This is a genomic window from Siphonobacter sp. BAB-5385 (assembly GCF_002261125.1).
Classification (GTDB): domain Bacteria; phylum Bacteroidota; class Bacteroidia; order Cytophagales; family Spirosomataceae; genus Siphonobacter.
In genome coordinates this window covers 1-57,671 of the sequence record NZ_NMPS01000120.1, presented here as the reverse complement: position 1 = coordinate 57,671, position 57,671 = coordinate 1, and the positions used below count along the sequence as shown (strand labels likewise).

Annotated in this window: 48 protein-coding genes and 2 pseudogenes (1 of these 50 running past the window's edge); 23 read left to right on the top strand and 27 right to left on the bottom strand. The window is 49.8% G+C overall.

Translation table 11 applies throughout. The annotated features are described in order from the left end of the window. Together BWI93_RS12155 and BWI93_RS12150 are read right to left on the bottom strand one after the other, a co-directional pair. Nucleotides 1–458: the start of a catalase gene (locus BWI93_RS12155; protein ID WP_094811632.1), read on the bottom strand. The gene continues 1,714 nt to the left of window position 1, outside the view; only the first 458 of its 2,172 coding nucleotides appear in the window; its start codon is at nt 456–458; the stop codon falls past the left edge of the window. 33 nt (nt 459–491) lie between these two features. Continuing rightward, nucleotides 492–1,043: a ferritin-like domain-containing protein gene (locus tag BWI93_RS12150; protein ID WP_094811630.1), complete on the bottom strand. Its 552-nt coding sequence runs from the start codon at nt 1,041–1,043 to the stop codon at nt 492–494. Between the two features lie 430 nt (nt 1,044–1,473). Here BWI93_RS12150 and BWI93_RS12140 point away from each other — a divergent pair, with 430 nt between their 5' ends. The 4 genes from BWI93_RS12140 to BWI93_RS28745 all read left to right on the top strand — a co-directional run bounded on the left by BWI93_RS12140 (nt 1,474) and on the right by BWI93_RS28745 (nt 4,208). Then, entirely contained in the window at nt 1,474–1,848 is a 375-nt protein-coding gene (locus BWI93_RS12140; RefSeq protein WP_094811626.1) for a PadR family transcriptional regulator, read from the top strand. Next, nucleotides 1,845–2,393: a hypothetical protein gene (locus BWI93_RS12135; protein WP_094811624.1), complete on the top strand. Its 549-nt coding sequence runs from the start codon at nt 1,845–1,847 to the stop codon at nt 2,391–2,393. Before BWI93_RS12140 ends, BWI93_RS12135 begins: the two co-directional genes overlap by 4 nt. 153 nt (nt 2,394–2,546) lie before the next feature. Then, a complete protein-coding gene (locus BWI93_RS28750; protein ID WP_255157821.1) occupies nt 2,547–3,203 on the top strand; it encodes an alkaline phosphatase family protein in 657 nt (218 codons plus the stop codon). A gap of 24 nt (nt 3,204–3,227) precedes the next feature. Next, on the top strand, nt 3,228–4,208 hold the full coding sequence (locus tag BWI93_RS28745; RefSeq protein ID WP_255157820.1) for an alkaline phosphatase family protein: 981 nt from the start codon (nt 3,228–3,230) through the stop codon (nt 4,206–4,208). A gap of 307 nt (nt 4,209–4,515) precedes the next feature. Here the strand turns inward: BWI93_RS28745 and BWI93_RS12125 are convergent, their stop codons facing one another. Beyond that, entirely contained in the window at nt 4,516–5,913 is a 1,398-nt protein-coding gene (locus BWI93_RS12125; RefSeq protein ID WP_094811622.1) for a S41 family peptidase, read from the bottom strand. Between the two features lie 72 nt (nt 5,914–5,985). Further along, on the bottom strand, nt 5,986–6,792 hold the full coding sequence (locus tag BWI93_RS12120; RefSeq protein ID WP_158242819.1) for an AraC family transcriptional regulator: 807 nt from the start codon (nt 6,790–6,792) through the stop codon (nt 5,986–5,988). A gap of 611 nt (nt 6,793–7,403) precedes the next feature. On the opposite strand from BWI93_RS12120, the pseudogene BWI93_RS12115 reads away from it, so the two are divergent. Next, a pseudogene (locus BWI93_RS12115) lies at nt 7,404–8,572 on the top strand (zinc-dependent alcohol dehydrogenase). A 137-nt stretch (nt 8,573–8,709) separates the two neighbouring features. Here BWI93_RS12115 and BWI93_RS12110 read toward each other — a convergent pair. The 5 genes and pseudogenes from BWI93_RS12110 to BWI93_RS12095 form a co-directional block, all read right to left on the bottom strand. After that, the gene (locus BWI93_RS12110) at nt 8,710–10,266 is read right to left on the bottom strand and encodes an alkaline phosphatase family protein (protein WP_094811618.1); all 1,557 of its coding nucleotides are present in this window, start codon (nt 10,264–10,266) and stop codon (nt 8,710–8,712) included. Nucleotides 10,267–10,270: 4 nt separating this feature from the next. Beyond that, complete coding sequence (locus BWI93_RS12105) at nt 10,271–11,092, bottom strand: glycerophosphodiester phosphodiesterase (protein WP_199182065.1); 822 nt, start codon at nt 11,090–11,092, stop codon at nt 10,271–10,273. Between the two features lie 14 nt (nt 11,093–11,106). After that, the gene (locus BWI93_RS28740) at nt 11,107–11,244 is read right to left on the bottom strand and encodes a hypothetical protein (protein WP_255157824.1); all 138 of its coding nucleotides are present in this window, start codon (nt 11,242–11,244) and stop codon (nt 11,107–11,109) included. Between the two features lie 18 nt (nt 11,245–11,262). Beyond that, nucleotides 11,263–12,578, bottom strand: a pseudogene (locus BWI93_RS12100) (SusD/RagB family nutrient-binding outer membrane lipoprotein); the annotation flags it as partial. A gap of 5 nt (nt 12,579–12,583) precedes the next feature. Then, the gene (locus BWI93_RS12095) at nt 12,584–15,742 is read right to left on the bottom strand and encodes a SusC/RagA family TonB-linked outer membrane protein (protein WP_094811614.1); all 3,159 of its coding nucleotides are present in this window, start codon (nt 15,740–15,742) and stop codon (nt 12,584–12,586) included. A gap of 346 nt (nt 15,743–16,088) precedes the next feature. Here BWI93_RS12095 and BWI93_RS12090 point away from each other — a divergent pair, with 346 nt between their 5' ends. Beyond that, nucleotides 16,089–18,224 (top strand): FUSC family membrane protein, encoded by a 2,136-nt coding sequence (locus tag BWI93_RS12090; protein WP_094811612.1) that lies wholly within the window; start codon nt 16,089–16,091, stop codon nt 18,222–18,224. A 228-nt stretch (nt 18,225–18,452) separates the two neighbouring features. On the opposite strand, the gene BWI93_RS12085 is transcribed toward BWI93_RS12090, so the two are convergent. The 8 genes from BWI93_RS12085 to BWI93_RS28730 form a co-directional block, all read right to left on the bottom strand. Next, nucleotides 18,453–18,653, bottom strand: a complete 201-nt coding sequence (locus BWI93_RS12085) for a hypothetical protein (RefSeq protein WP_094811610.1) — start codon at nt 18,651–18,653, stop codon at nt 18,453–18,455. A 55-nt stretch (nt 18,654–18,708) separates the two neighbouring features. Beyond that, the gene (locus tag BWI93_RS12080) at nt 18,709–19,611 is read right to left on the bottom strand and encodes a serine hydrolase (protein ID WP_094811608.1); all 903 of its coding nucleotides are present in this window, start codon (nt 19,609–19,611) and stop codon (nt 18,709–18,711) included. 51 nt (nt 19,612–19,662) lie between these two features. After that, nucleotides 19,663–20,982: a vanadium-dependent haloperoxidase gene (locus tag BWI93_RS12075; protein ID WP_094811606.1), complete on the bottom strand. Its 1,320-nt coding sequence runs from the start codon at nt 20,980–20,982 to the stop codon at nt 19,663–19,665. Beyond that, nucleotides 20,979–24,305, bottom strand: coding sequence for a VCBS repeat-containing protein (locus BWI93_RS12070; protein ID WP_255157819.1), 3,327 nt, complete (start codon nt 24,303–24,305; stop codon nt 20,979–20,981). Before BWI93_RS12070 ends, BWI93_RS12075 begins: the two co-directional genes overlap by 4 nt. A gap of 259 nt (nt 24,306–24,564) precedes the next feature. Further along, nucleotides 24,565–25,896: a cytochrome c gene (locus BWI93_RS12065; RefSeq protein ID WP_217902259.1), complete on the bottom strand. Its 1,332-nt coding sequence runs from the start codon at nt 25,894–25,896 to the stop codon at nt 24,565–24,567. Nucleotides 25,897–25,986: 90 nt separating this feature from the next. After that, the gene (locus BWI93_RS12060; RefSeq protein ID WP_255157818.1) at nt 25,987–27,660 is read right to left on the bottom strand and encodes a SusD/RagB family nutrient-binding outer membrane lipoprotein; all 1,674 of its coding nucleotides are present in this window, start codon (nt 27,658–27,660) and stop codon (nt 25,987–25,989) included. Between the two features lie 68 nt (nt 27,661–27,728). Continuing rightward, nucleotides 27,729–29,192 (bottom strand): hypothetical protein, encoded by a 1,464-nt coding sequence (locus tag BWI93_RS28735; RefSeq protein ID WP_255157817.1) that lies wholly within the window; start codon nt 29,190–29,192, stop codon nt 27,729–27,731. Then, on the bottom strand, nt 29,099–31,015 hold the full coding sequence (locus tag BWI93_RS28730) for a carboxypeptidase-like regulatory domain-containing protein (protein ID WP_255157816.1): 1,917 nt from the start codon (nt 31,013–31,015) through the stop codon (nt 29,099–29,101). The genes BWI93_RS28735 and BWI93_RS28730 overlap by 94 nt, the downstream gene beginning before the upstream one ends. Before the next feature lie 222 nt (nt 31,016–31,237). On the opposite strand from BWI93_RS28730, the gene BWI93_RS12050 reads away from it, so the two are divergent. From BWI93_RS12050 to BWI93_RS12010, 10 genes are all read left to right on the top strand, one after another. Next, nucleotides 31,238–32,440 (top strand): ROK family transcriptional regulator, encoded by a 1,203-nt coding sequence (locus tag BWI93_RS12050; protein ID WP_094811599.1) that lies wholly within the window; start codon nt 31,238–31,240, stop codon nt 32,438–32,440. 2 nt (nt 32,441–32,442) lie between these two features. Continuing rightward, the gene (locus BWI93_RS12045; RefSeq protein ID WP_094811597.1) at nt 32,443–32,943 is read left to right on the top strand and encodes a thioredoxin-like domain-containing protein; all 501 of its coding nucleotides are present in this window, start codon (nt 32,443–32,445) and stop codon (nt 32,941–32,943) included. A 635-nt stretch (nt 32,944–33,578) separates the two neighbouring features. Beyond that, nucleotides 33,579–34,193: a TetR/AcrR family transcriptional regulator gene (locus BWI93_RS12040; RefSeq protein WP_255157815.1), complete on the top strand. Its 615-nt coding sequence runs from the start codon at nt 33,579–33,581 to the stop codon at nt 34,191–34,193. A gap of 76 nt (nt 34,194–34,269) precedes the next feature. Continuing rightward, on the top strand, nt 34,270–34,812 hold the full coding sequence (locus BWI93_RS12035; RefSeq protein ID WP_094811593.1) for a YceI family protein: 543 nt from the start codon (nt 34,270–34,272) through the stop codon (nt 34,810–34,812). Between the two features lie 48 nt (nt 34,813–34,860). Continuing rightward, nucleotides 34,861–35,433, top strand: a complete 573-nt coding sequence (locus BWI93_RS12030; protein WP_094811591.1) for a YceI family protein — start codon at nt 34,861–34,863, stop codon at nt 35,431–35,433. A 138-nt stretch (nt 35,434–35,571) separates the two neighbouring features. Beyond that, nucleotides 35,572–36,912 carry a DEAD/DEAH box helicase gene (locus BWI93_RS12025; protein WP_094811589.1) on the top strand — a complete coding sequence of 447 codons (1,341 nt, stop codon included), beginning with the start codon at nt 35,572–35,574 and terminating at the stop codon, nt 36,910–36,912. 268 nt (nt 36,913–37,180) lie between these two features. After that, nucleotides 37,181–37,555 carry a sigma factor gene (locus BWI93_RS29550; RefSeq protein WP_369679145.1) on the top strand — a complete coding sequence of 125 codons (375 nt, stop codon included), beginning with the start codon at nt 37,181–37,183 and terminating at the stop codon, nt 37,553–37,555. After that, entirely contained in the window at nt 37,555–37,794 is a 240-nt protein-coding gene (locus BWI93_RS29545; RefSeq protein ID WP_369679144.1) for a sigma-70 family RNA polymerase sigma factor, read from the top strand. The genes BWI93_RS29550 and BWI93_RS29545 overlap by 1 nt, the downstream gene beginning before the upstream one ends. Before the next feature lie 28 nt (nt 37,795–37,822). Then, nucleotides 37,823–38,827, top strand: coding sequence for a FecR domain-containing protein (locus BWI93_RS12015; RefSeq protein ID WP_094811587.1), 1,005 nt, complete (start codon nt 37,823–37,825; stop codon nt 38,825–38,827). Nucleotides 38,828–38,863: 36 nt separating this feature from the next. After that, nucleotides 38,864–40,762 carry an STN and carboxypeptidase regulatory-like domain-containing protein gene (locus BWI93_RS12010; RefSeq protein WP_094811585.1) on the top strand — a complete coding sequence of 633 codons (1,899 nt, stop codon included), beginning with the start codon at nt 38,864–38,866 and terminating at the stop codon, nt 40,760–40,762. Nucleotides 40,763–40,963: 201 nt separating this feature from the next. Here the strand turns inward: BWI93_RS12010 and BWI93_RS12005 are convergent, their stop codons facing one another. From BWI93_RS12005 to BWI93_RS11990, 4 genes are all read right to left on the bottom strand, one after another. Then, nucleotides 40,964–41,506 (bottom strand): DUF4833 domain-containing protein, encoded by a 543-nt coding sequence (locus BWI93_RS12005; protein ID WP_094811583.1) that lies wholly within the window; start codon nt 41,504–41,506, stop codon nt 40,964–40,966. Between the two features lie 27 nt (nt 41,507–41,533). Then, entirely contained in the window at nt 41,534–42,523 is a 990-nt protein-coding gene (locus tag BWI93_RS12000; RefSeq protein ID WP_094811581.1) for an NAD-dependent epimerase/dehydratase family protein, read from the bottom strand. Further along, a complete protein-coding gene (locus BWI93_RS11995) occupies nt 42,520–43,308 on the bottom strand; it encodes an SDR family oxidoreductase (protein ID WP_094811579.1) in 789 nt (262 codons plus the stop codon). The genes BWI93_RS12000 and BWI93_RS11995 overlap by 4 nt, the downstream gene beginning before the upstream one ends. A 263-nt stretch (nt 43,309–43,571) precedes the next feature. Next, nucleotides 43,572–44,768: a glycosyltransferase gene (locus BWI93_RS11990; RefSeq protein WP_094811577.1), complete on the bottom strand. Its 1,197-nt coding sequence runs from the start codon at nt 44,766–44,768 to the stop codon at nt 43,572–43,574. Nucleotides 44,769–45,250: 482 nt separating this feature from the next. On the opposite strand from BWI93_RS11990, the gene BWI93_RS11985 reads away from it, so the two are divergent. The 3 genes from BWI93_RS11985 (at nt 45,251) to BWI93_RS11975 (ending at nt 47,520) form a co-directional block, all read left to right on the top strand. Further along, nucleotides 45,251–45,661, top strand: coding sequence for a YsnF/AvaK domain-containing protein (locus tag BWI93_RS11985; RefSeq protein WP_094811705.1), 411 nt, complete (start codon nt 45,251–45,253; stop codon nt 45,659–45,661). Nucleotides 45,662–45,711: 50 nt separating this feature from the next. Continuing rightward, nucleotides 45,712–46,590, top strand: a complete 879-nt coding sequence (locus BWI93_RS11980) for a YsnF/AvaK domain-containing protein (RefSeq protein ID WP_094811575.1) — start codon at nt 45,712–45,714, stop codon at nt 46,588–46,590. Between the two features lie 90 nt (nt 46,591–46,680). Next, a complete protein-coding gene (locus tag BWI93_RS11975) occupies nt 46,681–47,520 on the top strand; it encodes a DUF1206 domain-containing protein (RefSeq protein ID WP_094811573.1) in 840 nt (279 codons plus the stop codon). On the opposite strand, the gene BWI93_RS11970 is transcribed toward BWI93_RS11975, so the two are convergent. After that, on the bottom strand, nt 47,517–48,176 hold the full coding sequence (locus BWI93_RS11970) for a DUF6766 family protein (protein ID WP_094811571.1): 660 nt from the start codon (nt 48,174–48,176) through the stop codon (nt 47,517–47,519). The genes BWI93_RS11975 and BWI93_RS11970 overlap by 4 nt on opposite strands. 171 nt (nt 48,177–48,347) lie before the next feature. On the opposite strand from BWI93_RS11970, the gene BWI93_RS28725 reads away from it, so the two are divergent. The 3 genes from BWI93_RS28725 (at nt 48,348) to BWI93_RS11960 (ending at nt 51,429) form a co-directional block, all read left to right on the top strand. After that, a complete protein-coding gene (locus tag BWI93_RS28725) occupies nt 48,348–48,662 on the top strand; it encodes a hypothetical protein (protein WP_255157814.1) in 315 nt (104 codons plus the stop codon). Continuing rightward, a complete protein-coding gene (locus BWI93_RS11965) occupies nt 48,554–50,632 on the top strand; it encodes a GH92 family glycosyl hydrolase (protein ID WP_255157813.1) in 2,079 nt (692 codons plus the stop codon). The genes BWI93_RS28725 and BWI93_RS11965 overlap by 109 nt, the downstream gene beginning before the upstream one ends. Nucleotides 50,633–50,736: 104 nt before the next feature. Further along, complete coding sequence (locus tag BWI93_RS11960) at nt 50,737–51,429, top strand: HAD family hydrolase (RefSeq protein ID WP_094811569.1); 693 nt, start codon at nt 50,737–50,739, stop codon at nt 51,427–51,429. Between the two features lie 54 nt (nt 51,430–51,483). Here BWI93_RS11960 and BWI93_RS11955 read toward each other — a convergent pair whose 3' ends face one another. From BWI93_RS11955 to BWI93_RS11945, 4 genes are all read right to left on the bottom strand, one after another. Beyond that, on the bottom strand, nt 51,484–52,158 hold the full coding sequence (locus BWI93_RS11955) for a ThuA domain-containing protein (RefSeq protein ID WP_369679148.1): 675 nt from the start codon (nt 52,156–52,158) through the stop codon (nt 51,484–51,486). Beyond that, nucleotides 52,062–52,319 (bottom strand): hypothetical protein, encoded by a 258-nt coding sequence (locus BWI93_RS29540; RefSeq protein ID WP_369679143.1) that lies wholly within the window; start codon nt 52,317–52,319, stop codon nt 52,062–52,064. The genes BWI93_RS11955 and BWI93_RS29540 overlap by 97 nt, the downstream gene beginning before the upstream one ends. A 124-nt stretch (nt 52,320–52,443) precedes the next feature. Continuing rightward, on the bottom strand, nt 52,444–53,313 hold the full coding sequence (locus BWI93_RS11950) for an esterase family protein (RefSeq protein ID WP_094811567.1): 870 nt from the start codon (nt 53,311–53,313) through the stop codon (nt 52,444–52,446). Between the two features lie 203 nt (nt 53,314–53,516). Then, nucleotides 53,517–54,614, bottom strand: coding sequence for a two-component regulator propeller domain-containing protein (locus tag BWI93_RS11945; RefSeq protein WP_255157812.1), 1,098 nt, complete (start codon nt 54,612–54,614; stop codon nt 53,517–53,519). A gap of 180 nt (nt 54,615–54,794) precedes the next feature. Here BWI93_RS11945 and BWI93_RS11940 point away from each other — a divergent pair, with 180 nt between their 5' ends. Continuing rightward, entirely contained in the window at nt 54,795–55,637 is an 843-nt protein-coding gene (locus BWI93_RS11940) for a winged helix-turn-helix domain-containing protein (protein WP_141217444.1), read from the top strand. Nucleotides 55,638–55,758: 121 nt separating this feature from the next. Here the strand turns inward: BWI93_RS11940 and BWI93_RS11935 are convergent, their stop codons facing one another. Then, complete coding sequence (locus tag BWI93_RS11935) at nt 55,759–57,516, bottom strand: SGNH/GDSL hydrolase family protein (RefSeq protein ID WP_094811563.1); 1,758 nt, start codon at nt 57,514–57,516, stop codon at nt 55,759–55,761. Nucleotides 57,517–57,671 lie beyond the last annotated feature (155 nt).

Here is a 57,671-nt window from a genome sequence, read left to right as displayed (position 1 = left end):
ACGGGCATGTTGTTCCCTACCAAATCAAAATTACCTTCCTGCGTATAGAATTTGACGGCAAAGCCGCGTACATCGCGGGCCAGATCCGTCGAACCACGCGAGCCAGCAACGGTCGAAAAACGTACAAACACGGGCGTTTCCAGCGAAGGATCATTCAGAAACTGGGCTTTCGTCAGATGAGCCATGGACTCATACACCTTGAAAACACCGTGTGCTCCCGATCCCCGGGCGTGTACGACGCGTTCCGGAATTCGTTCGTGGTCGAAGTGCGTGATTTTTTCGCGTAAAATGAAGTCTTCCAGTAGGGAAGGCCCCCGATCTCCCGCTTTCAGGGAGTTATTGTCATCGCTAATTTTCAGACCCGTATTGGTCGTCATTTTTTCGCCCGAGGATTGCTCGGTATGCGGAGCCAGATTATCGATTTTATCGTTTCCTGGTTGATTGGGTTGATGCGTCATTTTGCTCGTAACTCGTAAGAATACATACTAGACTTAGGCTTCCTGAGAAGCTTTGTAATTCACGTCGCTTTCGGCTACTTCCGTTAACAGGGCGTCCGCTTGTTTTTCTTCTTCCAGCGTCTGAGCGAGTAACGAAGAAACGTCGTCATAGCCCAGCGTTTGAGCCAACTGGGTCAAGCCGCCGTACGTGGCAATTTCATAGTGCTCCACTTTTTGCGAAGCCAGAATAATGCCTACGTCGCGTGTAGCAGTACCTTCATCGGTACTTTCAATGATGCCTTCGCCTTCTTTAGTCAAGCCTTCCATCGCATCGCATTTCTTGGCAATGGCTTTTTCGCCGAGGATCTCGAAGATTTGTTCCAGCCGATCCACGTGGGTTTCGGTCTGCGTCAGGTGATCTTCAATCGCCTTTTTGAGTTTGTCGGAAGTGGCGGAGCTAATCATTTTGGGAAGACTCTGTACCAGATGATTTTCGGCCCAGTAGATATCCCGTAGACAATCCAAAAAGAGTTCCTGTAAAGCCGGCTCTGCCGAGGGAGAGGTTTTTGTTTTGAAGATAGGGTCAGCACCCGTTGTGTTTTTCATAATCATGATGGAATAGATACGTACCCTAACTAATCACAAAACTTATACCATCTTTTTAGTGGGGAGGAAAGAGGTAAAACGTGCTAGATGATTACCGGAGGAGAAGATACGAAGGGGTACAAGTTATCTTTCCATGTTGATGAAGTAGTACTAACGGTACTGCGGTACGTCTGTCCGGAAGAGAACATAACATCTGCGGATTTTGCTGCTATACTCTACCTTCAAGCCGATCCATCCGGATTAAAAGCTCACAGAATACCATTCTCAGGCTTCGTGTAGTCCTAAAAGGAAATGGGTTGGTAGTTCTTTCATGAGTACAGCATTTGTTATAGCGTACAAAATTTTAATCTGATTAAATTATCAACCTTTTCTTTATATATCGAAAAACTATATACATTTGAATGATTTCTTTACTGAACCGAACATGGCAATGGAATCCTCCAATACGGAATACCTTCGCGGAACGCTCAAAACGATTGTACTGGGCTTACTGGCTGAAAAAGAGCGAATGTATGGCTACGAAATTACGCAGGCGGTAAAAGAACGGACCAGTGGTGAAATCGTGCTTACCTTTGGCTCACTCTATCCCCTTTTATACAAACTCGAACAGGAAGGGTTGGTACAAAACGAATCCGAAGAAGTAGAGGGGCGGCTGCGTAAGTATTATGCCCTGACGCTCATCGGTCGCCAAACGGCTCGTCAGAAATTACTGGATTTTACCCATTTTACCCAGTTAATGAATCGATTGATGCAGCTTCCGCTCAGCCTGTCTACGCCACCTACGCCTGACTCCCCCGCGTTATGACCCCATTAACCCCGCAACAAACCTACTGCCTGCGTCAGCATCTGCGTCAGGTGGGTACGCAGGAGCTGTTAATCGACGAATTAGTGGATTACCTGGCCTGTCAGGTGGAAGACTCGATGCGTAAGGGGCTGTCTTTCGAGAAAGCACTAGCCCTGATCCGGATGGAGGCTACGTCGCTTTCCGTTCGCCATCTTCAGCAGACGCTAGTTCGTCAGGGGGCCTTACCGCAAACGGGTTTCTGGCGACATCCAGCCCGGTGCACTAAACGAAAAAAGGTGGCTTTGGGCCTCATTCAACCCGTACATCATGCCTTGCTAATCGGAGCATTTTTGAGTATACTATTAACGGGCTGGTTACTGGCGAGCCGGGGACTCGCTATTCCCGTTGGTCTGGTGGCTAGTTTACTATGCCCCTTGTTGATCCTATTGTCTTTCCAGGGCTTTCGCCGTAGCCATCAGCGAACGAATCTGCTCCGCCATCCGGCCCTTCGGTCCGATTCTGCTCGTCGATCCGCTAGCCGAATAGGCGTATTGGCTCACCGATGATCTGATTTTCAGGTAAGGCTTAACGGCCCGTAAACGACCATTGTATTGCTTGGCTATACACGGCTTGAAGGTACCCGTGATTGATTCCCTATATCCTTAATATAAAGAAAAACTATATATACATTTTTTCTACCTTTAAACTTGATTATACCCATGTTTTTTCAACCTGTTTTTCTGCTCGTCCTGTTAGCCGTAGCTAATACCTGGGCTCAATCCGCTCGTCAGCTGTCTCAATCTCCCGTATCGGCACCCAGGCTGGTGGTAGGTATCGTGGTTGACCAGATGCGAGCTGATTTTCTTTATCGTTACGAGAAAAAATATGGGGCCGGAGGCTTCAAACGACTCCTGAACGGGGGCTTTACCTGTCATAATACTCAGTTTGAGTACGCAATGACGGTCACCGCAGCGGGCCATGCTTCGATTCATTCGGGTTCCGTGCCCGCCATCCACGGGATTGTAGGCAATGACTGGTACGACACCATCCAGGCCAAGGGCATCTATTGCGTAGAAGACTCCAGTGCTCGACTGGTAGGCCATCCCAATGCTATGCCTGCCCGGTTCTCACCTCGAAACTTGCTGGTAACCACGATTGCCGACCAGTTAGCCCTGGCCACCAACTTTCGGTCCAAAGCGATCGGTATTGCTCTTAAGGACCGGAGTGCCATTCTTTCGGCGGGTCACTCGGCTAAGGGAGCCTACTGGTTTGACAGCCGAACCGGCACCTGGGTGACCAGCTCGTTTTATCAGTCCCAGCTACCCGCCTGGGTAGAAGCCTTCAACGCCCGCAAGCTGCCGGCGGCCTATGGTTAGCGGGGCTGGAAGACGCTGCGACCTGTGGCCGAGTATACGGAAAGCACAGCTGATGATCAACCCTATGAGTATAAACTGCCGGGCAAGTCTACGTCCAGTTTTCCTTATGAAATGGCTGGTCCCGCTGGTGCGGTATTTGAACTCCTGACTTACACCCCCTGGGGGAACACTTTGACTAAAGAGATGGCCCTGGCCGCTTTAAAAGGGGAAAATTTGGGCAAGGGCACCGCAACGGATTTTCTGGCCATCAGTTTTTCCACGCCCGATCTGGTGGGTCATTCCTTCGGACCTACGTCGGTCGAACAGGAAGATATTTTTCTCCGGCTGGATGAAGAACTGGCCGACTTGTTAAAGGCCCTGGACAGCTGGGTGGGACCGGAGGGCTATACGGTGTTTTTAACCGGTGATCATGGCGTGATGGATGTGCCCGCTTACTGGCAGGCCCATCACCTGCCGGCGGGACTGATTGATCCGCGTCAACTGAGCCAGACCCTGAATCAAGCCCTGCTGGACGCGTTTGGCCCGGGAAACTACGTTCAGATGGCCCAGATGAATGATCAGCTGTATCTCAATCACGCCCTGCTGCGGGAGAAAAACCTATCCGTTGCTGCTGTGCAGCAGGTGCTACAACAACGGTTAATGAAGATCGCCGGTGTAGCCGACCTCATCAACCTGCGGGCGATTGCTCAGGCTAACCTGCCGGATCGCCAACTAAGCCTGTACAAGAACAGCTACCACGCCGGGCGGAGTGGCGATTTGCAACTGATGTATCAACCCGGCTGGTTTGTCGGATTGCCCATTGGTACGACTCACGGCTCGGCGTATACCTATGATCGGCAGGTGCCCTGTATTTTCTACGGCTGGGGCATTCGCCGGGGTGAAACCTGGCGTAGCACCAGTCCGTCTGACATTGCTCCCACGCTCTCGGCCCTGCTCCGGATGCTGCCGCCCAGTGGTACGACGGGGCAACCCATTGGCGAAGCCCTGCGACCCTGGCTCAAGTAGTGGTTTACTAACGAATAAAGATAAACCATCCTGGGTCAGGCATTACACGTCGTATCTGCCTTGCAAAGGGGACTGAAGGATGACTATTCCTGAGGTAAAATCTTTACCGTAACTGGACGGACCGTAAGAATCGATTAAAGCGGATCGCCGGTCCAGTCGATTCTTACGTTTCCCGCCAAAGGCTTGCGACTCTTGGTGTATTGCTTCGCGTAGTTTTTCGTACACTGATCAAAAAAAGTACAGGAATATCTATGAACAGACTTTCACAGGACGCTACGTTGAAAATCTTCCAACATAGCCTGTCAAGCTACTGTTCCAGATAGTCTACTGCAAAGGCTACCCAGTCCTTGATGGATTGATCCAGATACACATCGGGCTGAATGCCAATGGTATCGATGGGGTAGTCCGGCAAGCGTAAGGCCCGATACGTAGGCATGAATAACTGATAGGGCGGGCACCCAAAGTCAATCAGATAGGCATTTCCGTAATCCAGGGCTCCGTAGCTGGGGGTGCCCAGTACCTTGACTTTTTTGCTTTGCTTGGCAATAAATAAAAAATATTCCGCCGAACTGCCGGTGCCTTTATTGGCAAGAATAATGATTTGCTGAGGACTTTTGGGAGCTAAAGTAAGCGTATCCACGTAAGCCGGCTGTCCGGTTTTACTAAAGTTCACAAACGAACCCAGATTGGCCTTCAAGGTCTGAATCTGCTGATCGATTCCCTGCGTGGATGTCTGTTTGTCCAGACTCTTTTTATACGTTTCCAGGTTCGTAATGTACGTTTGAGTCGCCAGAAATTCGGCAGTGGTGTGGCGTATAAACTTTCCTGAAATGTAGGGAAGTAGCTTTTGATACGCATCCGTGGTTCCGCCGGGATTGCCCCGAAGGTCAATAATCAGATTTTTGCTGGATTCAAGTAAGGAAGTATGTTTGGTAAGGAGCTGGCTGATCGTCTCTAAATGCTGATACTCAAAGCTGGGTAACCTTAAGATCGAGGTCTTTTCTGATAGCTTTTTAAAATAAAAACCTTCCAGTTCCTGGAGACGGCTCTCGATCTGGGCCTTGTTGACCCGGGGCACTTGTTTGGTTAAAACCACCTGGATCTGCTCTAAAAACAACAGGGCTCCGTAAAAGCTTTGATACTGTCCTTTCTGAATGGATCGATCCATCAGGGCGTACGTAAAGTAACCATTGGCGAGCAACTTGAATTTAATGTCTTTGGGTTGCCAGGCCTGAGATGCCGACTCAATAATGAACCCGATGTATTCATTAGGATGCACCTTCTTTAAACCAATTTTATACCCGGGCATAGTATATATACCTTCCAGACTGTCTGGTGTCGTCTGCAGGCTTTGCTCAAATTCTTTAAAATCAATCGTGATCTTCTCGCTAAAGGTGCCGCCAGCCGTTGCGAATGGCGTCCCATTGGCTCCTACCCAAAGGTGCGGATCCTTAAAAAAATCGGTATATTTTTTCAATAAGCTCTGGCAGCCTTTGTCATTCCTGCTTTTTGCCTGATCATGCAGGGTTTGCCTGAAGCCTTGATAGAGAGTAGTGTCTTTGGTTTTCGTTGAAAAGCCGGGGTACTCGCGTTCTACTTTGAGTATCAACTTTTCCAGGGCTTGCGTACAGGGGCACTGGGATGGTTGAGCCCGGAGGGGTAGGGTAAATAGGAACAGGGCAGACAGGTAAAGCAATCGTTTCATTTTTGATACAAATCAGTTATTGGGCAAAGTAACAGGCTGCCAACCCGCTGAAATTGTAAAAATGTAAACCCGCTAGATATAAAGCCAAAGGCATTCCTGATCGGTATCTACCTTTTTAAAGAACGTAAGAGGACTTACCGAAGTGAACTGTTTAAAGTCTTTGATGAGATGTGACTGGTCGTAAAACAGGCTTTCGTGAGAAAGTTCCGTTAAACTTTTCATGTGTTTCTGGGTAGCGATGGCCGCCCTGAATCGATGAATCTTGCGATATTCGACCGGGGATTTTCCAACTACTTTGCTAAAAAGCTTGCTGAGGTACTGCCTCGAAAAGCCGTGTCTGTGGGCGATGTCCTCTATTTTTTCTTCGGATTCAAGAGCAAAGAGAATCTCTTTCAGGGGCCGAAACTCCCGGATCTGTAGCTTTGAAAACCAGTAGGCTTCCAGTTTTTTTCTCTGCAGGCTTCGATCTGAAGTCGAGAGAATGTCAGCCATGGCAGGATTAAAATCAGAAAAAGGATTAAAATCGAGGGCGGTGTTTTGTTTAAAAAGTAGATACGGATTCTCAATAAACTGGTTGATACCCAAGGGTTTAAAATAGATGGTTATTTCGAGTATCGGCCCATAACATAGCACTTCAATGGGGGTAGTGTACCGGGAAACAAAGTTGGAAAGAACCGTTTGCTGGGCAGAAGGACGAACCAGCAGTCTATGCTTTTCCATCTCAATGCTGACGCCCTGACTTACGGAAACAATAAAGTAGTTATTGGGGAATGTCCAGTAATGCAGATTATCCGAATGCTCACTAGGGGAAATAAAATAATACCCCTCGATATAGGGGCTTAAGGCTTCTAGCGTTGGCCTGTAAAATTCCAGGTTCATGGGAGGCTTGTGTAAAGCTTGATCGTAGTTAAATGGACTGGTAAAACCTGAATACATAGGTAAGCAACCTCAACTAAAATCCGGATCAATCGCGTCACGTTGACCGGGTCACGTTGACCGGGTCACGCTGACCGGGTTAACTGAAGATAAAGATACGTGTCTTGATAAGAGGTTTGCGATGGGATTCCTTTTTCCATGCCTGGGAAGCCGTTCAAGTACTGACTTTTTAGTATCGAAAGTAAGACATATGTTTTAGAGGATAATCGAGCACCATTGATTAGTGAAGTCAAAAATACCCCAGTATCTCCCTACCTGATCGATCTGGCTATACTCATCGCCATGGATTGTGTTGCGTACCTATACGTCTGGCATGATTATATCACCTGTTCAGTTCATTCATTGTGCTTAGGCAACGATCCAATCTCTATGACCGCTAATCCCCACGATGTTCGTTACAGTGACGAGGTAAAAATACGGCAAATCACCGAAGACGGAACCGGCTTCGATTGATGAATTACCAGCGTAAAGGTAGTTTTAATGCCCTTCTCAGTTTCCAGTACTCGAAACGCTCGTTAATTCAAACATGTTCACCAGCTCAAAAACCAACCCTTATGAAAGCAGCCCGAATTCATGGTCCTAAAACAGTGACCTGCGACAACGTAGATGATCCGACCATTCAGGAAGGAAGAGATATTATTTTGAAAGTGACGGCTACGGCCATTTGCGGCTCTGATCTCCATATTTATTCCGGGGGCTTGCCCCAGCCCAGACCCATGGTGCTAGGCCATGAGTTTATGGGGATTGTGGAAGAAGTGGGCCCGCACATCAAAAATCTGAAACGGGGTGACCGGGTGGTCGTTCCTTTCCCAATTGCCTGTGGCCACTGCTTTTTTGCGATCACCATCTGCCCGGTCATTGCGAGAATTCCAATCCGGAACACTATGGTCCAGAGGGCGGTCTGTTGACCGAAAAAGGCGGAGCCTTGTTTGGGTATACGGACCTGTACGGCGGCTACGATGGCGGACAGGCCCAGTATGTGCGGGTGCCTTACGCCGATTATGGACCTCGTATTGTTCCCGATCATTTAACGGATGAGCAGGTGTTATTCCTGACGGATATTTTCCCCACGGGTTATAGCGGTATCGATTGGGGGGAAGTGAAAGGCGGGGAAACCGTGGCTATTTTCGGTTCAGGTCCCGTCGGAATCATGGCGGCCAAAAGTGCCTGGTTGCGGGGTGCCGCCCGGGTTATAATTGTGGATACGCTGCAATACCGATTGGATAAAGCGAAACTGACGGCAGACTGCGACACCATTTTGTGGGACAATGATGCCAAAGACGTAGTAGCCCAGATTCGGGAAATGACAAATGGTCGCGGTGCCGATGTGTGCGTGGAAGCGGTTGGCTTCGAACCTGACCGTAACCTGCTCGACCGGGCCAAAGCCGTGATCAATCTGGAAAAGGGCTCACCCAAAGTACTGGAAGCCTGCATGAGTGCCGTACGGCGGGGAGGCATCGTTTCCGTACTGGGCGTCTATCCGACCACGTATGACAATTTCCCCATTGGTCAGTTCTTTGACAAAGGAATCATTCTGAAGGGCGGTCAGGCTCCGGCTCACAAGCACATCGACACCTTACTTAGCTACGTTGCCGAAGGAAAAGTGAAGCTCGATGATATTATCACGCACCGCCTGCCCTTAACCGAAGTATCGCATGCGTATGACATCTTCAAACGTCGCGTCGATGATTGCGTGAAAGTGGTATTAGACCCCTGGAAGTAAAAGCAGTAGGTTTCAGGGAAACGCCTGGCTAACTACCGCAGCGAGCGAAGATTACAACATTTGCCTGAACAGGATCTCAGGGATAGACTAACAGACTATCTCTCAGATCCTGTTTTTTTAGGAAAGAAAGTCCACGGTTAATGAGACGAATTGGAGACGGGTTCCTGCATCCGCTCTACTTTTCCGTAATCTATGTAGATGTAAGGTCCTAATAGGGTTCGCTGCAAAGCTAACGTGTAGGTTCCGCCCGCATAGGAGGCTTTCGTACGAAGCGTTTCCTTACGAGGTACGGTATAGGTAGTTTTTTCCGGACGAAGCAGCAATTCATTGAGTACCCGGCCATCCATAGACGCAGGCCTGGGCAAGCCGTGTAAATAAAGCACCGTGGGGATCAGGTCAATGATGGACGTAGGCAATTGGCTAACCATACCCTTTTTGAAGCCAGGACCGGCGGCAAAGAGGTTCGTATGCACTTCGTAGGGACTTAAGCTTCCGTGTCCGGCTGTTCCTTTAGCAAAACTCTGACCGGGGTAGCCCGCATCGTTTTTCTCGTCCGTCCAGTTGACATCCACTAAAATGTCAGCGGTTCGGGAGGCATGATTCCAGTGAATACTTTCAAAAGAAAGCGTTCCCTTGACCCAACCTTCCTGGCGGTTTTTCGTACCCGCGGGTGTAAATACGGCCCCAACCCAGGGCTCAGCCTGTAGTACCTGCACGATCTGCTGAATTTTGGTGCGGTCATGTCCTTTCACGTAGATAGCTCCATCAGCCAGTACGACATCGTCACTTTCTCTGGAAGCTTTAAGACCTTTTGCGATTAAAAGGTCCGTATAGCCCGTCTTGCCCTGGTGCGTTACAAAGCCATGATCCGTAGAAACCAGAATGTTGTAGTGCCCGAGCAAGTGACGGGCCTGGAGCGAGTCCAGGATGCGACCAAATTCCTGATCCACCTGAGCAAGGGCCTGTTGCGTCAGGCCCCTGCCGACGCCGTGTACGTGGGCGGTAGCATCGGGATCCGAGAGCCAGAGTGAGCACACCAATGGACCCTTGGCAACGAGTCCGTAGCGAAGGAGAGCATCGACGACCCAGCGGTGGCGGGCCGTATTCGGAATGGCATACGCGGGGGGTGGACCAAAAGCCTGATAGATGGAATCCTGTGCCGTCGCGGGTATGATCAGTCCGGGATTGATAACTAGTCCGCCGCTGCCCTTTCGGTTTTGCAGCAAGGCCTGGCCCGTCGTGCCGGAGCTAAACACCATCAGCTGGTGGCCCACCTGCTGCAATTGCTCGCCCAGAGAAGGGGTCGTCAGTAAATCACCCTGTTGGTTGGCATCAATGGCCTGAAGAGCTTTCGCATCCCCCGTATCCAAAGCCTTGGTCGGATGAACGCCGGGAAAATACACGGCATTCCCCAGGATGCCATGCGTTTTGGGGTAGCTGCCCGTCGCGAAAGAAGACGTATTGACGCGGGTAACCGTTGGAAATACGCTGTGGTGCTCGAGAGCCTGACTGGCCGTTTGCCGAAAAGCATGCAGACGGGGCATGGCCGCTGGGGTAATATAATCGGGCCGTAAGCCGTCAAAAGTGACGATGAGCGTACGAAGCGGCTGGGGTTGTGCCTGAAGCCCTTCGTTAAACAAACCCAAACTTAAACCTAGTATGCCTAAAAGTTGAGAGAAAGTACCCATACGCATGATGTTAGAATTGAGGTTTCCAGGGCATGATACCCGCCTGTCGAGTCGCATCCTGAAAGGTTTCGAGTTCGTTCACTAAAATAAAGTCAGCTCCCGCCTGCCATAAACCCGCCAGCTGATCGGGCGTTTTGGCGTAGAAGTAATTGATCCGGATGCCGTGCTGTTTAAGCAAAGCAAGAGCCGCCGGACGCCCGGCTGAACTTTCGCTCAGGAGCTGAATGAAATGAGCTTTTTGATCCACCGTAGCCCGGGCGTACGCCTGATTATCCGTGCGGTTTCTACCGTCGGAATTACAGATAAGAATCGATGGATGGACGGCTCGGGCACCCCGGGCAGCGTCCTGACTACAGGCTAGAAAGGTCTGATGCAGGCGGTCCGTCGTGACCAGATACCGGGCAACGGCCCGACCCACTTCGGCACCACCCTTCAGGTGACAGTTGAGCCACACGTTGCGGGGCATGATCGCCAGCGTTTCCTCCAGCGTAGGAATGCGGGTATGCGGTCGACCCTTCTTCACTCCGGCATCCAGTTGCCGAATGTCAGCGAGGGTTAAATCCGCTACTCGTCCGCTGCCGTTGGTGGTGCGATCCACCGTTTCGTCGTGTATAATGACCAGGGCACTATCCCGCGTAAACTGCACATCAAATTCAATCATGTGAGCACCCAGCTGAATGGCCCGCTGAAAAGCAGGAATGGTATTCTCGGGATGCGTATCCATACAGCCGCGATGGGCACATAAGCCTCGGGTAGGCAGTTCTATCTTCTGGGCACAGAGGCTGGATACGGCCAGACTCCAGAGCAGAAGGCTTTTGACTAATAGGTTCATATAAGCATGATTCATTAGCGTTCCCACCATACCTTCTGGTCACTGGTATCACCTCCCATACTGGCTACGGCTTTCGCCAGAGCTTCGGGGTTCAGCGATTGCAGGTATGTGGGATAGGGAACGCGGGAGGGAAACTGGTTTTCAACGGGAATGCCCGTCCCGCGGGGGAGTACGGGGTAGCCCGTCCGGCGTTTTTCAAACCAGGATTGATAATCGACAAAAAGGAAGCATAGTACTTCTGAAGCATGACTTGCTCAAACTGGGTTTCGGAGCTACTGGCGAAAGCAATGAGCGGATGCTCCAGAAAACCGGCGGGCAGACTCACGCCCCACTGTGTCATGGAGGCCGCAATACCCGCTTCGTAATGAGCTTTGGCTGTTTTTCCAGTGGTAAATCCTTTCAGGGCTAGTTCTGCCTTCATGAACTCTACTTCCGCGTAGGGCATCATCACGCCCAACTGAGGGAGCGTTTTGAGTACGTCGCTGTAGCTGGAATTGCGACCTACGGCGTATTCAACCGTGGTAGGGTAGCCACTCTCAATGCCCTGATACACCGGCACGCCGTTGACCGTCACGGGCAGGCACCATACCGTCCGACGGGGATCATTCGTAGCGTTCAGGGGGGCAAGGAAAAACTTGGTGAAGTAGTTGCCATCCCGCCAGTCTACCTGCCGGGCGTTGTAATTCGGGTTGTAGTACGGAAAGGTACCAGGGTAACGAAAAATAGCTTCATCCGCATTACTCGTAAAGACGGGATACTGAGTCGGATTCGCCAGTATGGTTGCGATCTGCTCCTTCACAGGTACGGTTCCGTCACGCTTGGACAGGCGGAGTAGTAAACGCAGTCGCAGGGAGTTGGCAAACTTTTTCCATTTGAGGATACCCGGACTGGTGCTGCCCGAAAGAGCATTAGCCGCGTAAACCAGATCACCGCCGTAAGTCAGGGCTTTGCGTTCGTCGAAGAGGGCATTGGCCGTTTCCAGATCTTTCAGCAATTGCGGATAAATGCTTTGCTGGGTATCAAAGCTGGGTTTTACCAGACCCTGAGCGGCCCTGGTCGATTCCGAATAGGGAATGTCTCCGTATAAATCCGTCAGAATCGAATACGCCCAGCTTTTATAAACCAGAGCAATAGCCTGATAATTAGGCTCCTGAAGACGTTGGGCGATCTGGGAGAGATCTTCAATATCCGTTAAAAAGCCGTAGAAGTTATTCCAGACGCCCGTACCCGGTCCGACCACGTAACGGTGCAGACCACCCCCACCGGCACTACCTCGGGGGGCATCTACCTGCATGAGTTCATGGGTAAAGTTACGGGCGGCTCCCGTAGAAGCATTTACGATGCGGTACTGCAACTGCCCAAGAAGTACACCCGGTGTAATTTCCTTGGGTCGGTTCAGGTCCGTATTCAGTTCCTGAAAGCCCTGCGTACAGCCAGCCGTCAGGAGTACAAGCAGTAGCCAGCGAAGATAGGATAAGCGAAACATCAGGCTTAGAGTTTAAGGGTTAAATTGGCCCCAATGACACGGGTGGATGGGAATTGAGCCAGTTCAACGCCCGGGGTGAGCGTACCGCCGTTTAGGTTACCCCCCTCGGGGTCAAAACCGGGAAACTTGGTGAAGTTGAACAGATCACGTCCGTAAAAGGCCAGACTGGTCTGGCGAAGCCCCGTTCGTTGGAGCCAGCGTTTGGGCAGGTTGAACTCCAGCCGCACTTCCCGGATTTTCAGGAAAGAAGCGTCGAAGATGTTGGTCTCGGCGTTGGTGATGGCGTAGTAATTATCGTAATAGGAGCTGGCTGCCACTTTTACCGTATTAGGGGTAAAACTGCCATCGGGCTGCTTCACGACCCCCTGACCAATGATACCATCCTCGCGGCCGGGAAGGGTTACGTTAGTTTTACCCAGCGTATTGTTTTTATGATTGGTCTGGGAAAACAGACTACCGCCTTTCTGGCCGTCGAGCAACACGCTCAAACGCACCCCGCGATAGCTGAATTCATTGAGCCAGCTGGCTTTCCAGTCCGCAAAAGCATTGCCCCACTTTTTGTTTTCGGGGTCCAGCGGAGCCGGAAGCCCTACGGATGAATAGATGATCTGACCATCGGGCGATCGTTGAAAACCCCGGCCGTACATATCGCCCATCAGCCCACCCACGCGGGCTTCGATGGAGACGTTGGTATTATGGTTGTAAATCACCTGATTGGTAATGCCCGCGGCCAGTTCGCGTACGTGGCTTCGGTTGCGTGACCACAACAGGGTCGAATTCCAGTTCCATTGACTGGTAGCCAGCGGTCGGCCCGTGAGTTTGAGTTCCAGCCCGCGGCTATTAATCAAACCCGCATTAATCAGAGCATTGGTATAGCCCGAAACCGGATCGAGGGGAATAGCCAGAATCTGATTGCGACTGCGGTTGTTATAATAGGCCACATCCAGTCCTACCCGATTGTTCAGCAACCGCACGTCCAGACCGAATTCATAACTCGAAGTAATCTCCGGTTTTAGGTTGGCATTGAACAGGGTCGTAGCATTGGTAAAACTGTTTCCGTAAATTTTATCGTAGTAGCGGTCGGTCTGGTAAGGACGGGTGTCATTCCCCACTTGAGCCCAGGAGGCCCGTAGCTTGGCAAAAGAAAAGCTTTGGGGCAGGGGCAGGAGCTCATGGAGCAGGAAGCTACTACTTACGGAAGGATAGAAAAAGGAGTTATTGCCGTAGGGAAGTGTACTGGACCAGTCATTACGGCCCGTCAGATCCACGAAGATTTTTTCGTCGAGGGAGAACTGAGCCGCCGCGTACAAACTGTTGATGGCTTTGCGGGTTTTCAAAGGATCCGCAACGGCCTGATCCAGACTGTTGGAGATTTGATAAATGCCGGGTTGAGCTAACTGATCGGCGTAGAGTCCGGCAAAATCATACAACTGTCGCATGGCATTTCCCCCGGCACTGGCATTCAGGTGTACGCGGGAACTGAGCTGATTTTTGTAACTCAAAAGAAAATCCGTGTTGGATTCGTAGCTAAAAACGTTTTGCTCCCGGTACATTCCACGGGGGTAACGCGTCATGGAGAAGGGACGTTGCTGCGAGCGAAACTCGTAGGACATGTCCAATCCCGAGCGTACAAGTAAATCAATATGATCCGAGAGCTGATACGTGGCCGAAAGCGTACCGATGACGCCGTGCTTGTTCATCTTATTGAGCATCTCGTACATGATCAAATACGGGTTGTCGGGCGTAGGGTTGAAGGGATTGCGTTGCTGTACCTGCTCCAGGCCCGTTGCCCAGTAGGGCTTAAACCATTCCGGACGAATATTCGGGGTTGTACCCAGAATCAGGAAGTACATCAGCGTCTGGTTGTTGTAACCGGCGGCGGGAAGGTTGTCACTCTTTTTGTTGGAGTAATTGACCCGCCCGTTGATTTTCAGCCGATCAGAAACCTTCTGATTCACGGATAGGGCCGCATTGATGCGTTCGAAGCCCGTATTGGGAATGATCCATTTGTTCTTCAGGTGCGTTAGCGAGAAGCGGGCCGAACCTTTGTCCGTACCACCTTCCAGGGAGAGGCTGTTGGAGTACGTCAGTCCCGTTTGGAAAAAGCCCGAGATATAATCCTTGTAAGGTATCCAGGGGGTACGTTCCGTGGGTTTGCCGTTGGGAGCGGCGGGATTGTACTGGTAGTAGGACTGTCCGTTAAACCTGGGCCCCCAGGCCCGGCCTGCGGCTACCGTGGTGGCGGTGTTCGGCCCGTCGGGACTATCCAGGTACGAAAAATAAGTACTCGTGCGGCCTTCACCGTATTCAAACTGGTAATCAGGCCAGCGGTTGACGCCTTCGATACTGACGTTGGAATTGACCGTCACTCCAATTCCCTGGTCTTTGCGGGCACCGGATTTCGTGGTAATGATCAGGGCACCGCCTGCGGCACGGCTGCCGTACAGGGCCGTAGCACCGGGGCCCTTCAAGACGGTAACATTTTCAATATCGTCAGGATTTAAATCGGACAAACTTGACCCGTAATCAACCGGACTGTCGGCGGAGAGGTGGGAGTTGTAACCCGTCCCTGTAATGCGGCTGCTAACGGGGACCCCATCGACAACAATCAGGGCCTGGTTGTTATCCAGGTTTAATGAAGATTCGCCCCGCAGGGTAATGCGGGCGGACCCCATCGGACCCGCACCCGTGCCCTGGATGTTTAGTCCCGCAACTTTTCCCGCCAGTGAATTGACCCAGTTGTTGGTCCGGGCATCTTTAACGACGTTCTCACTGAGACTTTGAGCCGCATAACCCAGGGATTTTTCCTCCCGTTTGATGCCCAGAGCCGTAACCACTACTTCCTGTAAGGCTAAAGGACTGGCTTTCAAACGCACGTTCAGTTGGGTACTGCTGCCAATGGCTACTTCGGCCGTAGCGTATCCCACGAAACTGAACACCAGCTGATCAGCGGGCGTTAAGGGGCGGGGAGGCCGTAGGGCAAACGTTCCGTTTGCCGTAGTCACGACACCTGTAGTCGTGCCTTTCAAAAGCACATTGACACCCGGTAGGAACTGGCCCTGCTCATCCGTGACTGTCCCCTGCAGAAGAGGGGTCTGACTCCAGCCGGGACTGGCTATCGAAAGCACGAGAAGAAGAAAGAAAAGAATAGAGGTTTGACGCATAAAAGGGATCTGGGGAAGGGTTTGAAACCGCAAAGCTAGACCCGTGATATGTCCTCAATGTGACGGGAATATAGCCAAATAGTGAACTTAACGTATAGCGTATTACCCCAAAAATCATTTTTGATTTGAGGTGTCCATAAACGAAGTTTTACCCGCTGTAGGGAGGCGTAAACGCCAGGGAAGTAACGTTCATCCGTAAGCTGAGAAGAATACGGGTCGATGCATACAGACAAGGAAACAGGGCACTTCTGCATGAAGTTTGTTAGTTTTGACTGGATTCCGTTTTGTCAGAAATTGGAATAGTGAGTCAGGGACTCCTGGCATTTGCCTTTTTTATATAGCCTGCATGAATCAAAAAAGACTCAAACAGCGGATCAGTAATTTTCTTACCGGAGAGTATTTTACGGATGCCCTCCGCATTACGCTTAGTATCATTACTCCCGCAGGGGTTCTATTTGCTTTAGGTTTAGCCCAGCCCGCTATTGGTGTTACCCTCGGGGCACTGCTCATTGCCCTGACCGACCTACGTGGAACGATAGAGGATAAACGCACGACTACCACCGTCAGCATTTTGCTGTTTTTTCTGGTATCGCTGATCTCCATTGCTGCTCTGCCTTATCCCTGGCTTATGGGGGCGGTCTTTTTTTTGATTACACTGGGGTGCTCCATGCTTACGGCTTACGGAAGCCGATTGTCAATGGCAGGTACTGCAGCCATTGTACTCATGATTTTTATCTGGGGACTCAACCCCACTGATTACTGGTTTTGCCTGTATCTGTTGATGGGTGGACTCTGGTATTACGCGATTAGCCTGCTGCATTTGTGGCTATGGCCCGAACGGTACCTTCGCTACGCCATTTCCGAGGCACTGCTTACTACCCATAATTATCTGCAAGTCAAAGCCCTGTTCTACGATACAGATCTTACGCTAAAAGATTGTTACAATCAAGCCATTCTGTCCCATACCCGTGTCAGCGAAGCCCAGCAGCAGTTACGCAGTATTCTGCTACGCGACAAAGCAGTCATGCATCAGGACAACCGAACGGGGCAGGTACTCTTGCACGTAGCCGAGAAGACCATTGATCTCTACGAACAGATCACGGCGATTCACTATGACTATGACTTTATACGAAATCAATTCGCAATTACCGGTGCCCTGGATCTGATTCAACAGATGATCCGTTTACTGGCGGCAGATATGCTTCATGTCAGCGAAATGAAACCCTTCTCGACGCGGCCGCAACAAGGGACACAAACCGACCGTCAGTTAACGCAACTAACGGCAAGATTCGAGTACCTGATCAAAAAAGAGAATGATTCTAACGCGGCCATTCTTTCCCAGCTACTGGCTAACCTTAAAAGTATTTACGCGGATATTCAGGAAATAGACCATACGCTTCGTAACGAAACCAACGTCATCATTCCCGCAAAAACCCAGGTAGAATACCAGCATTTTGCCCCTTTTGAAAAGCTGGAATGGAAGCAGCTGGTATCACATTTTAAAATTAGTTCGCCCATATTCCGGTTTTCGCTCCGCCTGGCAGTAACCTGTTTGTTTTGTTACCTGCTGGCTCAGGTATTTGTCTTGGGCAAATACAGCTACTGGATACTGATTACCGTGGTTGTTATCATTAAACCAGCCTTCAGTCTGACCCGGCAACGAAACATTCAGCGGCTTACGGGCACCCTGTTGGGGATTGTCCTGGCACTGGTTCTGCTCTATTTCGTTACAAACACGGCAATCCTGCTTGTGTTCGCTGCGGTGTTTCTGCTCGTTTACTTTACGTTCAACCGAACCCACCACCTCGTCAGTGTGATTGCTCTCACGCCGATGGTCATCAGTATCGTATACCTGTACGGGAATAGCGGCTGGGGCTTCGTTCTCGAACGAATCTACGATACGCTCATTGGCTGTGCCATTGCCTTTGGAGCCACTTACCTTTTCCCCTCCTGGGAATCCAGCCGCATGCTGTTTTTGTGCAGAGAATTGCTGAAATCCAATCTACATTACCTAGAAAAACTCGATGATGCACTCAGTGGAAAACCCATGAATGTGACGGCCTATAAACTGGCCCGCAAGAGTGTCTATCTGGGGCAGGCCAATCTATCCCAATCCTTTCAGCGAATGCTTAGAGAACCCGGTAATAAAGCCATTGTCTCCGAGTATATGTATCATTTTCAGATGCTGAATCATATGCTCAGTGCCCATATTGCCTCGCTGTTCAGGTCGCTTTCGATGCAGGACAACGCAGACCCATTCGCTGATCGGAACCGGGTGAAGGCGGTAAGGGACGTCCTGTTCCAGAGTCTGCTATTGTTGGATCCTTCACCCAGAGAAGCGACCCCTGATGATTCGGAGAACAGGCTCAGTGAATCCCTCCATCTTTCACCAGAAGAATACAAAGACCCGTTTTTTTCGCTGAAAACCATAGGCGGGCAAATCAGGCTTTGCTGCCTGGAACTTCGAACCGTGCTGGCCTGAGTGGCCAGGATATGCTTGTTGGTTTCAGTTGATCGTACGCATTGCATTCCTGCTTCATTCGTTCTGAAACGAGTCAAAAATTGAATATTAGCCGATCAGGTACTTGGTTCATCAACGACTAGAGAGGTATTCCCGGGTTTTTCGGAGAGCAACCGTTTTGTATCAATCCATACGCTGCAAAATAAAAAAGGCTGACGCTTGTCGTCAGCCTTCTGAATGGAGGAGGATTTAGCCTCCCACGTACCCTTTGATGATCGTAGTACCTTTGATGATTTCCGAAGCTGGAATAGAAGCAGGCCCGGCTTCGGTCTGGCAAATGATTGTATCGCCTTCCAGCTGGAGTACCTCCATGGCCTGCCCGTCGTTGATGAGTGCGTGGCCTTCTTCGGGTTTATGAATGACCTGATCGCCAATTTGTATTGTTTCCATACGCGTAGTACATAGGTTTAGTGTACGGGCATAAAAACGCGGACCAAGGCTTAGATCACCAGTTTTTGGAATCGGGTATCCATGTCGAACGGGGGTGGTAATACTTCCAGAGAAGGGCGGAAATTTTTCGCGTCAGCGTCCAGGCCTCGTTAGTGGCTTCCCAGCTTTCATCCCGGTTGTTTTTGGTGAAAATGGCACAGACGTAAGGATGCGGTCCGGCTACGTAAAAAACTTCACTACGACTTTGGTTAACGCAGCCGTGTTTATCCGCTACAAACACATCCGGGGGAATCTGCGATAACGCGTACTGATCCCAATACTGACGGCCCAACAGGCGAAGCATTTTCTCACTGATGGAAGGATTAATAAGTTTCCGTTCGGAAATAGCCGTAAACAGGCGGGCCATTTCCCGGGGCGATGTTTGTCCCCAACCATACCGATTGCGAATGGCTTCACGACCCGGCGTACGACTATTCACCCGCGTAACCTGATAACCCAGACTGTCCAGTACCTGATTGATACGCAAACCGCCCCCCGCTAACCCCTGTAACCACAAACTGGCCGTATTGTCGCTGGTACTGAGCATGAGTAAGAGCAGGCGACTGATTTCGATTTTTTCACCCGTTTTCATGGCATTGACTAAATCGGCTTCGTCGCTGGCTTTGTAACGCAGCGAATCCGTTAGCGTTACCGACTGGTGATAGTCAAGCTGCCCCCGCTGGATTTTGTCCATGATGCCCAATAGAATAGGAACTTTTACAATACTGGCCGTTGGGAAGATGGTATCGGCCCGGATGGCCGCGACAGAATGCGTTTTCAGGTCTTCGACGTAAATACCCAGATCCCCGTGGAAGTCTTTTACCAGCGTCTTGAGTTGTTTTTGCAGACGGGTATCCGTTTTCTGGGCCTGGGCGAAAGTAGTAGTTAAAAAGAGAAGAAATAGGAAAAGTCTAAACATGAAAGAACAGAATTTGATTACGCATTATGCCGATGAATCAGCAAAGTACCGCTATTTTTTCCACTTCACTTTCCGCAACAGGGCCTGGCCTACTGCGAATCCCTGTTGTTGGCCATTTACGATGGCTTCCCGGTAGTGGATGCCCCCGTACAAGCGACTGACAGCCGCTTCCTGAGCCGCCTGAGTAAACGAAGCGAAATGCCGCACGGGCAATCCGTAGGGTACTTCGGTACTGTCGTGAAAGGCTACGTTTGAGCCAAAGACCTGATCGAGCACTACAGCGGCGGCGGTGGAAATGACACTATGGCCACTGGGGTACTCCGGGAAGGGCGGCGTTTGCAGAATCGGTTTCCAGCTTTCGCTAATGTGAGCGTTTATATAGGTTTCGGGACGGATGACATTGTAGGTGTACTTATCCTGCCAGCAGGTGATAAAGCCGTCGAATATGGCGAGAGCCGTAAGGACGTAGGCGGAACTGGTTCGGTAAAGGTCCGTATGAAGCTGACGAGCCACCTGCCCGGCTATCGACATCCAGTGCCCATTGGGCGAAAGCTTCTTACTCCCGAAATGCATATGACCCTGCGTGTGCAGAAAGAAGGGGTTACAGTCCCAGTAATTGGCAATGAGTCGTTGCTCTTCGGTCAGGTGCAGGCCCGCCTGCTGCACATCCTGAGCTGAGTGGTAGAACGCACTTTCGGGGGAAATACTGTACACTGGAGGAGCTGACAACTGGTATTGCGTAGACGAATCCAGTACCATCGGTTTAATACGACCCCAGTAGGGCTCCACGGCGGGCATGTAAGCCGGCGGTGTAGGCAGCCACGATCCTTCTTTTTTAAGCGGTGCATACCGACGAAGGGAACGCGTTTGCTTGTACTGATCCGTACCCGCCCAGGCCAGGATATGCTGAGCCATTTGCTGCCCCATCGCTTTCGATTCACGGATTTCTTCCGCCGTATAACCTCGTTGCTGTACCCGCTTCCAGAGCGTTGCGGCTTCTTCTTCCAGGGCTTGTTCAGAGAAAACCAGACCTCTGCCGACCATGAGTAAGGCTTCCGTAGCCGCCAGCCCCGCCTGAGCGTGGGAGGTCTTTTGAACGGCAGGCGACGAAAGTCCGCGTAACTGCCCGGCCAGCGACTGGTAGGTTTTCGGTTCAAAACGCATCAGCGTTTCGTACGCGGCTACGTGAGCGTATACATAAATCCGGGAAGCCACGGGAGGCGAGAAAATATCGCTGACAATCACTCGCGTCAGGGCATCCTGAGCTTCATGAAAAAGGATGCGTTCGAAGGCTTCGCGGGTGTATTGGGCGAAACTTTGCTGGCCGAACAGACTGCTCAGTAAGATGATAACCAATCGTATTTTATTCATCGTTCGTAGCCAAAAAGAGAGCCGTCGTTAACAGTGAAATACAGGCGTTTCTGTCCCGCAGGCGTTGGGATGATCAGGCCCTGCCGCACATCGCCGCCCAGCCAAAGGCCCGATTCACGCGGGGAGATGGTCTGGAACTGACCCTTCCCATCGCCCTGTAAAATCAAACCAAAGCTGGCATCACAGGGACCGTGTTGCACCCGATACGGAGAAAAATTACCGGCGAGGAGAATATCCATTTTCCCGTCTTTATTCCAGTCGTCGAGCAAAAGTGTGCTCACGCGGGAAAACTGGGCTTCCATCGGAAATCGCACGAAACGGAACGTACCTTTTTCGTTAATAAATAGGCCGGAAGCCATTTCACAGGCTTCCACTACCCTGGCCTGAGCCAGTGCCGATTTGCTAAAGAGGTTTTCGACGGTGGCGTCTGCGTATTGGTGATACCGGGTAAACTTCTTTCGAAGGGGTACCACCTGGTCCAGCAGTTCGTCGCGGGATGCCGCCGGGTACGGTTTGCCCTGTACGTAATAAGTCCAGATGGGATCAATGATGCCGTCGCCGTCAATATCTCCGGCCACCACTCGCATGGGCTGATCGGGGCGGGGTTGGAATAGCGTATTCAAACCGGCATTTCCGGCCACAATATCCGTATCTCCGTCGCCGTCAATGTCCGCCAGTTGCAGCGAAGCCCACCAGCCCGTACTACCCGACAGACCCATCGCTTCCGTATGATTCTGAAAGGCTCCGTTGGTTTGCAGAAATACGCTAACGGGCATCCAGTCGCCCGCCAGTATCAGGTCGGGTTTCTGATCGCCATTCAGGTCCTTCCAGGCGGCGGTCTGTACCATGCCGATTTGACGACAGGCGGGTGCCAGAGCATCCGTAAGGTCCGTAAAGTGCGGCGTACCTCCTTTGGGCGTGTCGTTTCGCAGGAGATAACTCGGTGATGCCAAAGGAAAACTTCCCGCCTTCCCGCGACCACCCACAAAAACATCCAGATCGCCGTCACCCTCCAGATCAGCTATCGCAAGGGCCATTTTGCTGTCCCGCATGACGGGTAGTACGCCGGTGGGCGTTCGACTGAATTGTCCTTTCCCATCGTTGAGATAGAGCCGGTCCTGATACTCGGGTGCTCCAGATTCGTACTCATTGCCGCCGCTAACCACGTACAGATCCAGATCCGAATCCTGATCGGCATCAAAGAATAAGGCATTGACGTCTTCACTGGCAGCATCCGCCCGCCAGGGCTGGGCGGATGCCCGTGCGAAGCTACCGTTGGCCTGCTGTAACCAAAGCTCGCCGCTTTGATCCACGGCTCCACCCAGGAAGAGGTCTTCCCGACCGTCGCTGTTCACGTCACCTTTGGCCATCGCAGGCCCCAGCCGTGAAAGTTGGTACGGAATCAACACTTCTACCTTGAAATCAACAAAGTCGTTTTCCCGGTGTTTGTACGGAATCAGCGATGCCGTAGACAGGGGGCGAAACCAGGGCTGCGTCGCTATTTTTGACGGATCAGCCATTTTTTCGGTTTGGCGGGCATCCATAACCAGAAGCTGATCGGCCGCTGGATTACGAAGGCTGGATACCTTTCCATTGGGCCAGTATACCGTCACTCGCTGAATCTGACTGTCATCACCCAGTCCAAAATGCAGTACTGTTTCCACCGATGCCTGATACCCGCGAACGGGCGAAACCGTTTGTAACTGTTTCCCGGCTTTGGTTTCCAGAATCACTTTTGCACCGAGAGCCTGCGTATTCCCCGCCTCCCCATTTAGTCGTACGCGGAGGTAATGTTTCTGCTGGGTATTAGCCTGATTCTGGTATAGCGAAACCGGCTCATTTTGATGACAGATGACTAAGTCCAGATCACCATCGCCGTCAAAATCAGCGTAAGCACTGGCACCCGATACCGCGGGAGTCGTCATCCCCCAGGCCTGGGATTGATCCGTAAAGGTTAAATCATGATTATTTCGAAAAAGGTAGTTGATGAGTCGATTGGAGGGCATTCGTTTGACTAAATCCAGCGTCTGGAAATTCAGATTTCCCCGTCCCGCTTCTTTCAATTTCGTTTCAGCGACGGTGTATTTCATGAAATCCATGTCGGTGAAATCGCGGAGATAGCCGTTGGAAACGAACAGGTCTTTCCAGCCATCGTTGTCAAAATCCGCCAGCAGAGCCGACCAGCTCCAGTCGGTAGCGGCCACGCCCGAAAGCTGACCAATTTCACTGAAATGAAGCTCTCCCTGCGTATCGCTGCCCTGATTGAGTTGCAGCATATTTCGCATTTGCTGCCGAACGTATCCACTGTCAATCAGTAGTTTATAGGTGTCGTATTCGTCGGCACCTTTCAGCATTTTCTGGCGATGATTATCCGCCGGAAGCATATCCAGCGTGACGACATCGGGTAGGGTATCGTTATTAAAATCGGCCAGATCACAACCCATTGAAAACTTCGAGGTATGGGCCATGCTGGAACGGATGATTTCTTTGAAGCCCGTATGTTTTCCCGACGAATCATGTTGATTCAGGTATAAACAATCCTGTTCGGTATAGTCGCTGGTGGTATAGAGGTCGGGCCAGCCATCATTATTGAGATCGCTCACTCCTACACCTAAACCAAAGTTGATGGGATTATTGAGAATGCCTTCGGCCAGCGTCACGTCGGTAAAACGTCCTCCATCGTTACGAAGCAATAGATTTCCAAATCGGGCATCAGGTGTGCGACGCAGTTGACGCGTATTGAGCAGCGGATTAAAAGTATGGTTGGAGTGATTGAGAATGAAAGCGTCGAGGTCTCCATCACGGTCGTAATCCAAGAAAGTGGCCTGCGTCGTTTGGGTGCCGGGCAAGTCCAGTCCGTATTTGCGGGCTTGTTCGGTGAAGTAGGGTACACCGTCTTTGATCCCTTCATTAATAAACAATTCGTTTACCAGTTGCTCCGGTCCAAATTTGCCCGAATGGCAGACGTAGATATCAAGTCGCCCATCTCCATTCATATCAACCACGCTCACGCCAGTTCCCCAGGTACCATTTCCCGCAACGCCCGCCTGTGTTGTGACATTGCTGAACTTCCAGTCGCCCTGATTCAGGTATAATTGATGCGATACGGTATTGCCGGAAAAAAACAGGTCGGGCCGTCCATCACCGTCGAAATCACCGATGCCCACGCCATTACCATTGTAGAGATATTCGTAGCGGAAAATGTGCAGGGAATCCGTTTCCCGGATTTCATTCGTAAACGTTACCCCCGACTGACTAGCCGGAATTTTTACAAACAGGGGAGGAGGCGTACCGTGGAAGGCCAGCCAAAGGGGGAGTGCCATACCAATAAGCAGGCCTAACCCTAACTTGGAAGGGTTCATACGATAAAGTAAAGCTTGGGGTTAAAATGAAGTAATGTTAGGTTATAAAGCGGGGGGGTGAAGGGGAGGGTGGTTTAATGGTTGAAGAGTTTGAAGTTTAAAAGGTTTAATGTTGAAAGTTTGAATGGTTTGAATTGTTGGACGTGTAGTGATTCGTGCAATCGAGTTGTTGTCAAATTTTTAATGATCTTCCAGGGAACTGAATCCCCTGGAATACACATCAATCGAACCGAAGGCTTTCGTCGCCGGGCTCATAGGTGATGTACACCAGAATGAGCGTCATCATTTCCTGATCACTTCGCATGTTTCCATCGGAGGTAATCAGTTTGGCGGGTTTAAAAGGATTCATCGGGTTTTCATCCGTATTATCGTATTTTCCGATTACATGAACCGTTGACCCAGTCGGAACAATAACCGGCTTTTTGTAGCGATAGAGTTCCTGCCAGCGAAAGTCCCACTGCGGAATGTGTACCAATGGGAGGGTATCGCCTTCGGTTCTGGTGGCATAGGCTGTAAATTCTTTACCGATCTGGTGCATGTGGGGCCAGGCGTACAGCAGCGTGATGGGCTTGTTGCGGTACGCGACTTTCAGACTACAGGTTTTTACATCGCCCCCAAAGAGGAAAAGGGGAGGTGTAATCTCCTTCTCACCAATTCCCCCCGAGCCCAGACTAATCACATTAACAGTACGGCGAATCGGTTCCTTTTTGAAAAAGAAATTCACGCCACTGATCGTCTCTTCATCCTTACCCGTCGGAGCGAAGTGAACGGTTAGCAAAACGACGCCACGCTTGGGCATGACCCAGCCCATCCCTTTCGGATAGCTTTCGGGAGAGGCTCCGGGAATCCAGCCGCCGTAATAGGTCATTTTCTTTTTGTAGGGCATCCATTCCTGGTACCGCCAGGAATCGGCTGAATTTAAATCGACCTGATCAATGCTTTGGGTCAGGCTAATGGCGGGGTCTTCTACCGGATGAATGGCGAAGTTGGCGTGGTGAATGACTTTCTTGTTGGAAGAAGTAAATTCCAGAGCTTCCACATTCATTGCTTCTGCCAGTTCAAAGGGAATTTTGAAGACCATGAACCGCTCTACACCGTCGCCTTTTTGCACAAAAGGTTTGGGCATCGAGAGCGTCAGGTCGGGAACGCGGTGATACGCTGTTCCGGCCTGCGTTCGTTTTTGAAGGGCCGTTTCCGCTTCCGTGTTCACTTTGCCCTTGGGCATGTCATTGTCAATCCAGTCGGTAATCGTTTTAATCTGTTCGGCCGTCAGACTACGTTTATTGGCAAAATCCACGTAGTGATCATCCGCCCGCCAGGGGGGCATATAACCTGAGTTGATGACTTTCCGGATGAATTTGGAACGTTTGCTGACGTCTTCATACGAAATCAGCGAGAAAGGAGCCGCCTCGCCGGGACGATGGCAGACGGCACAGTTAGTGTGAATGAGGGGTTGTACGTCGCGGTAAAAAGTAGCTTTTTGAGCGAAACCCGCCCGCGTTCCGAGCAAGGTCCAGGCTACCATCAAACCGCATAACAGGTAAGCTTTCATACGTAAGGGTAAAAAAACAACCCACCGAACCGATCGGTGGGTTGGGTTCCTAAATTAACAATAATCAGGAAAGTATACAAATCGAATTGCTTACGGACGATCCCACCAAACGCGGCCCGTAGCATCCTGAGGGTCTGTACCAAAACCCGGAAGTTTCGCCATTTCATCGTAAGCAGCCTTACGATTCGTATAGTTAGGTTCGGTAGGGGCGGGGATACCCAGCGGTGCCCGGCGAGGTACCGTTAGTGTCGCTCCGTTGGAGACCAGATTAGGCAGAGCCAGGGTTGAACTGGCATTCGGGAAACCCGTACGCTTCCAGGTAGCCCAACCTTCCGTAGGCTGACGCAGGAAGTGAATGTATTCCTGGCTGGCAATCAAGTCCAACGCTTTGGCTGCGTTGAATGCGACCTTCGGATGAGCCAGATAGGCTGCTTTCTCCGCTTCCGTCATGGGCGTATATTCGGGAAGTACGGCGTCTTTTGCCAAGATATCGTACCAGTCTAACGAAGAGGTAACCCCAGCTTCGTACCAGTTTTTAGCGTTCTCCGTGGTAATGCCCTGAGCGGAGAGTTCTGCCCGCATAAAGCAGAAATCAGCGTAGGTAATTACGGGGAAGTAGTTACGACCGGTACCTACTGTACCATTGACCGAATACGCAGCCTGGAATAAACGTGGCTGAATGTACGAAAGCGTGTCAATGGAAGTACGGTTGCCATTCGTTACCAGGATACGAGGCGTATAAAAACGCTGCACATTCTGCTGATTCACTGACTGATCAGGGCTCGTAAATCCACCCACATACCGGCGGGCAGGTTCTTTGGTACCCACTGGTAATTGTCTGGGGTTAGCCGCAATCAGCAAATCAATGTTTGCCTGTGAATAGTTATTTTTGGTGAAAAACGCGTCGATCCGTGGATCCTGCGTATCCCACATGAAATCAACCAGAGGCTTGGACGCCCGAAGTCCTGCGGGACTCCAGTTACCACCATTGTTGAAGGCAGCGGGAGCCACAAATACCCAGCCATCCGCATTGCTACTCATCAGATCGTCAGCGGGAGAAGCCAGAACTTCCTGAACAATGCTTCGCATTTTCGTGGCATCGACCTTCGCCATCCGCATGGCAATTTTTAGGCGGAGGGCATTAGCCCCCTTCACCCATTTCTTTGCATCGCCCCCAAAATACTGATCCAGGTTACCCACCGTAATCTGCGGAGCTGAAGGAGTAGTCTTAAGCACAGTAATAGCTTCTTTTAACTCCTGATCCAGGGTAGCAAACAGAGCTTGCTGGGTGTCGTACTTAGGAGTTAACGTTCCGCCATAACGAGCCTGGAAAGCCTCCGTATAGGGGATGCTACCGTAAATGTCGCTTACGTAAAATGCGTAATAGGCTTTAACGATCCGACCCATACGAATGATGTGTACGTAACGAAGCTGCTCCTCCGCTGGTAGCTTTTCAATCAGCTTCTCCATGTCAACAACTGCGTTACCTACGCCCGTATACAGACCACCGTAACGGTTTGCAAAGTTGTCATACACTTGCGTGAAGTTCTGACCATTACCCGTCAAACCCGTTGAATATTGCATCCAGGGCATGATCCGCTGGTAATTATCATAAAAGGCCTCGAAGTCCCGATCGTGCACATTGATGATGGCATTCAGCAACTGGTTAGCCGGCGGAACCTCCGTCAAAGCGTCGGGATCCGTGTTGATGTCAACGAAAGCCTGGTCCTTGCAACCCGTCATCAACAACGTAGTTGCGAGCATTAAGCCGGAGAGGTATTTTTTATAGGGTGTAATCATGTTCGTTATGTCAAAATAATCAAGGTATTGAATTATAATCCTACGTTTACGGATACCCCGATATTACGGCTGAAAGGAAGTCCGCCGTATTCGGCAAATTCCCCCGCCCGGTTACTCAGCAGGCCCTGTGGATTAATACCATCTTTTGCGGTGCGGTAGAGATAACCCAGGTTACGACCTACGATACTTACCCGAAGCGATTGTACTTTAATACGATTCAGCAAGGTAGACGGAACGTCATAGCCAATGGATGCCTCCCGTACGGCTACCCAGGAATTTTCAAATACCGAATACTCCCGAATGCCTGAACCCCAGTTAGAAAGGTTGTCATAGTAAGCGTACGCCGGGATGGGTTTCAGATACCCTTTGTCAACGGCTTCCTGATACGTCATGCCGCCCAGATCCACCTGTACGCCATCCACATTGGCTTTAACTCCAGCCGCCAGAACGCCATCGGGAATGATACCATCGTTCCGCTGAACACCCTGATTATCGGTGAAAGCGATTCCTCCGTGTTCTGCATCACGGCCGGACAAGCTATTTTTAAAGCTACCGAAGGCTGAACCGTAGGCATGGGTAGAGGAAGCCATTACGCCGCCAATTTTAGAATCCAACTGGAACGTGGCCGAGAAATTCTTGTAACGAAGGGTGTTGACGTTGCTTAAGAGGAAGTTCTCCATCATCGTGCCTAACTCTTTTGATCCCTGACCGGCAGCACCACTACGTAAATACGTAAGATAACCTCCGTTCGTACCACTCGCAGCACCAATCAGCTTGCGTCCCTGAGGGTCACGAGCGTAAGCGTAGGTAGAAACAATCGTTCCGTAATCACCACCCGCTTTGGCCACTGACCGTACGTCAGCACCAAAAGCCAGACTTAACTCGTAGGTGTCAATGCCATCGGCCAGTTCAAGAATCTTGTTCCGGTTTCTACTAAAGTTAAAGGAAGTAGTCCACTGGAAATCTTTGTTTTTAATCGGTGTACCACTCAGAATAAACTCAACCCCACGGTTCAGAATTCGACCGCCGTTGATGGTCCGGGAGGTAGTGCCCGATTCCTGAGCAACGGGCAGGCGGAACATTTCGTTCGTCGTCAGTTTATTATACACCGCTACGTCCAAAGTCAGACGATTATCGAAAAAGCGTACGTCCGCCCCTAATTCCCATTCACGAGCCCGACGGCTTCTGATATTCGGGTTTGCTAAGATGTTATCCCGAAATCCGTAGCGTTGAATCTGGCCGTTAATCGAATTGAAAATACTTCCAGCGGAGTAGAAACCATCCCGGTTAAGCGTCCAGGGATCAATGTCACTACCGGTGAAACCGTAGCTGGCCCGTAATTTACCGAACGAAAGCGTATTCGCTAAGTTTTTGAAGGTTTGGGTAAAGTCCCAGGCTACACCTAAGGAAGGATAGAAATAATCTTTTCTACCGGCTCCATTGGCATATTTAAGCGTAGAAGAGAACTCCTGACGAGCTGTGAAGTTGACGAACAACTGATCTTTAAGCTAACGTCACCGTACGCATACATAGCATCTTTACGGCTGGATGGATTCAGAACCCCTGAACCTATTAACGTACTAACCGAGTTCGACAAGGCAAACACACCCGGTAAACGTAAACCACCATTCGTAGTCACGCGATAATCCCGGCCTCCCAGCACGCGGTTGGTTTCCCCCCCGGCTGATAAGTTCAAATGCACAGAAGAGCTAAGATCACGATTTAAGGTAAGTACCCCCTGAATACGAGACTGGTTATTGGATAAAGAAAATTCAGAGTATTCACCGTTGAAGCCCTGCATATCCCCCTCAAACTTGTTTTCCGTATTGTATTGCTCATTCTGAAGGTTCGCCCGTAACAGACCCGTCAGCCAGGGCGTAAAATTCATGTTTACATCAATGTTACCACGGAAAACTCGCTCATTACGCGTTGTATTGTAATGGAACGTTTGCCACAGGAACGGAGAAATATTGTACGGATCAGCCGTGTTTACTTTCCGTCCACCCGTTGGTGATTCGTAGTTATTTACCCAGTAATCAATGTCAAAGCTACGCGGACGACCGTATACGAAGCGGAATACGGGGTTGAATGTACCGCCCTGACGGATCGGGTTTAAGTTGTCGTTAATGGTATAATCTGCCGAAACGTCCAGATTAAACACTTTACCCAATTTTTGAGTAGCCCGAACGTTAAAGTTGTTACGCTTCATTTCGGCTCCACCGGGCATGATGGTCGTGTTGTACAGGTTAGAGTAGGATACCCGGAAAGATCCACGGTCATTCGCACCTTCTACGGACAGGTTATTATTGATGAATTTACCCGTCTGGAAAAAGTCAAGCGGATTGTTCGCTACCCAGGGTACCATACGGCCATCCAGGTCACGTACCATGCGTCCATCCAGTTTAGGGCCAAAGGAATACGGCCAGCTGCTAGTGTTGTTTACAACCTGATCTACCCCATCCGCTCCCTTGGCAAAATTGGGAGAAATACCAGCACCGTATTCGTTCTGAACGTCTACGAAACGGTAAGCCGTTTCCAGCGAAGTGGTATGATTAAAGTTCACCCCAAGACCTTTTTGCTGACGTCCTTGTTTGGTTGTGATTAATACTACACCATTCAGGGCTTCAGAACCGTACAAGGCACTGGCCGCCGCACCCTTCAGTACCGACATGGACTCTACGTTGTCAGCATTGAAGTTTTTCATGATGTTACCAAAATCCTGAGCGGCACCCCAGGAATCAGCACCCGTAGTACCCGGACGAACCAGCACCCCGTCAATAACGAACAAAGGTTGGGTGTTCGAGTTCAGCGAAGCGTTACCCCGAATCCGGATCCGGGAAGAGGACATGGGTCCGCCGGAACCCTGATCGATTTGTACCCCGGCTATTTTACCCTGCAAAGCGTTCACTAGGTTAGCTGAGTTGGCCCGTTGTAAATCAAGGCCTTTAGCTTCCTGAGCAGCGTAGGAAAGTTTACGAGCTTCCTGCTTGATGCCGAAGCCGGTTACGATGACCTCTGTCAATGCTTTCGCATCTTCCTGCAACGTAATCGTGATTGCCGTCTGGTTAGCTACAGCAATTTCCTGACGCAGATAACCAATGGCTGAAACCACCAGCGTAGGATTGGCCTGAGTCACGTTCAAACGGAATTTTCCTTCTGAATCGCTGGTCGTACCCGTGTTAGTCCCTTTGACTACCACCGATGCACCCGGAACGGCTGCACCTTTTTCGTCCTGGACAGTGCCGGACAGGCTTCCTGTCTGAGCCCAAGCCGCCAGGCTCGTAGTAAACAGGAAAATGAGGAGTAGTAATTGTTTCATGAACAATGGTTAAAAAATGAATGAAACGTAATTCTGTCCTATGCCATAGAATCTATGGCAATTGGTCTTGCAATGATAATAGATGAAAAGCATTTTAGTACTTTACTTAAATAAATAATTTAAAAACTTTTTGTAATAAAAAAACAAAAAATATAACTAATTAAATATAGTGAGTTTTTTTACATAAATGGTCTATACTTAAGTAATTAAGTGCTGTCAACCATGTTTGAAGAAGAAGTAGAGGAGTCCTCTGTTGTAGTCTACAAAAAGAAGCAACGGCTTCAGCAAGCCCTTTGGTTAGTGTACCAGCAAGGGGTTTGTACGCTCTCACAATTAGCCAAAGGTGTCCATACCAGTGTCCCATCCGTTACTGAGTTAGTAGAGCAGTTAGTCCAGGAAAACTGGATTCAAACCGTGGGAACTGTAACGGGTAACAATGGCCGCAGACCTACGGCGTATAGTCTGAACCCCGACTTTCATCGGGTGGTAGTACTTGACATCAATACGCATGGACTTAGTCTGCTGGTTATTGATACCAGACACGAAGTAGTATTCAAACATGAGGCTCCTGTTCCGCTCGAAAATTCTGAAAGCTATTTAGAGACGCTGAAGTCTTTCGTGATGGAAACATTTGCCATTATTCCTTTTCCGGAAGGAACGGTAATGGCTATTGGTATTGCCATGCCGGGACTTATTGATGAACAAACGGGCAAGAATTTAACCTATCCCAAGCTAAACATCACAGGAGTATCCTTTAAAGAATGGATTAAGCATCAGTTTTCACTTCCGGTCTTCCTCATCAATGATACGAAAGCTACGGTTCTAGGCGAAAGTCGTTTCGGAAGAGGGCAGGGGAGTAAACACATGTTCTCGCTGAATATCGACTGGGGGGTAGGTCTGGGAATCGTTCTGAACGGAGAAGTATTTCGGGGAGCTTCGGGTTTTGCTGGAGAACTGGGCCATATTCAGGTAGAAGCAGAAGGCCAACGTTGCTACTGCGGCAAAATCGGTTGTTTGGATACAATTACCTCGGCCCCTGCGGTCGTACGTCGAATTCAAAAATTAATGAAGCAGAATGAATCGTATACCGAGCAGGAGGTAGCGGCGTTGACGATTGATCGCGTACTGGAACTGGCCCGCAGCAAAGACCCGCTGGTAAGCCAGGTGATATACGATACGGGATTTCAATTGGGCAAAGGGTTGGCGACTGCCATTACCATTCTCAATCCTGAAATAATTATCATTGACGGAATTCTTGCTCAGGCCGGTGCGTTAATCACAAAGCCTATTGAGGAAGCCATTGAAATGTATTGTATGCGAGCTTTTCTGGATAAGATCCGGGTTGAAGTAACTACGCTTGACGGCAATGCCAAATGGATGGGTACGCATGCTTACGTCATGGAAAATATTTTAAATCTTTTGTAGTCATGTACGTCTGGGTACTTCATTTTTTTCTGCTAGTGCTGGGGCCTGTCAAGGCCCAGCCGTCTGCTGGTAAGTTACGGGTGCTGCTGTTTACCGATACGGAATGCCCGATTTGTCAGAAAATAACGCCAAGGGTTCAGAAATTAGCCGAAGAATACAAAACAGACGTTTCTTTCGAACTAGTGTATCCAACGGCTCAGCTTAAGGAATCTGAGGTAAGGCACTTCCAAAGCGAATACAACCTGACTTTACCATATCGATTAGATCCCAGGCATCAGTTAGTGCATCGGTATAAAGTAACGACTACGCCGGAGGTCGTCCTGCTTTCGGCCAATAATCAGGTATTATATCAGGGAAGCATCGACGATCAGTTTTACAAACTGGGTTCGTATCGCACGGCTCCGCAACGACATTATCTTAAAGAAGCGTTGGTAGCCAGTTTGCAGGGTAAGTCGGTACCACTCGCGTATACAAAAGCGGTAGGGTGTTTAATTAATGATTAGCGTATAATTTATAGAGCACTAGATTGGATAATTAAAAAGCTAGTAGTTGTGTTATATAACTTAAGTTATGTTAAATAGTAATTCCAATAATAGTTCAACTACAAAGTATGTACTTTACTCCTATCCCATTCACGCTTTGAGCCAATCTGTTTTTTTGCCTGTTATGTTGCTGGAGTAGACCTCAGGTGAGTCCATAGTCTGCGGGATCTCTCAGGTAGTTAGTTATCAAACTTCATTCATTAGGTTGATAGGCAAGAGCGGCATTGAAAAGAAGCCTAAGAAAGAGCCATGGGTTTGACCCATTCCGTAGCGTAAGATTTCAATCCTACACTTTTTTAGTCCCCAGCGGTAAGCAAGCCTTCGTTATAATAACACTCATCATAGCTTTTTATAAATTCTGGAATAGCTACAGATGATGGTAGAAGTAATAAACAATTTATTATACGTAATAAGCAAATGAATAGTAGAAGCTTTAAAATGTACTACAACATATAAAAGGCAAATTGTCTAAATAATTATTATAACGTTTATAAAACGTTATAATAATTATAAGTAGTTTATCCATTTTTGCCTGCCTTGCACAGCTATATTTATAGAACTTAATACACCTGTATTCAGTTAACGGTGTTAGAAGATTGATCAGAAAGTCATTGGGCATTGTTGAACGGAAAATACGGCAGAAACAGGAAGTCAGGAATAGCATCTTGCTAGCGGCCTGGCAACTGGTGGAACGGGAAGGTTGGCAGGCTCTCTCGATCCGCAAAATTGCGGATGCCATTGAGTATAGTATTCCGGTCATTTACCAGCACTTTGATAACAAAGAAGCGATTCTTCTGGAATTCATCAAACAAGGTTTTGGGCTACTGACCCAGGAATTGCAGGCCGCTCGAACCGTTTCTCCCCTACCCTCGCAGCAGCTCATGGATATGGCCCGGGCGTATTCGAAGTTTGCTTTCAAGCACAAGCATTACTATCAGCTTATGTACGGAATGGGTATGCCCGCCTGTGAAACCGTCAATCAGGTTGAAGAAATGCAGGCTTTTAGTCAGGTCTTGCTTCAGGTTATTGGCGAAGCCATTGCCCAGAGCCAGCATCCGGCAACGAATGACTTCCTGAAATTTCATACTTACTGGTCGATCTTACACGGATTAGTAAGCATTCAAATGATTGAATCACAGCAAGGCCCCAATGGCTGGCACGATCAGGTACTGGAAGATGCAATAAACGGATTTATCCAATCGCTGAATTAATTTTTTTGTTTTTTAGTTAACAGTGTTAGTTTTTATATCATAGTAACTTTTTTATCCATTTTTTAACTTTCTTTCTATGTCAACGCTTACGAAATGGGCTGTAGACCCCCTGCACTCCGAAGTTCAGTTTAAAGTAAAGCACCTGGTGATTTCTACGGTAACGGGTTCATTTAACAACTTTACCGGCGGAGCTACTACCAATGATGACTTCAGCGATTTTTCGGGAGCTGAAATTCACTTCTCACTCGACGTGAACAGCATCGATACCAATCAGGCCCAACGCGACGAGCACCTGAAATCGGCTGAATTTTTCGACGCTGAAACCTATCCCCACATTTCTTTCCTATCTACGTCTTTCCAGAAAGTTAAAGGCGATGTTTATAAACTGACGGGTAACCTGACGATGAAAGGCATTACCAAACCCGTGGAAGTAACCGCTGAATACGGTGGATCTGCGAAGGACGCGTACGGAAATACCAAGATTGGTTTTGAAGTAACCGGCGTGGTGAATCGGAAAGAATTTGGCCTGACTTACAACGCATTAACCGAAACGGGAGGTCTGGCTTTAGGGGAAGACATCAAATTGATTGCGAACATTCAATTGGCTCCGCAGGCTTAATTCAGATTTTTTATACCTTTGGCCCACGCACTAACGTAAACCAATACAATGAAAAAACTAGCTTTATCGCTGCTGTTCACGGCTTTCTCACTTGCCAGTATGGCTCAGTCTACCTGGAAGGTGGACAAGAATCACGCTCAGCTGAAATTTGACGTAACCCACACGGGCATTTCAACCGTATCCGGAGCGTTTACGGATTTTGATGCTACCGTTACAGCCACGAAAGAGGATTTTAGCGATGCCACGTTTGAGTTCACGGGCCAGACGGCTTCCATCAATACCGGTGTAGAAAAACGCGACGCTCACCTGAAATCCCCGGATTTCTTCGACGCTGCCCAGTACCCGACCCTGACTTTCAAAAGCACCTCACTTAAAAAAGACGGGGCAGACAAATACAAACTGATGGGTAATCTGACGCTTCATGGCGTTACTAAACCCGTAACGCTGGATTTGTGGTACCGCGGAACGATTACGAATCCGAACAACAAGAAACAGGCGGCTGGCTTCCGGGCTACGGGCACGATCAAGCGTAGTGATTTTGGTATTGGATCGAAATTTCCCGCTAACATGCTTAGCGAAGAAGTCATGATTACCGCAGACGGAGAATTTGGCAAACAATAAGCAATTCTCTTTCAACTCCAGGAAACCCGGCTTTATGAGTCGGGTTTCTTGCGTTTAACCGGGAGGCTACTGCCCAGCTTTTCGTACTTTTGTACCTTCATCCGCAGCGAAAGACCTGCCAACAAACGTAAACAAGCCATGACATTCGAAGAATTAAACCTGCACAAACCGCTTTTAAATGCACTGGAAGACCTGGGCTATACTACCCCCACGCCCATCCAGGAGAAGGTTTTTTCAGTCGTGATGTCGGGAAAAGACGTTTGCGGGCTGGCACAAACGGGTACGGGGAAAACATTCGCCTACCTCCTCCCCTTACTTCGACTGTATCAATTCTCGAAAGACCGGCTGCCCCAGCTTCTTATTCTGGTTCCCACCCGCGAGCTGGTAGTGCAGGTCGTAGAAGCGGTCGAGCAGCTAAGCAAATATCAAACCCTTGCGGTACTGGGTGTGTACGGGGGCGTGAACTTGAAAACACACGTGGCCGAACTAAAGAAGGAAGTGGATGTACTGGTAGCAACGCCCGGCCGCCTGATCGATTTAATTTCAACGGGTACGCTCAAAACCAAAACGATCAAGCGACTGGTGATTGACGAAGTGGACGAAATGATGAATCTGGGCTTCCGCTCGCAGCTAACGACCATCCTCGATTCACTCCCTGCCAAACGCCAGAACCTGTTATTCTCCGCCACCATGACGGAAGAGGTAGACACGTTGATTCAGACGCACTTTACCAGTCCCGTTTTCGTGGAATCTTCGCCCGTTGGTACGCCGCTGGACAATATCGAACAGTCTGCTTATTCAGTCCCTAACTTTCTAACGAAAGTAAACCTGCTGGAATACCTGCTCCAACACGATGAAAGTTTGCGGAAAGTACTCGTGTTTATCGCGACCAAAACGCTGGCTGACCGTCTGTTTGAACAACTCGACGAGCAATTTCCCGAACAGGTCGGCGTCATTCACTCCAACAAAGCCCAGAATTATCGTTTTAATACCGTACAGGCCTTCAAAGACGGTCAGTTACGCATCCTGATTGCTACCGATCTGATTGCCCGTGGCCTTGATATTTCGGAAGTATCCCACGTCATCAACCTCGACGTACCTGAAATTCCGGAAACGTATATCCACCGCATTGGCCGTACGGGCCGGGCGGATCAAAAAGGCGTTGCTTTGACTTTTGTCACCCCCGCAGAAACGGAATACCGGCAGGCCATTGAAAACCTGATGGGGGTTCCCATTCCCGAACGTCCCCTGCCCGAGGACCTCGTCATTACGCAGGATCTTATTTCGGAAGAAATTCCCAAAGTCGTACACAAGATCATACCGGTCAAATTACCTCCTCAGGAAACGGTTGGACCCGCTTTTCACGAAAAAAGTGCGAAAAACCAAAAGGTGAACGTGCGGCGTAATCACGCCGAGGAGATGATGAAAAAATACGGTAAACCCATTAAGAAAACCCGTAAAAACAATAAACCACGGTAAGAGGCAGGGTGCAATTCAGTACCCGACCTCTACCGCCGAAACCCGGATATACGCAGTTCATTCGTATCAAGCGTTTGCCAGTTGTTTTCTTCCCGTACCTTTCAAAGGGGATGATGCCGTCTGGCGGACCGGGTGCAACCGTTTTCGCAAGAGAATCATCCTGGTCTCAATTCCGGTTTTACCTACGCGGGGACTTCATTCCTGTTTTTTTTCTTCGATCCGTAGGGTACAACCGTTTTCAGTTGTCATAACTCCGAAAGGCCCAGTAATGAATGGTAGGTCTAATCCGTTTACAAAACCAGAAGATCGTTCCTTAACCGATCAGGACATCCTGCGATCCATTCAGCAGGGCGATGAACGTACCTATGAAACGCTCTTCCGGCATTATTACGCTTCGCTGTGTCAGTACGGGTTTTCCTTTCTCAAAGATTGGGAAGACGCGGAAGAAATCGTGCAAAGCGTGTTTGTAACGATCTGGGAAAAACGGCAGTCGCTAACGATTGAAACCTCCCTGAAATCGTATCTGTATCGGGCGGTACACAATCGTTGCCTGAATCGCATTAAACATCTGCCATTCAGGCGGAATACCAGCAGTACAAGTTTGCCGAAGCCAACGCCTCGGAAGCTCCGGCCCAGGCGTTGATGGCTTCCGAACTGTCCGAACGCCTGCAGGCGGCCATCGAACGGCTTCCCGACCAATGTCGGCTCATTTTTACGATGAACCGCTTTGAAGAACTGAAGTACCAGGAAATTGCCGATCGGCTGGGTTTATCCGTAAAAACGGTTGAAAATCAGATTGGTAAGGCGTTACGGATCTTACGCGTCGAGCTGGCCGAATACCTGCCTTTGTTTATCCTGTTAGGCATTCATGCATATGATTAACTTGTACTCTAAAACACGGGCTTAAGCCATGGATAGCGATTCTCACGAACACATTGAGGATGGGCTCATTGGCAAATACCTGGCGGGCGAAACCAATGAGGAAGAGACCCAGCGGGTTCGGCAATGGCTCAGCGAACCCGATGCCGAACGGGAAATGCAGCGTTTCGAAAAAATCTGGGAAACGAGCCGAACCCTCCAAACCCGCCCGCCCGTCGATGCGGATGCGGCCTGGGAAAAATTACGAAACCGAATTCAGGAACCCGCCCCGGTAGCCGATACCCCCATACGTCGCTTCAACTCCTGGCGTACTTCCATTGCGGCGGCCGTGGTACTGCTGGTGGGCCTGGGCTGGTTATTCTGGACGCTCCAGCGAAATGCTTCCGTACCCCAACTGGCTTTTACGGCTACGGATCATTCTACGGTACATGAATTGCCGGATGGCAGCAAAGTATGGCTGAATCGTAACAGTAAGCTCGAGTACCCCGAAACCTTTGCCGACGATTCCCGCTCGGTGGTATTGACGGGAGAAGCCTTTTTCGATATTACGCCCAATAAAGAGAAACCGTTCCGTATTCAGGCCAGTCAGACAACCGTGCAGGTGGTAGGTACCTCGTTTAGCGTTCGGGCCTATGATCCGAATGTACGGGTAGCCGTGCGAACGGGAAAAGTTGTATTCAAAGCCCACAATGCGGAAGTAACGCTCGTCAAAGATCAACAGGCCACGTTTGACGCCCAGGCGGCTACGATGCAAAAAACCGAACGCCTCGAACCCAATGTGTTTACCTATCAAACGGGTAAAGCCGTTTTTGATAACGCTACGCTCCGCGATGTGGTACAGATGATCAACGAGGTGTATCAGACTAACGTACAGATTGGAAACGAGTCCCTTCGGAACTGCCCCACCACGATCGCGTTTGATCGAACCAAAGATACGCTGGAAAATCTTCTTCAGGCCATCGCCGACTCACACGGACTGACCATTCGTCGCCAGGGTACGGAGTTCATTTTTGAAGGTACAGGTTGCTCGCCTTAAGCAGCCCGGCCTTCGCCTTCCTTCAATCTTCTGAAAATGATTCGCCTGCTTTTTGTCCTGCTAGTCGCCTGGGGCTGTACGCCGGCCTGGGGGGAAGTACCCCCGCTGGAGCGGCTCGTTTCCCTGGATGTTCACAACGAACGCCTCCCCCGGGTGCTCCAGGTGCTTAGTCAGCGGGGAAATTTCAACTTTTCGTATCACTCTGCCCTTATCTCCGAAAACCGATTGGTGACGCTGCGGGCTACGAACGTCAGTGTACGCGAAGCTCTTAATCAGCTGTTCAAAGGCACCCTTCAGTACCATTCCCGGGGTAATCACATCGTCCTGCGGACCAGTCCGGAACCGGATGCCGAGGAAATGCCCAAACATTTTTACCTCGAAGGATACATCACCGACGAACACACGGGCCACAAAATCGCCCAGGTTTCCGTCTACGAAAAAACGACCTTCACCGCCGCACTTACCGACGCCTACGGCTTTTACCGGATCAAGCTACCCACTAGTCTTCCGCAGCTTTTACTCGAAGTCCGGAAACAGCATTACGTGGGGGAAACGATCCGGGTACGTTCCCGGCAAAGTCATACCCTGAACATACGTCTGGCTCCGTTCGTCATCACCCGTACGCTGCCGCCTTTACCCATCCGACAGTCAACCGACACCAGTACCCGACGAACCGTTGCTACGCCACAGGTGGTACGGCTTACTTCACCGGATTCCGTACCGAAATCCCGTATATCGCTTTGGAAACGCAGTAAAAACAGATTTACCGACTGGCTGATGTCCACGAAATCCGCCATTCATGATAGTAACCTATCCGGCGACACGCTGTACCGTCAGACTCAGGTTTCGGTACTTCCTTTTGTGGGAAGCAATGCAACGCTGAGTGCCCGGGCCATCAATGATTTGTCGTATAACGTGCTGCTGGGCTATTCGCTGGGCGTGAATGAAGTAGAAATTGGGGGTTTAGGCAACGTAGTACGCGGCAATGTCCACGGTGTGCAGGTAGCAGGTATGGCGAACCTGGTAGGGGAACGGGTGGAAGGTACGCAACTAGCCGGTATGGGCAACATCATCCGCCGCGATATGCGGGGTTTCCAGGGTGCGGGAATCGGAAACATCATAGGGGGCGATCTCTCAGGCGTACAACTAGCCGGAGTTGGAAACTTACTGATCGGTAGCCTGCATCACGGCGTACAATTCAGTGGCGTAGCAAACCTGATTGGGGGCGAAAGTCTGGGTACGCAGGTCGCGGGGGTGGGTAACATTCGGATAGGTCCGGCAACGGGTGTCCAATTGGCGGGTGTTCTGAATATTGCGGCCAGCGACCTGAACGGATGGCAACTCAGTAGTACATTGAATTACAGTCGACACATCACGGGTGGTCATCAGATTGGCTTGCTGAATATGGCCGGATACGCCGAAAAGGCCCCGTATGGCCTCTTCAGTTACGTACATCGAAACGGGTATCGGCGACTGGAAATTTCCATCAATGAAGCCAGTCGGGCCAATCTGACGTTTAAAACGGGCCATCGGGGCTTCTACAATATCCTAACCATAGGTTCCAATCTCGACGCGGAACCGCGACCCGCCTGGAGCTTTGGTTACGGCTTCGGAACAGCCGTTGATTTGAAAAAGGGTTGGATGCTCAACGTTGATTATACCACGAACTTCCGCCTGCCCGCCCAGTGGCAAAACTTTGAAGAAGGCCGCTTCCTGGGCCGATTTGAGCTGGCTGTCGAAAAGAAAATCAGCCGCGGGCTGGCCTTGGCCGTAGGACCAACGTTCAACCTGTCTTCGTTTGATGCGGACAGTCGGCATGAAATCCGGCCCACGTATAGCCTACCCGCGTTTTCGGCGTATACCCTTTTCCCGGATTTCTCCGTACAGGGATGGGTAGGATTCCACGTCGGTCTACGCATTTGCAACCGGAAGTAACGTTGCTTTCCATACGTTACTTCCGGTCAGCAGCTCAAGAGGGCCAAAAAGGATGGCAAACGCCTGCCGGATACTCTTGCTACGTCGGACATCCTTCCAGAGATCGACCTATTCGTGACCGTACTGAAATGGGCAGCCAGTGCCGCCTATAGCTGCGTATGGTTTGAGGATTCAGGGCTGAAACGGAAAACTTACGGGATTTTAGGGAATGATGCGTTCATAAACGGCTCGCCCACTTTCCGGGTCCACGCCGAACATTTCTACGTACTTGACTTTAGGTACCAACCGGGCTTTGGGATCCAGTTGTACGAAGACTTTTTGCAGACAGGCCCGCTGCCCACTAATCGTTGTCATAGCCACGGCTTTCCCCTGATGGTATTGGACCTTCAGGACCCGTTCGGGAAAAGCATTCAATCGTACCTCGTAGGATTCACCGGCAATCGGCTGGTGTGTATAGCCGTAGGCCAGTTGCCATTGGATGCGGGAGAGATCTTCCCGTTGGCCCTGCTCGGCGTAGCGAATCCAGTATACTTCGACGGGCTTACTCGGGTTCAACTTTCGGTCCGCCGATTCGTTGGCTTCGTAGACTACCGTATTGGCATCTTTACTGCGTTGCAAATAGAACAATTGCCGCGATGCCGTTTTCGCTGAGAAAGTCGCTTTGGCGGGAACGATCGTCGTGGCCTGAGCGAAACTGTGAAGAATCAAACCGAGTACGAGGAGAAAAGAAACGAATGTTTTCATGGCTTATGGATTTACGATTGAAAGGCGTTAACGAAGGATTCCGCGTTGAAACCAATCGATCGTATCACGAACGGAATCCTGAAAGGGAGTACTCATCAGTCCCAGTTCCTGCCGGGCTCGCTGACCACTGTAGTAATTGTCCTGGGTAACGAGTACGGTATTGATGTAATTAAGTCGCAGCGGATGCCCAAACAACCGTTCAGCAAAGGTCCCTAGTCGCCCCGCCGATCGCATGAGTTGGCGGGGAATGGGAATCAGGGAGCGTTTTTCGGGAAGTAGACTCGCTACGGTTTCAAAAAATACTTCGTACGGTACGTTACTAGCAGCCAGTAAATAACTTTCCCCAATTCGACCCTTTTGAAGAGCTTGTACGGTAGCCTCCGCCGCGTCCCGTACGTCGATAAAATTCTTACCCCCACTGCCCGGAAAAAAGACGCGTCGATTGTTTAATACATAACTGATCAATGCTCCCGAGCTGGGTTTGAAATCGTAGGGTCCCAGCAAAAAGGTGGGATTCACGATGACGATAGGAACTCCTTCCGCAACCGCTTCGAGCACTTCCTGCTGAGCCTGATACTTGCTGGCAATGTAGCCCGACTGCATCAAGTCAAAAGCGAAGGGACTTTCTTCCGTAGCTGGATTCTCATACGTTCCTGGCTGATAAATAGCCGCTGTACTTACATACACCAGTCGTTGCATGGACAGGCGACGGGCTACTTCCAGAATTTGCCGTGTAGCTAAAATATTGGCGTCAAAATAAGCCTCAACGTTCGACGGATACGGCTCCGTACGAGCGGCCGCGTGAACGATTCCCTGACAATCGTACGCCGCCTTTTCCAGATCCGGCAACGAAGTCATCTGTCCCTGCACCCACTCTACCTGATGGTACCAGGGTAACTGACTGATCGCTTGGGGCAGGGAACGGTACATAGCCTTTACGGCGTATCCCTGCCGTAACAAAGCCCCGGCAATATGACTGCCCAGCAGTCCCGTGGCACCCGTGAGTAAAATTTTCATGCGGAGATTTCTTTACGAAGCATGGATACCAGAAGGGGTTCTCGCCAGGACCAGGGAATCCAGCGGGCGGCCCAGTACCCTACTTTATTGAATGTACCGGGAATAATAATCGATTGGCCTCGGCGAACCTGTTTTAAAGCAATCTGGGCGACCTCTTCGACGGATAAGCAACTCCATTGGCCCAGCCAACCATGTTTTTGTAAACGATTCAGGTTTTCCGCTGACGTAGGCATCGGTCCCGGATGCAACACGCTGACCTGTACCCCTTTCGCACTCAGCTCCGCCCGCAGGCTAAGGGAAAACGAATAAATAAAGGCCTTGGATGCCGGATATACAGTTTTGTAGGGAATAGGCGTAAACGCCGCCAGACTGGAAACATTGAGAATATAGGACTTGGGAAATTTCAGCAGAAAGGGTAATAGCAATCGGGTCAGCAGTGCCGTTCCCGTTACGTTCAACTGAATGATATTTTCGATCTGCTCTAACTCAGCCGTATCGAACGCTTTCGAGCCACCAATACCCGCGTTGTTAATGAGGAAATCGACCTGAAATCCGGAAGCTTCCAGCCAGCGAATAAGCTGGCGAATGTTCTCCGCCTGCATTAGATTAGTTTCGTAGGTTCGTACGGTTACACTATACGTCTCGGAAAGCATTTGGGCGAGCTGGGGAAGTCCTTCCTGGGAAAGGGCGACCAGGATTAGGTCCCGGCCCTGGCTGGCTAACTCTAGGGCCAGGGCCTTCCCTAATCCTAAACTCGCTCCGGTAATCAATACATACTTTTTCATGGCTTTTATGGATGGTCTCGATTGAACGTTACTAGGACAGTTCAGTCCAGACTTCCCCCTACGAGGCCCTGAAAATTTTAAATACAAAATTGCATTTGCTGTAACCTCATTGTATCTGACCTCTAACGATCAGGCCTTTACAAATAAAACCCCACGCTGAACATTCAGCGTGGGGTTAGTACGATCACGTGACCTTATACCTGGCAAGAGCTGCTACATAGCCCCGTCGCCAAAGTTTCATGAACAGGGGTGAAACGTTTGTCTTAGGCAGGTTGAGCGTGAAGCTTCATCAAACCTGCCATTTCGTTCCAAACCCGATCCCAGGAATTTTCATTCAAAAAGGTATCTACTTCTTTCCGATGCGTCATGCCTTTGTCGGCCAGAGCCTGCTCCAGGGCCGCTTCAAAGCGTTCGGCAGTATCGGCAATGTGTACCCAGTTGCGGCTTCCGTAGTTTCGAATTACGTCGTGAATCGGCGTGGAAACAACGGGTAAGCCCGAGGCCAGATATTCCGGCGTTTTGGTGGGACTGATGTATCGCGTAGCCGGGCAAATCGCAAAGGGTAAAATGGCCGCATCCCAGTGAGCAAAGTACCGGGGAATTTCCTGATACGACTTCATACCCAAATAATGGACATTGGGAGCCTTCGGCAAACTCGCCGGATTGATTTTCACGACGGGTCCCAGGAAAATGAATTGCCAGTCGGGGCGACGCTGAGCCAGTTCTCTAACTAATTCAATATCGAATCGTTCGTCAATCACGCCACAAAAACCGATACGGGGGTGGGCAAATTGCCGCTGATCGTCCGGATCGGGTTGTGGTTTACGAGACTGACTGAAGTGGAGAAAATCAATACTGCTGGGGAACGCGTAGGTATGTGCGTGCTTATCGCGTTTAGCCTCGTACAAACTATGGCCGCCCGTAAATACCACGTCCGCCTGCTCAATCAACCGTTGTTCCAGATCAATCAGTTGGCGGGGAGCCCCCAGAAAGGCACTTAACTCATCCATGCAATCGTAAACCGTAAGTTCCGGGGCAACTTCGGGACTGAAAGCAAGGGCCATGGGTGTGTAGTACCAGGCTACGTAAGAAGAGATACCTTCGCTGGCGATGAACTCGTCAATCAATCGTTTTTGCTGAGCGATTACTTCCTCTGGCTTTAAGCCGTGCGGCATACAGGGTACGAGTACACAGAGCTGGGATTGTATTTCGTGTTTTTCCAGCCGAATGGGTCCCTCTTTAAATACAGGTTCTTCCAGAAACCACACCTGCCATTCCTTACTGGCACGGCTTAGTAAATGTTGGGGTCGCTGGTAAACGAAATTCCAACGCAAATGGGAGAAGCACACTAAATTTTTTGGATTGACAGAGGTCGGTGGAGTAACGGTCGTACCAATAGGTTCGGTCCAGGTGGTCGTCGAAGAGGCAGTGGAAGCAACTTCTTTTTCTTGAAGTTTCATACGTTTAAAATTATTGGAATGGCTATACGCTATAGACCGTTGGTAATTGTGTAGTGTGATTTATGCATTTAGAAGAAGTACACTAAGCATAAAATCCTACTTTACGTTTACTGCCCAAGTCACTGTAAATGAGTATGCTAAAAAGTGTAGCCAGCCGCATCCAATAGGCATTTCAGACCATCAGTGACCCTTTCAAAGCCTCATAAATGAGAATGTGTAGAAAGGTTTCCTCTAGGCGGGCTACAGGGTTGATCAGTGCCTCACCCCCGCGTCCCAGTATCCTGAGTAAAAAGTACCAACGTTCGAAACGTTTGGTCTGACACTAGCGAAACATGGCTGATACTAAATGTTTTACCGAAATTTCTTTCGGGCTGTGAAGCCCGCTCCCTAAGACGGTAACATTTGGGGTGTTAATTTCTTAAAATTGAACGTATAGTCTCCTACGAAGGCTAATGGAACGAATTTTACCCCTGATAGACCTGATGAATACGAACACTAATCCTTCCGTAACGAATGAATCCGGCCCGCGTCCCGTGGTTTTGCCGGTAATCGAAGAACAGCTGAAGGTTGATACACAGCTGGAAGAAACGGGTCGAGTAACCGTAAGTAAACGTGTGCACGAACGCGAAGAACTTGTGGAACTTCCCCTTACGCAGCAACAAGTAAAGGTAGAACGCGTACCCATCAACCAATACATTGATACGCCTCCAGCGGTACGGTACGAAGGTGAAACCATGATCGTGCCGGTCGTCAAGGAAATCCTTGTTAAACGCCTGGTACTGGTGGAAGAAGTTCGTATCACCAAAGAAGAAGTACAGACTACTACTCACCAGCCCGTTATGCTGCGGCAGGAAGAAATTGTAATTACACGTAGTACTGGTCCGGAAGCATAGGTTTCGTATTCATCGGTAAAAAATTCCATCACAACCCAAATGTAAGAATCATGTCAAAGACTGTTATTGGCCTGTTTGATACGGCCCTGCAAGCACAAACGGCTGCTGCTCAACTCATCCAACGCGGATTTTCAGAAGAAAACGTAGATATCTCCGCTTCAGCTACGGGTAGCGTAGACGCTACGACTACCGCACACGAAAGCGATAATGACACAGGCATCGGTAATTTCTTCAAATCGCTTTTTGGTAGCGATACCGATGATGCCGACAAATATTCACACGTAGCCCGTCGGGGTTCGATTGTCACGGTACACAATGCATCGGATGTACAGGCTCGTCTGGCTTCGGATATTCTGGATGAACACGGAGCCGTGGATATCGACGAAAAAGCCAACGAATATGGCTACGTAGCCACTACGGCTACCGGTTCAACGCCCTACCCGGCTGACTATCAACCTACGGAAGATTCATTAACGGTTGATCCCTTACAGCCTCATTCAAACGCTGACATTGTGAGGGATGAATTTACTGCCGACAACCAGGCCGCTTCTGCCAAGGTCATTGAAGAGAATCTGCAGGTAGGCAAACGTAGCATTGAAACGGGTGGAGCCCGCCTCCGCAGCCGTATCGTGGAGCGACCGGTTGAAGAAAACGTCCGTCTGCGTCAGGAACGCGTGGTAGTAAACCGTACCCCCGTGGACCGTCCGGCTACTGATGCGGATTTTGCAACGTTCCAGGAAGGCCAGATCGATGTGGTTGAACACGCCGAAGTACCCGTTGTTTCGAAAGAAGCCCGGGTCGTGGAAGAAGTTACCTTAGGCAAAGAAGTGGATGAACACGTAGAAACCGTCCGTGATACGGTCCGTCATACGGAAGTAGACGTCGATACGCTAAATACGGATGAACGTGGGGTGTCTCGTAATCTTTAACAGCCTGCAAATGCAATACAGGATTAACTCAAAAAAGGCTAACCGATCGAGTTAGCCTTTTTTGGGTCTAGTGAACTTTAAACCCGAAGCATGGAAGCCATTGCCCAAACGAAAACGAGTCCGCGTACCTGGGAACAAACCGTTGCCAGTTTAACCCGACTTAGTTATTTAACCAAAGGAATTTTATACGGTTGCGTCGCTTTCTTTGCCATCCAATTTGCTCTGGGGCAACGAGGCCCGGATCCCGGACGAAAAGCCGTTTTGCAGGAATTCATCAAAACCGACGTGGGAGCCGTAGTGTTAGTCTTAATGGCCCTATCCTTAGCGGGGCATACCGTCTGGCGGATGGCTGAAATTTATTTTGATCCGTATAAGAAGGGCAAAGGTGTACTAGGGTGGATTTATCGGTTAAATTATTTCCTCAGCGGTCTTACGTATACAAGTCTGGGTATAACGGCAGTAAAACTTTTAATGGGACATGCGGATGATCAAAATCAGAAGCAGCTTTGGGTTTCCAAGCTACTAATGGTCAAGGGCGGGGACTGGCTCATTATCCTCGTGGGTGTTTTTCTGATGCTCTGGGCGGGATTACAGATGTACAAAGGCATTTCAGGCACTGTCTACAAGAGTCTAAATAAAGAGGCTTTCCCTAAGTGGCTCCATGGCTTTCTTTGGGTGTGTAATCTGGTGGGCTTCCTGACCGTGGGTGGCATACTGGCCTCTACGAGCTGGTACCTGATTAAAGGGGCCTGGAAAGAAAATCCGCACTGGGTCATGAACATGGACGACCTCATCAAATCACTACAAGCTTTTCCCGGCGGGCAGTGGATTCAAATGACTACCGCCATTGGCTTAACCTGTATGGCCCTATTTATGCTGGCCATGGCCCGGTGTTTCCCCATCAAAACGACGTCTTCGCAGGCCTGTTAATTGCCCGTCTCCTGATGCGGAGCATCAACGGGTTTTGATTCAGGTGAGCCTTTTTGCCGTAGGAAGATGGACAGGACTACGATAGAAAATACCGATAGGAACTCACTCTGCCAGTTCTGAAACGATTGAAACCAGAACTCACTCGATCCCAGAAATTCACCTAAGCTCATAAAGTCGGCTTTCCCCTGTAGCTGCTGCTCTTCATTGTGGGCCTGTACCCCACCAATGGCGTGTAACACAAACGATAGTCCAAAGAGTACGAAAAAAGCCAGACTCAGGGAATTCTGATATAACTTGACTACCCAGCCCCCTTTCCGGACGGGCCAGGGTGCTCCTGCACGGGTCGGCGAAGGTTCGCGGTCTACTTCTTCCTCTTCGGTCAGGCTTTTGGATTCGGACGAGCCCTTTTGGTACAGCGATACCGTCAACAATACGTACAAGGCCATCTGAAGGAATTCGCTTTCCCAGTTTTCAAAAACCGATTCTATGCAATGGCCACTGCCGAAGTACTCACCCAGCGTAAGTGGGTTTTGACCGAAATCCTGTCGTTCATTATTTAAATCCTGCCATCCCGTAAGCAGGTGAGCCAATAAGGTAAGGAGAGTAATAAGGGCCAGGATTAACGACAATCCGTTTTCCCGAAAAAACTTTTTCATAGGTGGCTGAAGTAATAGTTTAGACTCCGCAAGAAAGCAATAAAAAAGAATGCCAATTTTTTAGCTCAACTCACGGGAAAAAGGGTGCCTTGCATTCTTAATAACCATCCCTTTTAGCCTTTCTACGTACCTGAATCTGATTCAGACGTATATTCGTGCAAAAAAAGCTCGATGAAAGGTTTATTGACCCTTGCATTTCAACTCCTCTTCTTTCTTTCCTACGCTCAACAGAATCTGGTGCCCTACGTTCGCCCCCTGATTGGTACCGAGAAAATGGGCCATACCTTTCCGGGAGCTACGGTTCCCTTCGGAGCCGTCCAGCTTAGTCCGGATACGGATACCATTCTTACGAACGCAACGGTAAGTATAATGGTGATGTGTATCGATATTGTGCGGGCTACAAGTACGAAGACAAAACCATTGTGGGTTTCAGCCATACGCATTTCAGTGGTACGGGTCACTCGGATTTGGGCGATTTTCTGGTGATGCCTACGCAGGGACGCCTTCAGCTGAATCCCGGCGTGGCTTCCAATACCAAAACGGGTTTTCGTTCGGCCTTCTCTCACGACAATGAAGTAGCCGAGGCCGGATACTACCGGGTGAAGCTGGATGATGACAACATTCTGGCCGAATTGACCGCCACCAACCGCGTGGGCGTACATCAATATACGTTTCCAAAATCGGACGCTTCACACATCATTCTGGACATGATGGCGGGGATTTATAACTACGACGAAAAAGTAGTCTGGACTTACATTCGGGTGGTGAACGATACGCTGGTAACGGGATACCGTCAAACCAACGGCTGGGCTCGTACCCGGACCGAATATTTCGCCATGACCTTCTCCAAGCCTTTCAAATCGTACGGTCAGCAGAACTTCGACAAGCCACAGGTGTACCGGGGCTTCTGGCGGAAGTTTGATCAGAACCATAATTTCCCCGAAATCGCCGGAAAGAAGCTCCGCATGCATTTCGACTTTGATACCCAGGAAGGTGAAAAGATCAAGGTGAAAATGGCTCTCTCGCCCGTTAGTCAGCAAAATGCCCTGGAAAACATGCGGGCGGAAGCGACTCACTGGAATTTTGATGGGTACAAAAAACAGGCTCAGTTGCAGTGGAATCAGGAACTGAATAAAATCCAGATCGAAGCTTCGGAAAACGAAAAAATCAATTTCTATACGTCACTGTACCACACCTTCATTAACCCGACGGTTTACATGGATGTTAATGGCCAGTACAAAGGCCTCGATCAGGATGTTCATAAAGCCGAAGGCTTCACCAACTACACGACTTTTTCTTTGTGGGATACCTATCGGGCGTTGCACCCCTTCTTCAATTTGATGCAGCCCGGTCGTAACAACGACATGGTGGCTTCAATGATGAAGCACTACGACCAAAGCACCTTAAAAATGCTGCCCGTCTGGTCGCACTACGCCAACGACAACTGGTGCATGAGCGGGTACCACAGCGTTTCGGTACTGGCCGATGCCATCATCAAAGGCGTGTACAAGGGTGATCCCATGAAAGCCCTGGAGGCCTGTATCGCTACATCTAATCACCGCGATTACGAAGGCATTGGAGTCTATATCGACCGGGGGTATATTCCGGCGGAACAAAACGGTACTTCCGTATCAAACACGCTGGAGTACGCCTACGACGACTGGGCTATTGCTCAGCTAGCCAAGAAACTCGGACGAACGGATGTGTACGAAACGTATCAGAAACGTGCTCAGAATTGGAAAAACGTCTTTGACAGTTCGATCCGGTTCATGCGTCCCCGGCTGGCGGATGGTTCCTTTAAAAAAGACTTTGATCTGCTCAGTACGCACGGACAGGGATTCATTGAAGGTAATAGCTGGAATTTCAGCTTCTTCGTACCCCAGGACCCGCAGGCTCTGATGCAGGCTATGGGTGGGGCGAAAATCTTCGCGGCCCGACTCGATACGCTGTTTTCCATGCGCCTGCCCGATCAGTTTTTCGCCGAAACGGAAGACATCACCCGCGAAGGAATTATTGGTGGATACATTCACGGCAATGAACCCGCTCACCACGTGGCTTATCTGTACAACTGGGCCGGACAGCCCTGGAAGACGCAGGCCCGCGTACGGATGATTCTGAACATGCAGTACAAGCCCACATCCGACGGACTCGGCGGAAACGACGACTGCGGTCAGATGAGTGCCTGGTACCTGTTCTCGTCGATGGGTTTCTACCCCGTCGCTCCGGGATCGGATGTGTATTCGATTGGTAGCCCGCTGGTGAAAAATGCCAAAATTCAACTGGAAAACGGACAGACCTTTACCATTGAAGCCATCAACCAGAGCGACAAACACGTATACGTAGAGAAAGTATTGCTAAACGGCAAGCCCGTTACTAACTGGCAACTTAGCCACGCGGATGTGCTGAAAGGTGGAAAACTCACCTTCTACATGTCAACGAAACCCGCTCGGAAATAATCGGAATCGGGGCTCATCCGTGAACGGATGAGCCCCGATTTTTTTCTGGTGTGGCATCCGTTTATTTTTGAATCGATTATAACCTTCTTGTTACCCGTATTGCCATGTCATTAAAAGTAATTGCCTTCGATGCCGACGACACCCTCTGGGTAAACGAACCGTACTTTCAGGAAACCGAACGAAAATTCTGTGCGTTACTGGAAGATTTTCTGCCGCATCACACCGTTTCCCAGGAGCTTTTCAAAACTGAAATTGCCAATCTTGCGATCTACGGCTATGGCGTGAAAGGCTTCATGCTGGCAATGATTGAGACGGCACTGACGGTTACGGATTACAACGTCCGACCCGAAGTGATCGCCAAAGCCATTGAATACGGCAAAGAATTGTTACAAAAGCCCATCGAATTGCTGGACGGCGTGCAGCAGACGTTGTCCTTGCTCAAAGATTCCTACCGATTGGTCGTAGCCACGAAGGGGGATTTGCTGGATCAGGAACGGAAACTTAAAAAGTCCGGACTGGAGCATTTCTTTCACCACATCGAAATCATGAGTGACAAGAAGGAGGCCGATTACCTGAAACTAATCAAGCACCTAGATATTAAGCCCGAGGAGTTTATGATGATTGGCAATTCGATTAAATCGGATGTACTACCCGTGCTGAACATTGGTGGGCAAGCCATTCACGTTCCTTACCATACTACCTGGTTACACGAACAGATTGAACATAAGCTGGAACACCCTAATTTCCGAACCGCTAAGCATCTCAACGAATGCCTGGCCTGCATTACTTCACTATAATCGACTAATAAAAAAGGGCCTTCGTACGAAGGCCCTTTTTTGTGGATCGGTATTCTATTTCGTCCGTCCGCCCAACCAGAATAACCCATCCAGGATGAGCTGATTCTGAATTTCGTTTTCGAACGTGAAGGAAAGTTCTTCGTTGGTTTTGTGCTCGTAATCCAGGTCGTTATGGCCCATGTTGACGTAGAGCATTTTGTATTTCTTGTTTGTCCACACGACCGGATAATAGCCGCTTTTCCAGATTTCATTGGGTTTCGGGCCCGTTCCTAAGGGAAAGCTTTCCGGATCGATGGAAAGTAAAATCTGAATGTTTGGATTTTTCCGCAAATCATTTTTCCAGCTATACCACTCGTTGGGCGAGGAGGTAAAGGTTTTAGGCAGGTTTTTAGTCGCCGGATGTTCCGCATTTTCTACGCGTAATACAGCTTCCGTGGGACCCCAGGTATTGCTTTTGTATTCACCCGAACCTAAAAACTGCTGGTGGTACCAGGGCCAGTTCTGAGGGTATTTCGAGGGTGTTAGAGCAAAGGCCGAAAAGTGAAAGCCGAGCCAGGCTCCGCCTTTTTCTATGTACGTCTGAAAAGCCTTTCGCTGAGCGGGGGCTTCCGGACGGGTATCCAGGAAAATCACTACCTTATAATTAGCCAGAAAACCAGCATTAAGGTTGGCCCAGTTGCTGGTCGAATCGTACGTAACGCGTGTTGTTTGGCTGCTTTGGCAAACCAGCGGTTGGCTTCGTGCACAAAGCTGATATGGGCAGGATCGTTTTTGGCGGTATAAAAAGCGATGACTTTAAACGGCTGAGCCTGTGCGGTTAATGTCAGTACGCTAAATAGCACGAGTAGGGCGTACCGGATCGTCAGACTCAGGGACTTGATCGTGTTCATGGGGGTAAATAAACGACTTTTAGGAATACGGGTAGCGTTAAATCAGAATTTGTTTGAGGAATGTATGATTACGGTTTCTAAAGCAACCATAATCGATATACGTTAATGGTACGGTGACGGTTTGTTAGTGAAAACCCTGACTGACAAAGTTTAGTACTTCCGGTAAAGCCGTTCGCCAGTAAATCCAGGTGTGGCCGCCATCGCGAACCCGAAACTGATGCGGAATATTTCGATCCAGCATCGTCGCGTGCAGACTCATATTGCCTTTGATCAGGTGATCGTCATCGCCGCAATCTACGTAAAAGCGAACGGATTTTAGTGCGTCAGGCGACGTAGTTTCCAGGATTTTAAAAATGGAATTCTGATTCCAGTCCTTGCTCAATCGCTCTTTCCCTTTTTGCTGTGTAGGGTATACGTTGGTAAAGCGGCGTTTCCAGTCGGCTTCGGGCATGGACACTACCTCGGCATCCGTGAAAACCGCCGCACTCAGCGGAGCCGCCGCCGAGAAAAGTTCGGTGTGTTTGCTGGCCAGCAATAAGGTACCGTATCCGCCCATTGACAGGCCCGCAATGGCCCGAAACTGTTTGTCCGTACGGGTTCGATAGGTAGAATCAATGTGGGGAATCAGCTCGTTTACAAAGAAATCTTCGTAGCGGTTCTTGCCATCCGCACTGTTCACGTACCAGCTTTTTCCGGCATCGGGCATCACGATGATCATGGGTGGAACTTGTCCGGAAGCCATCGCCTGACTGGCAATCGTTTCCACGTCGCCCATCTGCGTCCAGCCCGTTTCGTCATCGCCGAAACCGTGCAATAGGTATAAGACCGGATATTTTCGATTGCCTGCTTCGTACCCCTCGGGCAAAAACAAACTATACTGCACCGGACGGCCCAACGTTGTACTGGACAGGGAAAGACTTTCGCGGAGGCTTCCCCGCTGAGCGTGTAGTTGAATACTCAGACTAAGCAAAAGAAGAACTAATACCTTTTTCATACGGCGTATTTCTACAAAAACGCACAAAATTCGTCATTTGAACCATTTTTCCTGAATTACGTAAAAGAAAATTAATTATGGATTCCACGCATGCCTGGGATACGTCATCGATTCGGGAAAATCGCCTTACCCCTATCGGTACCAATGATGGTTGTCAGCTGACGATTGCAAGGATTTGAAGCTACTCGTTTCGTTGGACTTTATTACTGATGAAGCTTTTTCAACGAGTCCTGAGGTGCTTTATCTTTAAAATCCGTAATAGTTTTTCCGTCATACCGATACACTCCATGTATCGATCCAAACCAGATACTTCCATCCTCAGCTTCCAGGATGCCACAAAGCATTTTTCCCAGGGACATGATTTCGGTTACGGTGGGATTTTGACTGGATAGGGACTTCTGATCATACCGAAGCAATTTCCAGGCTCCGACCCCATTGGGCTGTACGTCACCGGTCGTCCAGAGATTTCCTTTTCTATCTTCGATAATCGCCGAGGCACCCCGCTGATTTATTTTGGTAAAGGTGCTGCCATCATAGTGCCAAAGACCAGTGGTAACAACCAGCGTATCGCCTTTTTTCGCTTTGATGATTGTTGCCCCGAACCAAATATGACCCTGTTTATCCTCCGTGATCCCCCAAACGTTAGTAAAGGCTTTTCCTTCTTTCGTTCTGGGCACGGTAAATGTTTTTCCATCGTAAACACAGGTCTCGCCTCGGGTACCGATCCATATTTTCCCGGTTCTGTCTTCTAAGATCGTTGTGATATGGTTACTGGGAAGTCCTTCTTTCGTAGTAAAATTTCGGAACGATTTCCCTTCGGGCTGGCTGGGATCATAACGACTTACGCCTCCTCCCGTAGCGAACCAGAGGATGCCAGCTTTATCTTCATACACCGCCATAACTGCGTTATTGGCAAGCCCTTCGTCGGTGGTGAAATGCTGAAAAGATTTTCCATTAAATCGATACACCCCTGCATCGGTGGAAGCGAACCAGAGGTTTCCCTGCCGATCTTCCAGGACATCCCAGAACCGGTGTGAGCCTATCTTAGTGGTGAGATTTGTAAACCGTTTTTCAAAGGCCCGTTTGGGATCGTACCGAAACACACCGCCCCATGAAGCCGCAATCAGAATGGTGCCGTTTCTGCCCTTTTTTACGTTACGAACCATGGTAGTAGGTCCGTAGGCCGTGACGGTGTCTTTGATTTCGGACTTGATACCATCTACTCTTTTTTGATTTTGTCCACAGGAAATGAGCAAAACAGCGAGTAAGAATAGAGCATATACGCGGGAGTAGTACATCATTTTTTTAACTAGTAGTTCGGTACGTCATTCCTTCATACCGAGCGAACAGAACCTAATTTTTGTATTCAGTTCTGTCAAACCTAGCGGGTGCGGATGTGACGAGCGTAAATCGCCTGTAAAAAAGTGTTAACGAAATGTAAAACCTGAAATTCATCCCCTATTGAGGCCTATTTTTGATTGATGAGACACGCAATCCTTACCCTGTTACTACTGCTATTTATCCGTCTGCCTGGTTACAGCGAGGGGGGAAAGATGCTGGTGACCATGCGGAAGATCGGTCACGAAGTACTGCTGGCGTCGGGCGATTCTACTTCCTGGGTATTGCCCATTGAACAAGTGGATAATCATACGTTCTTGATCCGGTTTAAGCGTTCCTTTGCATTTACACCCGCTTCCCTGGTTGAGATCATCCAACGTCATGTACCAGAACTGGATTATCTGGTAGAAGTCAGACAAGAGCAGTCAAACACCGTAGTGTATAGCTACGAAGTCCATCAACCGCTGCATCGGAAATCGATTGCCTGTTTAACCCGAACGCCGCCCCGAGGGGACTATAGCATCCAAATCCAGTTTGCGGACCCGCCCGTTCAGATAGCCTCAGTGATTAGTGCGATCAAGTTTGCCTGGCTTCTTCTACCAGTTTTACTGGTTGGGTTCGGCTGGCGTTTATTTAAACGAAAAAGGCCTGCTCCGGCCAAATCTATAACACCCACGACGTTAGTCCACTTGGGGCCGCTTACCTTTTGCCGCGAAACGCAGGTGCTACGGTTGGGTGATGAACGCATTGAGCTTTCGGCCAAAGAGTCCAAACTACTGAACGTATTCGTTGGTGCTCCCAATACGGTAATTGATCGGAGTCAGCTTATGAAACAAGTCTGGGAAGACGAAGGCGTATTCGTAGGGCGTAGCCTGGATGTATTTGTATCCCGACTGCGAAAAAAGCTACAACCCGCTTCCACGGTACGAATTGTGAATAGTCACGGCAGAGGATACAAGCTGGAAATTGACTCGCCTCATGGTTAAGTCTAGCTTTAGGCAGCTACCCGTACTAATTACCCTGGGGAATTAGATTACAGATAAAATGAGTCGTCTCAGGAAACGTTGCTTTCGTGAGACGACTCATTTGCCAAAAGGACGAAACCATCTAACGGCCCACTAAAAACGGTTCGAGTTTTTCGGCCAGCCGTTCGTAGCCCTGTTCGTTGGGGTGTAACCCATCGGTAAACCAAGCTTCGTTGATTTTTCCATCTTGCTGTAGCAGATTGGTACCGGGTTGCAGGAAGCGGATATTGAGTTCCCCCGACCGCTGGGCAAAGTGCTGATTGAGGCGATGTACGCGTTCTTCCTGACCTCGCCGGGGCAAAATGCCGATCCATACTAATTCGGCCTGTGGCTGTCGACTTTGAATGGCTTTCATCAGAAAAACCAGTCCGTCGGCGATTTCCTCATCCGTATTTCCTTCCAGATTGTTGGTTCCGATCATTACCAGTACCTGTTTGGCCTGATAACCGTCGAGTTGCCCGTGATATACCCGCCAGAGTACGTTTTCGATCCGATCCCAGCCGAAGCCAAGGTTCTGCACTTTTCGTGGCTCCATCAGCCGATTCCAACTCGAAGCTCCCTGCACGATTTTAGTTTTGGGCTCGCCGCCCCAGAAGTGCGTAATGGAGTTGCCCAGAAAAACGATTCGCGGCGGGTAGGTTTTCAACCGGTTTAGCACGTCACGGTGACGCGTTTCGAAGTCGTAAAAATCCCGGGACTGACTTTTGGGAATCGTCGTAGAAAGGGTGCCCACGGGTTCGTTCAGGATGGACCGGATGATCCGTTCGTAGGCCTGGGCGTACTGCTGCATGCCCAGATCCGAGGGGTGTGTGCCATCTACCATGGCATCGGGACTCAGGTTCAGGGCGGTTTTCGTGAGCAGGTACACCGAACCTTTTATTTCCGCCTTCAACTCCGCGTACGCCTCCTGCATGATAATATTCACTTCCGTCACCAAAGCGGCCCGTACGGGATTGCTGAACCCATCCGTATACCCCGCGTGTTCGACGAGTAAAATGGGTACGGTCGGTCGTTTTTGTCGGAGCGTACGAACGGACTGGAGAATTCGCTTTTTGACTTCCGCTGGTTTTACATCGGTCGTACTAATCAGATTCGGTAGGCAGTCGAGTACGTAGAGGCGAGCATCGATTTCACTAATCAGGTTGATCAGTTCGGGTTCCAGTTTTCCATTGCCGGAAAATCCCAGGTTCAGTAAGGGGTGATCCATTTGCCGTTCCAGCTGGGCCGTCCAGGCCATGCCCGGTCGGGAGGCACAGGCTCCCTGAGCAATCGAAGTTCCGTAAACGACAATCGGTTTTTCAGGACGCAAAGCCAGTGGTGTGAGTGTTTTTCCTTCCGGTATTCCAATTTCCAGCCACTGAACCGACGTATACAACGGCAAATACAGACGATACTCCTGGCCTTTTTCACTCGTTTGCAAGCTGGTGTACCGATACGTAATCGTATCACCAAAAGCGTACTTCCCATTGCACCACCAGAAATCGCCGTGGGGACTGCGAGCGTACAAATCGACACCACTTACACCCGTGGCAGGTATGTGCGGCAAGGCCTGATTGCCTTTGATCTGGTAACGAATGGTAATCTGATCACTGTTGGATTTGAAGCGAATGAACAGTCCTGCCGATTGACGCGACAGATTCCATACGGCCGGGCGTACCTGCTTTTCAGCCCGGCCCGGCAATCGGTCATAGGGTTGCTGTAGTTCCTGATTCCAGGCTTGTCCCTCGATGACGGGAAACGCATGGCGGGCGGGATTCCACCAAACCAAAGAAGACTGAGCAGCGAGACAGAGTACTTGAAAAAACAGAAAAAGAGTTAACGGCAATCCTTTCTTAAGCATACGGAAGAGGTTAGAGCCGTAAATATAAAAGGCTTTATTCTTTCAACGTGTTGAAAGATGGTGGTAACCCAGACAGACTTTCTTAACCCATACTGGCTATCATCCTCCTTACTAGCAAGCTAGTAGCCCATGAGCCTTCCAGGCTGGACCTCTCC

Excerpts from the sequence above, each read along its gene's own strand:
- BWI93_RS28730 (WP_255157816.1), bottom strand. The coding sequence starts at position 31,015 with ATGAAACAATTACTACTCCTCATTTTCCTGTTTACTACGAGCCTGGCG.
- BWI93_RS29550 (WP_369679145.1), top strand. The coding sequence starts at position 37,181 with ATGAATGGTAGGTCTAATCCGTTTACAAAACCAGAAGATCGTTCCTTA.
- BWI93_RS12065 (WP_217902259.1), bottom strand. The coding sequence starts at position 25,896 with ATGAAAGCTTACCTGTTATGCGGTTTGATGGTAGCCTGGACCTTGCTC.
- BWI93_RS12045 (WP_094811597.1), top strand. The coding sequence starts at position 32,443 with ATGTACGTCTGGGTACTTCATTTTTTTCTGCTAGTGCTGGGGCCTGTC.
- BWI93_RS12105 (WP_199182065.1), bottom strand. The coding sequence starts at position 11,092 with ATGAACCTATTAGTCAAAAGCCTTCTGCTCTGGAGTCTGGCCGTATCC.
- BWI93_RS12150 (WP_094811630.1), bottom strand. The coding sequence starts at position 1,043 with ATGAAAAACACAACGGGTGCTGACCCTATCTTCAAAACAAAAACCTCT.
- BWI93_RS29540 (WP_369679143.1), bottom strand. The coding sequence starts at position 52,319 with ATGAACACGATCAAGTCCCTGAGTCTGACGATCCGGTACGCCCTACTC.
- BWI93_RS12075 (WP_094811606.1), bottom strand. The coding sequence starts at position 20,982 with ATGAATAAAATACGATTGGTTATCATCTTACTGAGCAGTCTGTTCGGC.
- BWI93_RS28725 (WP_255157814.1), top strand. The coding sequence starts at position 48,348 with ATGAAAGGTTTATTGACCCTTGCATTTCAACTCCTCTTCTTTCTTTCC.
- BWI93_RS12135 (WP_094811624.1), top strand. The coding sequence starts at position 1,845 with ATGACCCCATTAACCCCGCAACAAACCTACTGCCTGCGTCAGCATCTG.
- BWI93_RS12085 (WP_094811610.1), bottom strand. The coding sequence starts at position 18,653 with ATGGAAACAATACAAATTGGCGATCAGGTCATTCATAAACCCGAAGAA.
- BWI93_RS12070 (WP_255157819.1), bottom strand. The coding sequence starts at position 24,305 with ATGGCACTCCCCCTTTGGCTGGCCTTCCACGGTACGCCTCCTCCCCTG.
- BWI93_RS12015 (WP_094811587.1), top strand. The coding sequence starts at position 37,823 with ATGGATAGCGATTCTCACGAACACATTGAGGATGGGCTCATTGGCAAA.
- BWI93_RS11995 (WP_094811579.1), bottom strand. The coding sequence starts at position 43,308 with ATGAAAAAGTATGTATTGATTACCGGAGCGAGTTTAGGATTAGGGAAG.
- BWI93_RS12035 (WP_094811593.1), top strand. The coding sequence starts at position 34,270 with ATGTCAACGCTTACGAAATGGGCTGTAGACCCCCTGCACTCCGAAGTT.
- BWI93_RS11975 (WP_094811573.1), top strand. The coding sequence starts at position 46,681 with ATGGAAGCCATTGCCCAAACGAAAACGAGTCCGCGTACCTGGGAACAA.
- BWI93_RS12140 (WP_094811626.1), top strand. The coding sequence starts at position 1,474 with ATGGAATCCTCCAATACGGAATACCTTCGCGGAACGCTCAAAACGATT.
- BWI93_RS29545 (WP_369679144.1), top strand. The coding sequence starts at position 37,555 with ATGGCTTCCGAACTGTCCGAACGCCTGCAGGCGGCCATCGAACGGCTT.
- BWI93_RS11990 (WP_094811577.1), bottom strand. The coding sequence starts at position 44,768 with ATGAAACTTCAAGAAAAAGAAGTTGCTTCCACTGCCTCTTCGACGACC.
- BWI93_RS11960 (WP_094811569.1), top strand. The coding sequence starts at position 50,737 with ATGTCATTAAAAGTAATTGCCTTCGATGCCGACGACACCCTCTGGGTA.
- BWI93_RS12000 (WP_094811581.1), bottom strand. The coding sequence starts at position 42,523 with ATGAAAATTTTACTCACGGGTGCCACGGGACTGCTGGGCAGTCATATT.
- BWI93_RS12095 (WP_094811614.1), bottom strand. The coding sequence starts at position 15,742 with ATGCGTCAAACCTCTATTCTTTTCTTTCTTCTTCTCGTGCTTTCGATA.
- BWI93_RS11935 (WP_094811563.1), bottom strand. The coding sequence starts at position 57,516 with ATGCTTAAGAAAGGATTGCCGTTAACTCTTTTTCTGTTTTTTCAAGTA.
- BWI93_RS12125 (WP_094811622.1), bottom strand. The coding sequence starts at position 5,913 with ATGAAACGATTGCTTTACCTGTCTGCCCTGTTCCTATTTACCCTACCC.
- BWI93_RS12010 (WP_094811585.1), top strand. The coding sequence starts at position 38,864 with ATGATTCGCCTGCTTTTTGTCCTGCTAGTCGCCTGGGGCTGTACGCCG.
- BWI93_RS11950 (WP_094811567.1), bottom strand. The coding sequence starts at position 53,313 with ATGAAAAAGGTATTAGTTCTTCTTTTGCTTAGTCTGAGTATTCAACTA.
- BWI93_RS12080 (WP_094811608.1), bottom strand. The coding sequence starts at position 19,611 with ATGTTTAGACTTTTCCTATTTCTTCTCTTTTTAACTACTACTTTCGCC.
- BWI93_RS12025 (WP_094811589.1), top strand. The coding sequence starts at position 35,572 with ATGACATTCGAAGAATTAAACCTGCACAAACCGCTTTTAAATGCACTG.
- BWI93_RS11980 (WP_094811575.1), top strand. The coding sequence starts at position 45,712 with ATGTCAAAGACTGTTATTGGCCTGTTTGATACGGCCCTGCAAGCACAA.
- BWI93_RS12090 (WP_094811612.1), top strand. The coding sequence starts at position 16,089 with ATGAATCAAAAAAGACTCAAACAGCGGATCAGTAATTTTCTTACCGGA.
- BWI93_RS11985 (WP_094811705.1), top strand. The coding sequence starts at position 45,251 with ATGAATACGAACACTAATCCTTCCGTAACGAATGAATCCGGCCCGCGT.
- BWI93_RS12005 (WP_094811583.1), bottom strand. The coding sequence starts at position 41,506 with ATGAAAACATTCGTTTCTTTTCTCCTCGTACTCGGTTTGATTCTTCAC.
- BWI93_RS11970 (WP_094811571.1), bottom strand. The coding sequence starts at position 48,176 with ATGAAAAAGTTTTTTCGGGAAAACGGATTGTCGTTAATCCTGGCCCTT.
- BWI93_RS28750 (WP_255157821.1), top strand. The coding sequence starts at position 2,547 with ATGTTTTTTCAACCTGTTTTTCTGCTCGTCCTGTTAGCCGTAGCTAAT.
- BWI93_RS12030 (WP_094811591.1), top strand. The coding sequence starts at position 34,861 with ATGAAAAAACTAGCTTTATCGCTGCTGTTCACGGCTTTCTCACTTGCC.
- BWI93_RS11940 (WP_141217444.1), top strand. The coding sequence starts at position 54,795 with ATGAGACACGCAATCCTTACCCTGTTACTACTGCTATTTATCCGTCTG.
- BWI93_RS12120 (WP_158242819.1), bottom strand. The coding sequence starts at position 6,792 with ATGAACCTGGAATTTTACAGGCCAACGCTAGAAGCCTTAAGCCCCTAT.
- BWI93_RS11945 (WP_255157812.1), bottom strand. The coding sequence starts at position 54,614 with ATGATGTACTACTCCCGCGTATATGCTCTATTCTTACTCGCTGTTTTG.
- BWI93_RS12050 (WP_094811599.1), top strand. The coding sequence starts at position 31,238 with ATGTTTGAAGAAGAAGTAGAGGAGTCCTCTGTTGTAGTCTACAAAAAG.
- BWI93_RS12110 (WP_094811618.1), bottom strand. The coding sequence starts at position 10,266 with ATGCGTATGGGTACTTTCTCTCAACTTTTAGGCATACTAGGTTTAAGT.
- BWI93_RS12060 (WP_255157818.1), bottom strand. The coding sequence starts at position 27,660 with ATGCTCGCAACTACGTTGTTGATGACGGGTTGCAAGGACCAGGCTTTC.